Origin of the sequence: Salinarimonas rosea DSM 21201 (assembly GCF_000429045.1) — a bacterium.
Lineage (GTDB): Bacteria > Pseudomonadota > Alphaproteobacteria > Rhizobiales > Beijerinckiaceae > Salinarimonas > Salinarimonas rosea.
Genome location: NZ_AUBC01000006.1, coordinates 167557 through 221307, shown reverse-complemented (window position 1 = coordinate 221307; position 53751 = coordinate 167557). Strand labels below are relative to the sequence as shown.

General features: G+C 72.0%; 58 protein-coding genes and 1 other RNA gene (2 of these 59 cut by a window edge). 22 read left to right on the top strand and 37 right to left on the bottom strand.

Annotation, left to right across the window (positions count from 1 at the left end):
* The 4 genes from G407_RS0106250 to bchJ all read left to right on the top strand — a co-directional run.
* Positions 1-1089, top strand: the 3' end of a protein-coding gene (locus G407_RS0106250) for a bifunctional [glutamine synthetase] adenylyltransferase/[glutamine synthetase]-adenylyl-L-tyrosine phosphorylase (RefSeq protein WP_029030121.1). The gene continues 1869 nt to the left of window position 1, outside the view; the window shows 1089 of its 2958 coding nt (coding positions 1870-2958); the start codon falls outside the window, past its left edge; it ends in the stop codon at positions 1087-1089.
* Between the two features lie 233 nt (positions 1090-1322).
* Entirely contained in the window at positions 1323-2177 is an 855-nt protein-coding gene (locus G407_RS30250) for a DUF2865 domain-containing protein (RefSeq protein ID WP_052341016.1), read from the top strand.
* Positions 2178-2293: 116 nt separating this feature from the next.
* Positions 2294-3994, top strand: coding sequence for a magnesium-protoporphyrin IX monomethyl ester anaerobic oxidative cyclase (bchE, locus tag G407_RS0106240; protein ID WP_029030120.1), 1701 nt, complete (start codon positions 2294-2296; stop codon positions 3992-3994).
* Between the two features lie 3 nt (positions 3995-3997).
* Entirely contained in the window at positions 3998-4630 is a 633-nt protein-coding gene (gene bchJ, locus G407_RS0106235) for a bacteriochlorophyll 4-vinyl reductase (protein WP_052341015.1), read from the top strand.
* Here the strand turns inward: bchJ and G407_RS31575 are convergent.
* Both G407_RS31575 and rnpB read right to left on the bottom strand, forming a co-directional pair.
* Positions 4620-4796: a hypothetical protein gene (locus G407_RS31575; RefSeq protein ID WP_156917484.1), complete on the bottom strand. Its 177-nt coding sequence runs from the start codon at positions 4794-4796 to the stop codon at positions 4620-4622. The genes bchJ and G407_RS31575 overlap by 11 nt on opposite strands.
* 90 nt (positions 4797-4886) lie before the next feature.
* An RNA gene (gene rnpB / locus G407_RS30260) (RNase P RNA component class A) lies at positions 4887-5283 on the bottom strand.
* 171 nt (positions 5284-5454) lie between these two features.
* On the opposite strand from rnpB, the gene G407_RS0106225 reads away from it, so the two are divergent.
* The 3 genes from G407_RS0106225 (at position 5455) to G407_RS0106215 (ending at position 7371) form a co-directional block, all read left to right on the top strand.
* A complete protein-coding gene (locus tag G407_RS0106225) occupies positions 5455-5730 on the top strand; it encodes a YMGG-like glycine zipper-containing protein (protein WP_029030118.1) in 276 nt (91 codons plus the stop codon).
* A gap of 94 nt (positions 5731-5824) precedes the next feature.
* Entirely contained in the window at positions 5825-6565 is a 741-nt protein-coding gene (locus G407_RS0106220) for a TerB family tellurite resistance protein (protein ID WP_029030117.1), read from the top strand.
* 50 nt (positions 6566-6615) lie between these two features.
* Complete coding sequence (locus G407_RS0106215; protein ID WP_029030116.1) at positions 6616-7371, top strand: class I SAM-dependent methyltransferase; 756 nt, start codon at positions 6616-6618, stop codon at positions 7369-7371.
* 22 nt (positions 7372-7393) lie between these two features.
* On the opposite strand, the gene G407_RS0106210 is transcribed toward G407_RS0106215, so the two are convergent.
* Positions 7394-8635 carry a site-specific DNA-methyltransferase gene (locus G407_RS0106210; RefSeq protein ID WP_029030115.1) on the bottom strand — a complete coding sequence of 414 codons (1242 nt, stop codon included), beginning with the start codon at positions 8633-8635 and terminating at the stop codon, positions 7394-7396.
* 343 nt (positions 8636-8978) lie between these two features.
* Here G407_RS0106210 and accD point away from each other — a divergent pair, with 343 nt between their 5' ends.
* From accD to G407_RS30245, 4 genes are read left to right on the top strand one after another with little or no spacing between them, the layout of a single operon-like run.
* Positions 8979-10016: an acetyl-CoA carboxylase, carboxyltransferase subunit beta gene (accD, locus tag G407_RS26090; RefSeq protein WP_084327345.1), complete on the top strand. Its 1038-nt coding sequence runs from the start codon at positions 8979-8981 to the stop codon at positions 10014-10016.
* A 38-nt stretch (positions 10017-10054) separates the two neighbouring features.
* Positions 10055-11380 (top strand): bifunctional folylpolyglutamate synthase/dihydrofolate synthase, encoded by a 1326-nt coding sequence (locus G407_RS0106200; protein ID WP_029030114.1) that lies wholly within the window; start codon positions 10055-10057, stop codon positions 11378-11380.
* Positions 11381-11440: 60 nt separating this feature from the next.
* Positions 11441-12037 (top strand): septation protein A, encoded by a 597-nt coding sequence (locus G407_RS0106195; protein WP_029030113.1) that lies wholly within the window; start codon positions 11441-11443, stop codon positions 12035-12037.
* The gene (locus G407_RS30245; protein WP_052341014.1) at positions 12034-12528 is read left to right on the top strand and encodes an HDIG domain-containing metalloprotein; all 495 of its coding nucleotides are present in this window, start codon (positions 12034-12036) and stop codon (positions 12526-12528) included. Before G407_RS0106195 ends, G407_RS30245 begins: the two co-directional genes overlap by 4 nt.
* 11 nt (positions 12529-12539) lie before the next feature.
* Here the strand turns inward: G407_RS30245 and G407_RS31570 are convergent, their stop codons facing one another.
* A complete protein-coding gene (locus G407_RS31570) occupies positions 12540-12683 on the bottom strand; it encodes a hypothetical protein (protein WP_156917483.1) in 144 nt (47 codons plus the stop codon).
* 239 nt (positions 12684-12922) lie between these two features.
* Between G407_RS31570 and G407_RS0106180 the strand changes: the two genes are divergently transcribed.
* Positions 12923-13783, top strand: a complete 861-nt coding sequence (locus tag G407_RS0106180; protein WP_029030112.1) for a DUF1206 domain-containing protein — start codon at positions 12923-12925, stop codon at positions 13781-13783.
* Here the strand turns inward: G407_RS0106180 and G407_RS0106175 are convergent.
* The 10 genes from G407_RS0106175 to G407_RS26060 form a co-directional block, all read right to left on the bottom strand.
* Positions 13776-14552, bottom strand: coding sequence for an N-acetylmuramoyl-L-alanine amidase (locus G407_RS0106175; RefSeq protein ID WP_029030111.1), 777 nt, complete (start codon positions 14550-14552; stop codon positions 13776-13778). The two genes, G407_RS0106180 and G407_RS0106175, sit on opposite strands and share 8 nt — an antisense overlap.
* A gap of 128 nt (positions 14553-14680) precedes the next feature.
* Positions 14681-15925 (bottom strand): monovalent cation/H(+) antiporter subunit G, encoded by a 1245-nt coding sequence (gene mnhG / locus G407_RS32260; protein WP_210163082.1) that lies wholly within the window; start codon positions 15923-15925, stop codon positions 14681-14683.
* Complete coding sequence (locus G407_RS0106165) at positions 15922-16215, bottom strand: MrpF/PhaF family protein (protein WP_052341013.1); 294 nt, start codon at positions 16213-16215, stop codon at positions 15922-15924. Before G407_RS0106165 ends, mnhG begins: the two co-directional genes overlap by 4 nt.
* Complete coding sequence (locus tag G407_RS0106160; RefSeq protein WP_029030109.1) at positions 16212-16556, bottom strand: Na+/H+ antiporter subunit E; 345 nt, start codon at positions 16554-16556, stop codon at positions 16212-16214. Before G407_RS0106160 ends, G407_RS0106165 begins: the two co-directional genes overlap by 4 nt.
* Positions 16553-18100 carry a Na+/H+ antiporter subunit D gene (locus G407_RS26070; protein ID WP_043539041.1) on the bottom strand — a complete coding sequence of 516 codons (1548 nt, stop codon included), beginning with the start codon at positions 18098-18100 and terminating at the stop codon, positions 16553-16555. The genes G407_RS0106160 and G407_RS26070 overlap by 4 nt, the downstream gene beginning before the upstream one ends.
* Positions 18093-18491 (bottom strand): NADH-quinone oxidoreductase subunit K, encoded by a 399-nt coding sequence (locus G407_RS26065; protein WP_043539039.1) that lies wholly within the window; start codon positions 18489-18491, stop codon positions 18093-18095. Before G407_RS26065 ends, G407_RS26070 begins: the two co-directional genes overlap by 8 nt.
* Positions 18488-18895, bottom strand: a complete 408-nt coding sequence (locus tag G407_RS0106145; RefSeq protein ID WP_029030108.1) for an MnhB domain-containing protein — start codon at positions 18893-18895, stop codon at positions 18488-18490. Before G407_RS0106145 ends, G407_RS26065 begins: the two co-directional genes overlap by 4 nt.
* 3 nt (positions 18896-18898) lie before the next feature.
* Positions 18899-21223, bottom strand: coding sequence for a hydrogen gas-evolving membrane-bound hydrogenase subunit E (gene mbhE / locus G407_RS0106140; RefSeq protein WP_029030107.1), 2325 nt, complete (start codon positions 21221-21223; stop codon positions 18899-18901).
* A gap of 219 nt (positions 21224-21442) precedes the next feature.
* Positions 21443-21901, bottom strand: coding sequence for a hypothetical protein (locus G407_RS0106135; protein WP_029030106.1), 459 nt, complete (start codon positions 21899-21901; stop codon positions 21443-21445).
* 144 nt (positions 21902-22045) lie between these two features.
* Positions 22046-23521, bottom strand: coding sequence for a DEAD/DEAH box helicase (locus G407_RS26060; protein WP_052341012.1), 1476 nt, complete (start codon positions 23519-23521; stop codon positions 22046-22048).
* Between the two features lie 315 nt (positions 23522-23836).
* Here G407_RS26060 and G407_RS0106125 point away from each other — a divergent pair, with 315 nt between their 5' ends.
* Positions 23837-24406 (top strand): hypothetical protein, encoded by a 570-nt coding sequence (locus G407_RS0106125; protein ID WP_156917482.1) that lies wholly within the window; start codon positions 23837-23839, stop codon positions 24404-24406.
* Positions 24407-24500: 94 nt separating this feature from the next.
* Positions 24501-24743: a hypothetical protein gene (locus G407_RS30240; protein ID WP_156917481.1), complete on the top strand. Its 243-nt coding sequence runs from the start codon at positions 24501-24503 to the stop codon at positions 24741-24743.
* Between the two features lie 19 nt (positions 24744-24762).
* On the opposite strand, the gene rsmD is transcribed toward G407_RS30240, so the two are convergent.
* Positions 24763-25320 carry a 16S rRNA (guanine(966)-N(2))-methyltransferase RsmD gene (gene rsmD, locus G407_RS0106115; protein WP_029030103.1) on the bottom strand — a complete coding sequence of 186 codons (558 nt, stop codon included), beginning with the start codon at positions 25318-25320 and terminating at the stop codon, positions 24763-24765.
* A 4-nt stretch (positions 25321-25324) separates the two neighbouring features.
* The gene (locus tag G407_RS32830; protein WP_052341011.1) at positions 25325-27343 is read right to left on the bottom strand and encodes a pseudouridine synthase; all 2019 of its coding nucleotides are present in this window, start codon (positions 27341-27343) and stop codon (positions 25325-25327) included.
* Between the two features lie 42 nt (positions 27344-27385).
* Between G407_RS32830 and G407_RS0106105 the strand changes: the two genes are divergently transcribed.
* Positions 27386-27862 (top strand): nucleoside deaminase, encoded by a 477-nt coding sequence (locus tag G407_RS0106105; protein WP_052341010.1) that lies wholly within the window; start codon positions 27386-27388, stop codon positions 27860-27862.
* Here G407_RS0106105 and G407_RS0106100 read toward each other — a convergent pair.
* From G407_RS0106100 to G407_RS0106080, 5 genes are all read right to left on the bottom strand, one after another.
* The gene (locus G407_RS0106100; protein WP_029030101.1) at positions 27859-28473 is read right to left on the bottom strand and encodes a LysE family translocator; all 615 of its coding nucleotides are present in this window, start codon (positions 28471-28473) and stop codon (positions 27859-27861) included. The two genes, G407_RS0106105 and G407_RS0106100, sit on opposite strands and share 4 nt — an antisense overlap.
* 81 nt (positions 28474-28554) lie before the next feature.
* Positions 28555-29202 (bottom strand): hypothetical protein, encoded by a 648-nt coding sequence (locus G407_RS0106095; protein WP_043539038.1) that lies wholly within the window; start codon positions 29200-29202, stop codon positions 28555-28557.
* A gap of 73 nt (positions 29203-29275) precedes the next feature.
* Positions 29276-29902, bottom strand: a complete 627-nt coding sequence (locus G407_RS26045) for a nicotinate-nucleotide adenylyltransferase (protein WP_052341009.1) — start codon at positions 29900-29902, stop codon at positions 29276-29278.
* 7 nt (positions 29903-29909) lie between these two features.
* A complete protein-coding gene (locus G407_RS0106085) occupies positions 29910-31151 on the bottom strand; it encodes a glutamate-5-semialdehyde dehydrogenase (protein ID WP_052341036.1) in 1242 nt (413 codons plus the stop codon).
* 163 nt (positions 31152-31314) lie between these two features.
* Positions 31315-32472, bottom strand: a complete 1158-nt coding sequence (locus G407_RS0106080) for an FAD-dependent oxidoreductase (protein WP_029030098.1) — start codon at positions 32470-32472, stop codon at positions 31315-31317.
* A gap of 193 nt (positions 32473-32665) precedes the next feature.
* Here G407_RS0106080 and G407_RS0106075 point away from each other — a divergent pair, with 193 nt between their 5' ends.
* Entirely contained in the window at positions 32666-33874 is a 1209-nt protein-coding gene (locus tag G407_RS0106075) for a hypothetical protein (RefSeq protein WP_029030097.1), read from the top strand.
* Positions 33875-33889: 15 nt separating this feature from the next.
* Here the strand turns inward: G407_RS0106075 and G407_RS0106070 are convergent, their stop codons facing one another.
* The 8 genes from G407_RS0106070 to G407_RS0106035 all read right to left on the bottom strand — a co-directional run bounded on the left by G407_RS0106070 (position 33890) and on the right by G407_RS0106035 (position 43501).
* Complete coding sequence (locus tag G407_RS0106070; RefSeq protein WP_029030096.1) at positions 33890-34894, bottom strand: ABC transporter ATP-binding protein; 1005 nt, start codon at positions 34892-34894, stop codon at positions 33890-33892.
* On the bottom strand, positions 34891-35928 hold the full coding sequence (locus G407_RS26040) for an ABC transporter ATP-binding protein (protein WP_084327342.1): 1038 nt from the start codon (positions 35926-35928) through the stop codon (positions 34891-34893). Before G407_RS26040 ends, G407_RS0106070 begins: the two co-directional genes overlap by 4 nt.
* A gap of 114 nt (positions 35929-36042) precedes the next feature.
* Positions 36043-37050, bottom strand: a complete 1008-nt coding sequence (locus G407_RS0106060) for an ABC transporter permease (protein WP_052341008.1) — start codon at positions 37048-37050, stop codon at positions 36043-36045.
* 11 nt (positions 37051-37061) lie between these two features.
* A complete protein-coding gene (locus G407_RS0106055) occupies positions 37062-38042 on the bottom strand; it encodes an ABC transporter permease (protein ID WP_029030094.1) in 981 nt (326 codons plus the stop codon).
* A 70-nt stretch (positions 38043-38112) separates the two neighbouring features.
* Positions 38113-39714 carry an ABC transporter substrate-binding protein gene (locus tag G407_RS0106050; protein ID WP_029030093.1) on the bottom strand — a complete coding sequence of 534 codons (1602 nt, stop codon included), beginning with the start codon at positions 39712-39714 and terminating at the stop codon, positions 38113-38115.
* A gap of 155 nt (positions 39715-39869) precedes the next feature.
* Complete coding sequence (locus tag G407_RS0106045) at positions 39870-40793, bottom strand: ABC transporter permease (RefSeq protein ID WP_029030092.1); 924 nt, start codon at positions 40791-40793, stop codon at positions 39870-39872.
* Positions 40794-40855: 62 nt separating this feature from the next.
* On the bottom strand, positions 40856-41836 hold the full coding sequence (locus tag G407_RS0106040) for an ABC transporter permease (RefSeq protein WP_029030091.1): 981 nt from the start codon (positions 41834-41836) through the stop codon (positions 40856-40858).
* A gap of 69 nt (positions 41837-41905) precedes the next feature.
* A complete protein-coding gene (locus G407_RS0106035) occupies positions 41906-43501 on the bottom strand; it encodes an ABC transporter substrate-binding protein (protein ID WP_029030090.1) in 1596 nt (531 codons plus the stop codon).
* Positions 43502-43897: 396 nt separating this feature from the next.
* On the opposite strand from G407_RS0106035, the gene G407_RS0106030 reads away from it, so the two are divergent.
* Positions 43898-45067 (top strand): M20 aminoacylase family protein, encoded by a 1170-nt coding sequence (locus G407_RS0106030; RefSeq protein ID WP_029030089.1) that lies wholly within the window; start codon positions 43898-43900, stop codon positions 45065-45067.
* Between the two features lie 30 nt (positions 45068-45097).
* Here G407_RS0106030 and G407_RS26035 read toward each other — a convergent pair whose 3' ends face one another.
* The 4 genes from G407_RS26035 to G407_RS26025 form a co-directional block, all read right to left on the bottom strand.
* Positions 45098-46201 (bottom strand): crotonase/enoyl-CoA hydratase family protein, encoded by a 1104-nt coding sequence (locus G407_RS26035; RefSeq protein ID WP_245259025.1) that lies wholly within the window; start codon positions 46199-46201, stop codon positions 45098-45100.
* 294 nt (positions 46202-46495) lie between these two features.
* Positions 46496-46666, bottom strand: a complete 171-nt coding sequence (locus G407_RS32005; RefSeq protein ID WP_169728762.1) for a hypothetical protein — start codon at positions 46664-46666, stop codon at positions 46496-46498.
* A 17-nt stretch (positions 46667-46683) separates the two neighbouring features.
* Positions 46684-47808 carry a YeeE/YedE thiosulfate transporter family protein gene (locus G407_RS26030; RefSeq protein ID WP_052341007.1) on the bottom strand — a complete coding sequence of 375 codons (1125 nt, stop codon included), beginning with the start codon at positions 47806-47808 and terminating at the stop codon, positions 46684-46686.
* Positions 47809-47893: 85 nt separating this feature from the next.
* A complete protein-coding gene (locus G407_RS26025) occupies positions 47894-48877 on the bottom strand; it encodes a sulfurtransferase (protein ID WP_052341006.1) in 984 nt (327 codons plus the stop codon).
* Positions 48878-49049: 172 nt separating this feature from the next.
* On the opposite strand from G407_RS26025, the gene G407_RS0106005 reads away from it, so the two are divergent.
* A complete protein-coding gene (locus G407_RS0106005; RefSeq protein WP_029030088.1) occupies positions 49050-49241 on the top strand; it encodes a YqaE/Pmp3 family membrane protein in 192 nt (63 codons plus the stop codon).
* On the opposite strand, the gene G407_RS0106000 is transcribed toward G407_RS0106005, so the two are convergent.
* A complete protein-coding gene (locus G407_RS0106000) occupies positions 49213-49452 on the bottom strand; it encodes a helix-turn-helix domain-containing protein (RefSeq protein ID WP_029030087.1) in 240 nt (79 codons plus the stop codon). The two genes, G407_RS0106005 and G407_RS0106000, sit on opposite strands and share 29 nt — an antisense overlap.
* Positions 49453-49607: 155 nt before the next feature.
* Here G407_RS0106000 and G407_RS26020 point away from each other — a divergent pair, with 155 nt between their 5' ends.
* A complete protein-coding gene (locus G407_RS26020) occupies positions 49608-49949 on the top strand; it encodes a hypothetical protein (protein ID WP_043539035.1) in 342 nt (113 codons plus the stop codon).
* 64 nt (positions 49950-50013) lie between these two features.
* On the opposite strand, the gene G407_RS26015 is transcribed toward G407_RS26020, so the two are convergent.
* The 3 genes from G407_RS26015 to ykgO all read right to left on the bottom strand — a co-directional run bounded on the left by G407_RS26015 (position 50014) and on the right by ykgO (position 51995).
* Positions 50014-51003 (bottom strand): Abi family protein, encoded by a 990-nt coding sequence (locus G407_RS26015; protein ID WP_043539033.1) that lies wholly within the window; start codon positions 51001-51003, stop codon positions 50014-50016.
* A gap of 159 nt (positions 51004-51162) precedes the next feature.
* Positions 51163-51765: a tetratricopeptide repeat protein gene (locus G407_RS0105985; protein ID WP_029030086.1), complete on the bottom strand. Its 603-nt coding sequence runs from the start codon at positions 51763-51765 to the stop codon at positions 51163-51165.
* Positions 51766-51869: 104 nt separating this feature from the next.
* Positions 51870-51995, bottom strand: coding sequence for a type B 50S ribosomal protein L36 (gene ykgO, locus G407_RS0105980; protein WP_029030085.1), 126 nt, complete (start codon positions 51993-51995; stop codon positions 51870-51872).
* Between the two features lie 240 nt (positions 51996-52235).
* Between ykgO and pheS the strand changes: the two genes are divergently transcribed.
* The 3 genes in view from pheS to G407_RS30230 are tightly spaced (at most 39 nt apart) and all read left to right on the top strand, a layout consistent with a single transcriptional unit that may run on beyond the window.
* Positions 52236-53318: a phenylalanine--tRNA ligase subunit alpha gene (pheS, locus tag G407_RS0105975; protein ID WP_029030084.1), complete on the top strand. Its 1083-nt coding sequence runs from the start codon at positions 52236-52238 to the stop codon at positions 53316-53318.
* 39 nt (positions 53319-53357) lie between these two features.
* Positions 53358-53633 carry a hypothetical protein gene (locus G407_RS26010; protein WP_043539031.1) on the top strand — a complete coding sequence of 92 codons (276 nt, stop codon included), beginning with the start codon at positions 53358-53360 and terminating at the stop codon, positions 53631-53633.
* A protein-coding gene (locus G407_RS30230) for a hypothetical protein (protein WP_052341005.1) crosses the window boundary here: on the top strand, positions 53630-53751 show its start. It continues 340 nt past the right edge of the window; the window shows 122 of its 462 coding nt (coding positions 1-122); it begins with the start codon at positions 53630-53632; its stop codon lies beyond the right edge, outside the window. Before G407_RS26010 ends, G407_RS30230 begins: the two co-directional genes overlap by 4 nt.

Sequence of the window (53751 nt, the reverse complement as noted above, 5' to 3'; positions counted from 1 at the left end):
GACGCGCTCGGCCGGCCCGCCTCCTACGAGGACTTCCTCGACCGCACCCGCGACGTCACCCGCCAGGCGACCTTCGTCACCGGCGCGCGCATGCTGTCGGGCGTGTTCGCGCCCGAGCGCGCGGGGCAGGCCTACGCGGCCATCGCGCAGGCGGTGGTGCAGACCTCCTACGAGGCGGTGGAGCGGGAGTTCGTCGCCGATTACGGCCGCGTGCCCGGCGGGCGCATCGCCATCCTCGGGCTCGGGCGGCTCGGCACGCGGGAGATGACCGCGACGTCCGACCTCGATCTCGTCGTGCTCTACGACTACGACCACGAGAACCGCGAGAGCGACGGCCGCAAGGCGGTCGACGCCACCGTCTACTACACCCGCCTGACCCAGCGGCTCGTCTCGGCGCTGACCGCGCCGACCCGGCGCGGAGCGCTCTACGAGGTCGACCTGCGGCTGCGCCCGTCCGGCCGCTCCGGGCCGGTGGCGACGCAGTTCCGCGGCTTTCTCGCATACCAGCGCCAGGACGCGGAGCTGTGGGAGCACATGGCGCTGACCCGCGCTCGCGTGGTGGCGGGCGACGGCGGCCTCGCCGCGGACGCGACCCGCGCCATCGCCGAGGTGGTGGGCCTGCCGCGCGACCCGGCGAGCGTCGCCCGCGAGGTGCTCGCCATGCGCCGGCTGATCGCGCGCGAGAAGGGCGAGGGTGACGCCTGGGACATGAAGCTCGCCGCCGGCGGGCTGACCGACCTCGACTTCCTCGCTCAGGCCTTCGTGCTGGCGCACGCGCACGAGCGCCCCGGCCTCGTCGGCCTGTCGCCGGGCCTCGCCCTGGCGGATGCCGGCGAGGCGGGCTTCCTGACCGGGGACGAGGCGGACGTCCTCGTCGCCGCGCAGGCGCTGCTGACCCGGGTCTTCCACTGGCAGCGCCTCACCGTCGAGGGCCGCTTCGACCCCAAGAGCGCCCCGCCGGCGATCCTGCGCCGGCTGGCGGCGGAAGCCGGCGTGCCCGACCCCGCCCGCCTCTCCGCGGAGCTCGGGGAGACACGCAAGCGCGTGCGGGCGATCTTCGAGCGGACGCTCGAGCGGATGGCGGGATGAGCGGCGCGGCGGCGTGACCGGGTAAGCTTCTGCGGCGGTGCCCTCCCCGGCACGAAGGACATCGGCGCGCCGACGCGATGATTCGCGGCGGCGTCCCGCAGTCCTGGCGCGGACGTCTGCCGCGGAACTCCGATCCTCCTGCGGACTTGCCAGGGTCAATTCTACATCGACCCACCGGGGTACCAGCCGTGACCAAACCCGAGTCTGGCCGACGCGCCGGCGATACGCCGCGCGTGAACGGCTCCGTGCGATTCGCCGCCCGCCTGCTCGGCGTGGCGCTTCTCGCCGCCGGCCTCGCGCCGGCGCTCGCGCCGAGCGCCGTCGAGGCGACCGGCGCGCTCGACTTCTTCCGCGCCGACGCGAGGCAGCCGGCGCCGCAGCGCGTGAACGCGCCCCCTCCCCCGCGCGACCTCTTCGCGCGCCGCCATCGCGTCCTGCCCTCGGCGCAGGAGCCGCGGCCGGCGCAGGCCGACGCCGCACCGGCGTCTCACCGCCCGGCGCGGGTCACCGCGGGCGACGCCGGCCGGACCGTGTGCGTGCGCATGTGCGACGGCTATTCCTTCCCCGTCGGCGATCTCGCGTCCCAGCGGGACCTGCCGCTGCACGACCTCGCCTGCAACGCCGGCTGCCCCGGGGCGCCGACGAAGCTCTTCGTGCTCGCCCCCGGCGAGGACGACATCGCGAGCGCGCGGGCGGCGGACGGCATGCGCTATGCCGACGTGCCGATGGCGGGCGCCTACCGCACCTCGACGGACGACACCTGCTCGTGCCAGGGCCCGAACCGGCGCGTCGCCGAGCGGCTCGACATCCGGCTCGACATGACGCTCAGGCAGGGCGACATCATCGTCACCAACGAGGGTCCCCTGGTCTTCCGCGGCCGCGACGGCCGCCCGACGGGACTCGCGGACTTCCGCCCCTTCCGCGAGGCGCAGATGACGGCGAGCCTGCGCGAGAAGGCCGACGAGACGCTCGGCATCAGCGCGCGCGAGGCGGTGGAGGACGCCTTTGCCCGCGAGAACCGGCTGCGGCGCGACATGGCGGAGCTGGAGACGGCGGAGCTGGAGACGGCGGGGCTCGAGACGCCGTGATGCTGCGGGCGCGCCGCGTGCCCCGTCGGTGCGATTGCGGAGCCTTGATCTAGATCACGTTGCCTGACGCTTTGATGTGTCAGCTTTTCCTGACAAGACCGTCGGGAGGCTCCCCCATGCGCATCATGCTGATCCACCCCAACTACCATTCCGGGGGCGCCGAGATCGCCGGGAACTGGCCGCCCGCCTGGGTGGCCTACCTGGCGGGATCGCTGAAGAACGCGGGCTTCACCGACGTCGTCTTCGTCGACGCGATGACGAACCACCTCACGGACGAGCAGATCCGCGCCGAGATCGAGAAGGCGAAGCCCGACATGGTCGGGACCACGGCGATCACGCCCTCGATCTACAAGGCCGAGCGGGTGCTGGAGATCGCCAAGCAGGTGGACCCGGAGATCGTCACCGTCATCGGGGGCGTGCACGCGACGTTCATGTACAAGCAGGTCCTCTCCGAGGCACCCTGGATCGACGTGGTGGTGCGCGGCGAAGGCGAGGAGATCATCGTCGACCTGTGCACGGCGGTGCTGAACGGCCGCTGGCCGCAGGACCGCAACTCCATCCGCGGGCTGGCTTTCCGCGAGGGGGACACGATCGTCGCGAGCCCGGCGGCCCCCACTGTCAAGAACCTCGACGCGATCTCGCCGGACTGGTCACTGCTCGAGTGGGAGAAGTACATCTACATCCCGCTCGGCGTGCGCGTGGCGATCCCCAACATGGCGCGCGGCTGCCCCTTCACCTGCACCTTCTGCAGCCAGTGGAAGTTCTGGCGCGACTACCGGGTGCGCGACCCGAAGGCCGTCGTCGACGAGATCGAGGGCCTGGTGCGCGACCACGACGTGGGCTTCTTCATCCTCGCCGACGAGGAGCCGACGATCAACAAGAAGAAGTTCATGGCCTTCTGCCAGGAGCTGATCGACCGCGGGCTGCCGGACAAGATCAAGTGGGGCATCAATACCCGCGTCACCGACATCCTGCGCGACGTCGACGACCTGAAGTTCTATCGCGAGGCCGGCCTCGTCCACGTCTCGCTCGGCACCGAGGCGGCCGCGCAGATGAAGCTCGACCGCTTCAACAAGGAGACGACGATCGAGGACAACAAGCGCGCGATCCGCGCACTGCGCGACGCCGACATCTTCGTGGAGGCGCAGTTCATCGTCGGGCTGGAGAACGAGACCGCCGAGACGCTGGAGGAGACCTACCAGATGGCGCGGGACTGGGACCCGGACCTCGCCAACTGGTCGATGTACACGCCGTGGCCCTATACGCCGCTGTTCCAGGACCTCGGCGACAAGGTCGAGATCTACGATTTCGACAAGTACAACTTCGTCACGCCGATCATCAAGCCCGACGCCATGGAGCGCGGCGAGCTGCTCGACCGGGTGATGAACAACTACCGGCGCTTCTACATCAAGAAGGCGCTGTTCGACTATCCCTGGAAGGGCAAGGGCTTTCGGCGCCGCTACCTGCTCGGCTGCCTCAAGGCCTTCCTCAAGGCCGGCTTCGCGCGGACCTTCTACGACCTCGGCAAGGTCAACTACTGGGGGCCGCAGTCGAAGGGCAAGGTCGACTTCCACTTCGACGAGACCCGCAAGATCGCTCCGGCGCAGGCGGACGAGTGGCAGGCGGCGGCGGACCGCGCCAAGGCGCATCGCCAGGCCAAGCAGAGCGCGGCGCTGCGCGAGCGCGCGGCGGTGGCGAAGGCGGCGCGCGCCGACGTCCGCGAGACGCAGCCCGGCACTCTTCCGGAGGCGGCGGGCGGCGAGGGTCCGGTGATGGCCTGCGGCGGCGGCAAGCAGCAGATGGCCGAGGACGCCTGAGCCATGGCCGCCCCCCTCGCCGCACTTCCCGCCGCCGACGTGTCGCGCGCGCCGGCGCCGGCGCGGATCGGGCCCAACGCCATCATCCAGATGCGCGAGGTGCTGCTCGAGGCGCTCGGTCGCCGCGAGGCCGGGCGCATCCTCGTGCAGGCCGGGCTCGAGCGCTACGTCTTCGCACCGCCCGACGCGATGGTCGACGAGCGCGAGGTCGCCGCGCTCCACGCCGTGCTGCGCGCCGCCGTCGGCGAGACGCTGGCGGCCGAGCTCGGCTTCGAGGCGGGGCTGCGCACGGGGCGCTACCTGCTCGCGCACCGCATCCCGGCGCCGGCACGCCTCGTCCTGCGTCTCCTTCCGCCGCCGCTCGCGAGCCGGCTGCTCCTGAAGGCGGTCGCGCGCCACGCCTGGACCTTCGCCGGCTCCGGCGCCTTCGCGGTGCTCGCCACCGCGCCCGCGCGGGTGCGGATCGGCGGCTGCCCGCTCGTGGCGGGCACGCGGCTCGCCCTGCCGGGATGCGCCTTCTACGCCGGCACGTTCGAGGCGCTGTACCGGGCCCTCGTCCATCCACGTGCCCACTGCCGCCAGACGGCGTGCGAGGGCCGCGGCGACGCCGCCTGCCTGTTCGAGATCAGCTGGTAGGCGGCGTGCCGCCTCCCCCGCCCCCGCCCCCGCCCCCGCGCCGCGCCGCCTCGCGGTCGCGCCGGATCTCCCGGCGCACCGAGACGAGCTGCCAGACGCCGAAGGCGATGGGCAGCAGGAGCCACAGCCCCGCCTTGCCCAGGGTGAAGATCTCGGCCGCGTTCATCCGAGCGCCCTCCTTCGCCGCGGTCTACGCGCGGCGCGGCACAGCCGACGTGCGACACGACGACCGCGACGGCGAGGCTTCGAGGATCATTGCGTCAGCCGGCCTGTAAGCCGGGTTCTGTCCACGCGGGTCACCCCGCGATGGGCGGCCATTCATCTGGGATGGCCGTTGCCGGCCACCTCGTGCAACCAACCCGGACGACGAGGCCGGAGACGGCCCTGGGGCGCGGGTGCGCCCCGTGTCGTCCCTATTCGGTCTTGCTCCCGGTGGGGTTTGCCGTGCCGGGCGCCGTTGCCGGGCCCGCGGTGCGCTCTTACCGCACCCTTTCACCCTGACCGCGGTGAGGGCCGAGGCCCGCCGCGGCGGTCTGCTTTCTGTGGCACTTTCCCTGGGGTCGCCCCCGCCGGACGTTATCCGGCACCGTGTCTCCATGGAGCCCGGACTTTCCTCCCCGCGCGACGCGCGGAGCGGCCGCCCGGCCGACTGACGCGGTTCTCATGTGGGCGCGGCGCCCCTCCCGCGTCAAGCGTCGTCGCGACCCGCAGGCCACGCGCGCGCACGATCCGCCAGGGTCGCTGGAACGGACTCGCTTCCTCTGCGTTCTGGGTTCGATTTCGCGCGCCCGGGCGTCCCGGGCCCCGAGGGAGGAGACCCACTCATGAAACGCTTCGCAACGCTTCTCGCAGCCGGTACCCTGGCCTTCTCCGTCGCCGCCTGCACGACCCCGGGCGAGCGCGCGGTCGGCGGCGCCCTGATCGGCGGCGCGTCCGGTGCGGCCATCGGCGCCGCGGTCGATGGCGGCGAGGGCGCCCTCATCGGCGGCGCGCTCGGTGCCGGAGCGGGCGCGATCATCGGCGCCGGCACGGCGCCCGCGGCCACCGGCTGCCCGCGCGGCTACTATCTCGCGAGCGACGGCTACTGCTATCCTTCCTGAGGACGGCCGTCCTACGCAGTTGCACGCGAAGGCCCGGGAACCCTCCCGGGCCTTCCTCTTTTGCGGTAGCGTCACGGGCGATTCGGGAAGGCCGGTGGCGATGAGCGTGTGGGGAAAGCTCGGCGGGTTCGGGGTCGGCTTCCTGATCGGCGGGCCGCTCGGCGCGCTGATCGGGGCCGTGATCGGCCACGTGCTCGTCGATCGCGAGGGCGCGTTGTTCCGCGAGGGTGCGCTGTTCGGCCCGACGCCGAAGGACGTCGTCTTCACCACGGGCCTCGTGGCGCTCGCCGCGAAGATGGCCAAGGCCGACGGGGTGGTGATGCGCTCGGAGCGCGACGCCTTCCGCCGCATCGTCGAGGTCGACGAGGCGGATCGCGCCCGCGTGGAGGCGCTGTTCGACCTCGCGAGCCGCACGCCGGACGGCTACGATTCCTATGCGCGCCAGATGCGCGAGCTCCTCGCCGACGAGCCGGCGCTGCTCGAGGACGTGCTCGACGGTCTCTTCCTGATCGCCGCCGCCGACGGCGCCGTCCACGAGCGCGAGTTCGCCTTCCTGGGTGAGGTCGCCCGCATCTTCGGCTTCGACGCCGCCCGGTTCGAGCGCGTCGCAGCCCGCCATCTCGCCCTGAAGGACGACCCCTACGCCGTGCTGGGCGCGACCCGCGAGATGGACGACGCCGCGCTCAAGGCGCAGTGGCGCCAGCTCGTCGCCGAGATCCACCCCGACCGCGCCGTCGCCCGTGGCCTGCCCCCCGAAGCCATCGCCATCGCGACCCGCCGCCTCGCCGCGGTCAACGCGGCATGGGATCGGATCGCGCGGGAGCGGGGGCTGTGACGGAGCCCCGTGGGCCGCGAGATCCCCACGATCGTGACGGAGCCCTTCCGATGGACGACCTCGCACTCCTCGTCGACCTCCACGCCGACGGCGCGAGGCAGGGTCCCGGCGGTGCGGAGGAGACCCGGCTTTCCGTGGCGCTGTCGGGCCTCGCCGGCCGCGCGGGGCTGCGCATCGCCGACGTCGGCTGCGGCACCGGCGCCGCCACGCTCGTGCTCGCGGACGCGCTCGACGCGCGAATCACCGCCGTCGACCTCCACCCCGTCTTCCTCGAGACGCTCGCGGCGGCCGCGCGCGCCGCCGGCCTGTCCGACCGGATCACGACGCGCGCAGCCTCGATGGAGGCGCTGCCCTTCGCGCCGGGCGAGCTCGACGCGATCTGGTCGGAGGGTGCGATCTACAACATGGGCTTCGAGGCGGGCGCTGCGGCCTGGCGGGGCTTCCTGAAGCCCGGCGGCATCCTCGCCGTCTCCGAGCTGACCTGGCTGACGGATCGCCGGCCGAGCGAGCTCGAGGCGCACTGGCACGCGCAGTATCCCGAGGTCGACACCGCCTCGGCGAAGATGGCGGTGCTGGAGCGCCTCGGCTTCTCGCCGGTCGGCTATTTCTCGCTGCCGGAGCGCTGCTGGCTCGAGAACTACTACGAGCCGCTGCGCCGACGCTTCCCCGGCTTCCTCGCCCGGCACGGCGGGGCGCCGGCCGCGCGGGCGATCGTCGCGGCGGAGGAAGACGAGATCGCCCTCTACGAGCGCTACCGCGGCTATTTCGGCTACGGCTACTACATCGCCCGCAAGGTCGGCGACTGACGCCGCGCGTCCGGGCGCGGCGTCACGCGGCGCCCATCGTGGCGCGCACCCGTGCGCGGTACTCGTCGATGACGACGAGCGAGCGGTCCCGCTCGGCGTGCCAGAAGGTCCAGCCGTTGCAGGCCGGGAGCCCCTGGGCGAGCGCGCCGATCTTGTGGATCGAGCCGACGATGCCGCCCAGCGCGAGCGTGCCGTCGGGCCGGACCACGGCCTCGTGGCGGCGGCGCCCGCAGATCAGCCGCTCGCCGGGCCGCACGAATCCGCTCTCCACGATGGAGAGGAAGGGCACGCGCGGCTCGGCGCGCTTGTCCGGCGCGGCCGCGATCGCCTCGGGCGAGAGCGGCTCGACGGCGTCGATCCGCGCGCGCGCCGCGGCCGCATAGCCCGGATCGCGCTCGATGCCGACGAAGTGCCGGCCGAGCTTCTTCGCCACGGCGCCGGTCGTGCCCGTGCCGAAGAACGGGTCGAGCACGACGTCGCCGGGATTGGACGACGACAGGAGCACGCGCGCGAGCAGCGCCTCGGGCTTCTGCGTCGGGTGGAGCTTGTCGCCGTCGGCGTCCTTCAGGCGCTCGCCGCCGGTGCAGAGCGGGATGAACCAGTCCGAGCGCATCTGGACGTCGTCGTTGCCGCCCTTGAGCGCATCGTAGTGGAACGTGTAGCCCTTCGCGTCCGGCCCCTTGGCGGCCCAGATCAGGGTCTCGTGGGCGTTGGTGAAGCGCTTGCCGCGGAAGTTCGGCATCGGGTTGGCCTTGCGCCAGACGATGTCGTTGAGGACCCAGAAGCCCGCGTCCTGCAGGGCCGAGCCGACGCGGAAGACGTTGTGGTACGAGCCGATGACCCACAGCGTCGCGCTCTTCTTCATCACCCGTCGCACGGCTCCGAGCCAGGCGCGGGTGAAGGCGTCGTAGGCCTCGAAGCTCGCGAACTTGTCCCAGTCGTCGTCGACGGCGTCGACCCGGCTCTGGTCCGGGCGCGTGAGCGCGTTCTCGAGCTGGAGGTTGTAGGGCGGGTCGGCGAAGACGAGGTCGACGCTCTCCGCCGGCAGCCGTTCCAGGGCGGCGATGCAGTCGCCGACGTGGATGGTGTCCCGGATCGCATCCCGGATCGTGTCCCGCATGTCCACGGGCGCGATGCGTCCCGGGATTGCGAAGCTCTTCGAGGGATGCGTGATCCCCATCCGAGGCGCCGACGCGGCTCGCCCGGTACGCGAAACCAGTTTCCGGGCGGCGGCGCCGGCGGCCCCGGTACGCGAGGTACCCATGGCCATGCACCGTGTACTCGACTGAACGGATCGGAGGATGCGGCCGACACGGTAAAGATCGCGTTTGCGCGGCGCAGAAAATGCGTCTCGGATTGGGGCTGCAGATATTGCCTAGCTCTTGATCCGCTTGCGTTTTCTTGGTTAAGGCGCGTTAAGGCGGCGGGTTCCGACGCGAGGCGGGCGGCGAGATCGTCCAGCGAGCCGTCTCGGGCGAGCGCCGGCGCGGAAGCGGCATTCGCCTGCCCGGCGTCGCCGGATTGGCATCCCCTCGCCGTTTGGATTATGAGAGGCGCCAGCCGCGCCCCACCCCACCGCGCTCGATTGCGCGCGAGGAATGCAGCCCATGAACTGGATCTCCGATGTCGTTCGTCCGCGCATCAAGACGCTGTTCAAGCGCGAGACGCCCGACAACCTCTGGATCAAGTGCCCTGACACCGGGCAGATGGTCTTCCACAAGGACGTCGAGGCCAACCTCTGGGTCATCCCCGGCTCGAACTATCATCTGCGCATGGGCGCGCGGGAGCGGCTCGCGAGCGTCTTCGACGGCGGCTACGAGGAGATCGCCCTGCCGGAGGTCGCCACCGATCCGCTCAAGTTCCGCGACGAGAAGCGCTACGTCGATCGCCTCAAGGAGAACCGCGCCAAGACCGGCATGGCGGACGCCGTGCGCGTCGCGGTCGGCGCCGTGGGCGGGATCGACACCACCGTCGCGGTGCAGGACTTCGCCTTCATGGGCGGCTCGCTGGGCATGGCCGCGGGCGAGGCGATCGTCACCGCCGCCGAGACCGCGTATGCCCGCAGGACGCCCTTCGTGCTCTTCGTCGCCTCGGGCGGCGCGCGCATGCAGGAGGGCATCCTCTCGCTGATGCAGATGCCGCGCACCACGGTCGCCCTGCGCCGCCTCAAGGAGGCGCGCCTGCCCTACGTGGTGGTGCTCACGCACCCGACGACCGGCGGCGTCTCGGCCTCCTATGCCATGCTCGGCGACATCCACATCGCCGAGCCCGGCGCCGTCATCGGCTTCGCGGGCGCGCGGGTGATCGAGCAGACGATCCGCGAGAAGCTGCCCGAGGGCTTCCAGCGCGCCGAGTACCTCAAGGAGCACGGCATGGTCGACATGGTCGTCGATCGGCGCGAGCTGAAGGGCACGCTCGTCACGCTCCTGCGCCTCTTCACCAAGGCGCCCGCCCTCGAGGCGGCACCGGGCTCCGCGCCACGGGCTGTCTCGCTCGAGAAGCGTGCGGGCGACGCCCCGCTCGCCATCGAGCGCCCGCGGGACGATGCGGGCGAGGCGCACGAGGCGGCGGATGCCGAGGGCAGCGGGGAGAGCCCCGCCGAGAGCCGCGCGGAGCCCGCCGCGACCGAGACCGCGCGCGGCTGACCCGCGCCACGCCCCCACGCTGACACAGGCCGCCGCCCATGGAGTCGTCGGACGCCATCCTCGCGCGCTTCCTCGCGCTGCACCCGAAGTCGATCGACTTCTCCCTGTCGCGCATCGAGCGCCTGCTCGCGCGGCTCGGCCACCCGGAAGAGCGCCTGCCGCCGACGATCCACGTCGCGGGCACGAACGGCAAGGGCTCGACCATCGCCTTCATGCGCGCGATCCTGGAGGCGGCCGGGCTCGTCGTGCACGTCTACACCTCGCCGCACCTCGTGCGCTTCCACGAGCGCATCCGCCTCGGCCGACCGGGCGGCGGCGTGTTCGTGCCGGAGGACCGGCTCGTCGAGACGCTGCGCGCCTGCGAGGAGGCGAACGAGGGCGAGCCGATCACCGTCTTCGAGATCACCACGGCCGCGGCCCTCTCGCTCTTCGCGGAGGAGCCGGCGGACGTGCTGCTGCTCGAGGTCGGGCTCGGCGGGCGCCTCGACGCGACGAACGTGATCGCGGAGCCGGCGGCGGCGATCGTCACCTCGATCGGCCTCGACCATGCGGAATATCTCGGCGACACGATCGAGAAGGTCGCCGGCGAGAAGGCCGGCATCTTCAAGCGCGGCTGCCCGGCGGTGATCGCGCGCCAGGACCACGAGGCGGCCGAGCGGACCCTCGCCGCCGCCGCCGAGCGCGCCCGGGCCTCGCGCATCCGCATCGGCGGGCAGGACTTCTCGACCCACGAGGAAGGCGGGCGGCTGGTCTACGAGGACGACGACGGGCTCCTCGACCTGCCGATGCCGCGGCTGCCGGGCGCGCATCAGCTCGTCAACGCCGGCGCCGCCATCGCAGGCCTGCGCGCGGCCGGCTTCTCGCGCCTGCCGACGGAGGCCTTCGAGCGCGGGATGGTCGCGGTCGACTGGCCCGGCCGGCTCCAGCGCCTGACCCGCGGCGTGCTGCCGGCGCTGGCGCCGGAGGGCTCCGAGGTCTGGGTCGACGGCGGCCACAATCCCGACGGCGGCCGCGCCGTCGCCGCCGCGATGGCGGACCGGGCCGAGCGGACCGACGCACCGTTGGTGCTGATCGTCGGCATGCTCGGCACCAAGGACGCGGCCGGCTTCCTCAAGAACTTCTCGGGCCTCGCCCGGGAGGTGGTCTGCGTGCCGATTCCCTCGCAGATGGCCGCCCGCCCCCCCGAGGAAGTCGCCGCGATCGCCGCCTCCGTCGGCCTCGTCACCTCGACGGCGCCGAGCGTCGAGGCCGCGCTCGCCGTCCTCAACGACACGGTCTGGGACGCGCCGCCGCGGGTGCTGATCTGCGGCTCGCTGTACCTGGCGGGAAGCGTGCTGGCGGCGAACGGGTCGCTGCCGGCGTGACACAGGCCGCGACCGCAGGCTCCGCTTGCCCTGCCCGCGCCCGGCGCGTAGGTTCCCGCCATGCTGAAGACCGAGGATCCCGCCCATCCGGCGCACCTGAACCCGCTCGCCAAGCTCGCTCTCGAGCTCGGGCCGCTGGGGCTGTTCTTCTTCGCCAACCAGCGCTGGGACATCCTGACCGCCACCGCGATCTTCGTGGTGGCGACGGTGGTCGCGCTGGCGATCCACTACGTCCTGGTCAAGCGCCTGCCGATGATGCCGCTGGTCTCGGGCGTCGTCGTCGTGGTCTTCGGCGGGCTGACGCTGATCCTGGCCGACGAGCTGTTCATCAAGCTCAAGCCGACGATCGTGAACTCGCTCTTCGGCGCCGTGCTGCTCGGCGGGCTCTGGTTCGGCAAGTCGCTCCTCACCATCGTGCTCGATTCGGTGTTCAAGCTCACGGACGAGGGCTGGCGCAAACTCACCTTCCGCTGGGGCCTGTTCTTCTTCGTTCTCGCCGCCATCAACGAGGTGGTCTGGCGCACGCAGACGACCGATTTCTGGGTGAGCTTCAAGGTCTTCGGCATCATGCCGATCACGCTGGCCTTCGCGCTCGCGCAGACGCCGCTGATCATGCGCCACGAGGACAAGAGCGGCGACGGCGAGAGCCCCGTGTGATCGCCGAAGACCGCGCCCGTGCGCTGCTGGAGGCGCACCTCGGCGGCGGCTCCCGCGTCCTCCACAGCGAGACCGTGGCGCGCCTGATGGGCGCCCTCGCGCGCGACCTCGGCGAGGACGCGCGCCTCTGGACCCTGGTGGGCCTGCTGCACGATCTCGATGATCGCGAGACCGCTTCCGACCGCACGCGCCACGGCGTGCTCGCGGCCGAATGGCTGCGCGACGACCTGCCGCCCGAGGGCCGCGAGGCCATCGCCGCGCACGACCATCGCACCGGCCGCAGGGCGACAACGCGGCTCGCGGCGTGCCTCAGGCTGTGCGACGCCTTCGCCATCGCCGCGGAGGAGGTCCCGGCGCAGGTCCTGGCCGTCGCGAGCGCCTCGGACCTGCGCGCCGCCCTTCCCGCCCGGCCGTACCTGGCCGACATGATCCTCGCGCTCTGTGTCGAGCAGGGCTTCGATCGTGCGCGCCTCGCGGCGGCGCACGGCTGACACATCACGCCTCAGCCGACGAGCGCACTCACCAGCCGCTCGAGCCAGGGCGGCGTGAACAGGACCGCGTAGGACGCGGCGCCGATCACGCTGGCGCAGGCGCCGATCACCGTTTCCGAGCGGTCCCTGGTGCGGTCGTTGGTGCGGTCCGTCATGGCCTCGTCTCCCGAAGGCGCCGGATGCGCCTGCCGGTCTGTCGGTGCCCGCCGCATGCGGGTTCATCTCCCCTTCGGGCGCGACCGCACGACTCCTCTTCGGCGCGACCGGACGACGGTTGCGCGGGCGCGATGTCCCGGCACTGTCGTCGCCCGTGAAGGCGGCGACGCACCGCGCTCGGAACCGCCGCGCGGCCGCGGACTTCATTCTCGGCGATGCGACGCACGGGGAGGCCGCGATGGCGAACGCGAACACGCTCGAGACCACCGCCCGGGTCGGCTACGCCGCCCGAGGCATCGTCTACATGATCGTCGGCGGGCTCGCCGTGATGGCGGCCGTCGGCGCCGGGGGCGACACCGGCGGCAGCCGCAGCGCGCTCGCGAGCCTGATCGACGAGCCGTTCGGCAAGGCGCTGCTCGCCGTGATCGCGCTCGGGCTCGTCGCCTTCGCGGTCTGGCGGGAGGTCGCGGCGCTGACCGACGCCGACCGTCGCGGCACGTCGGGCAAGGGCCTCGCCGTCCGCGCGGCGCACGTGATCAGCGGGATCGTCTATCTCTCGCTCGCCGTCTACGCCGCCGGCCTCGCCTTCGGCTGGGCGACCGGCGGGGGCGGGTCGGGAGACGAGGGCGCGCAGGGCTGGTCGGCCTGGCTGATGGCGAAGCCGTTCGGGCGCTGGCTGCTGGGCCTCGTCGGGCTCGGCATCGCGGGGGCCGGTGTCGGGTTCCTCGTCCGCGCCTGGAAGGGCGACGTGACGAAGCACCTCCACTACGCCCCCGCCCAGCGCGGCTGGGTCGTGCCCCTCGGCCGCGCCGGCTTCGCGGCACGCGGCATCGTCTTCCTGATCATCGGCGGCTTCCTCGTCGTCGCCGCCTGGCAGGCGCAGTCGAGCGAGGCGCGGGGGCTCGGCGGCGCGCTGCGCACGCTCCAGGAGCAGCCCTACGGCTGGATCCTCCTCGCGCTGGTGGCCGCCGGCCTGTTCGCCTTCGGCGCCTTCGGCGTCGTCCAGGCGGTCTACCGGCGCATCGATGCGCCCGACATCGACGACGCGGCCGGCGACGCGAAGCGCGCCGCGCAGCGCGGGGCCAGAAAGGTCAGCTGACGGGCGTTCGACCCCGCGCGGCCAGCAGGTCCCGCAACGTCGTGATGGTCGACGCGTCCGCCACCCCGTCGACGCGCTCGGGCCGGAAGTGGCGCTGGAACGCCGTCACGACCTGCTCCGTCGTCTCGCCGAACACGCCGTCGATCGGAACGCCCCAGCCGTAGAGCGCCAGCATCGCCTGCAGCGCCTCGATCGGCCGGCCCTCCTCGCCGCGCTGGAAGAAGCGGCCGTCGCGGATCGGCGTCGGCGCCACCCAGTGCCCGACGCCCTCTCCGGCGAGCCGCGCCCAGGGGAAGCTTTCGCCCGGATCGCGCTTGCGCGCGGGCGCGATGTCGGAATGGGCGAGCACCCGCTCGGGACGGATCGCCCAGCGGGCGACGAGGTCCCGGCACAGCGCGATCACCGCCGCGACCTGTGCCTCCGGATAGTCCGCGAGCCGCCCCTCGGCGTCGTGCCCGGGATGCGCGATCTCGATGCCGAGGGAGACGGAGTTGAGATCGGTCTCGCCGGCCCAGCTCGACACGCCCGCATGCCAGGCCCGCCGTCCCTCCGGCACGAGCTGCAGCGTGCGGCCGTCCTCGAAGACGAAGTAGTGGCAGGACACCTGGGAGACCGGGTTGCACAGCCATTGCAGGGCCTGCCCGGCATCCGGCATGCCGGTGTAGTGCAGGACGAGCATGTCCGGCCGCCGCCCGTCCTTGCGCTCGCCGTGGTTGGGCGAGGGGAAGACCTTGCGGGCGTGGGGGGATTCGGGTGTGGGATGGAGCATCGAACGTCGGGAACGGAGGATAGCGTGCAGCCGGCGCCGCGCATCCGCGAACCCTCCCTGGCAGACCGGACGCGGGAATCACAGCGTCCGGGAAGGGGGCGGGCCGCGGCGGCCGGCCCCCTCTTCTGTCACACCAGCACGTCCCCGCGCCAGCCCGGCACGATCGCATCCTGCCAGAACGTGCCGTAGGCGCACGCGCGCCGGGGCTGCGCCGGCAGGACGATCGCGGCGGCCTCGGCGAAGCGCGCCGGCAGGATCGCGCCCGCCGGCGCCTTGGGCGTGCGCACGTGCGTGACGGCGGCGCCGGCGTCGGCGGCGATCGCGGCGAGCGCCTCCACCTGCTCCCTCGCCGCCGATCCCACGACGGTCACGGCCTCGACCGGCCACAGCCGCGTCGCGAGCGCCCAGGCCGCGAGGCGCTGGGCGCGGCGCCCGCCGTCGTGCACGACGACGAGGGGACCGCCCGCACGGGCCTCGCCGGCGACGAAGAGGGTCGGGCCCTCGTGGCGGCGCGAGACCGCGAACAGCTTGTCGGCGAGCCGCTCCTCGAACACCGGCAGCGTCACGCCCGCGCCGTGGTGGCACCAGCCGTCGGTGGGGAGCACGAGCAGCTCGCGGCTCTCCGCCGAGCGCGCCGGGATCAGCGCCAGCGGATCGCCCTCCTCGTAGGCCAGCGCCAGGGGCTGCGGGCGCTCGCGCGTCTCGCGGTGCATCTCCTCGATGGCTTCGGCGAGCTTCGCCCGGACCACGTCGCGGGCACCGGGCACGCGGGCGCTCTCGATGCACTCGCGGTCGATCACCGCGACCGCCGTGAGCGGCGCGCCGTGCGCCTGCGCGAGCGCGATGGCGCGGCGGGTGACCATGCCCGCATGCGGGGCGATGACGGCGAAGCGCACGCCGGCGAAGCCGGTCTCGTAGGGCGCCTCCTCGATCGCCGGGGCGGGCCGCGGTGCGGCGACGGGCTGCCGACCGAAGACCGGCGTCGCGGCGCCGGCGACCGGCGCGGGGGCGAGGAAGCCGAGCCCGGTGCGCTCCTCGAGCGGATGCGGCGCGCGCGGCAGCACGCCGGCGAGCGCATCCTCCCGCGAGCGCAGCGGCGCGCCCGACACGTAGGCCGCGCGGCCGAGCAGGTGTCCCGCCACCGGCATCGTCCCGATCAGGAAGACGAGCGTGAGGAAGGCGACGACGGTCGCGTCCAGCGAGCCCTTGGTCAGCATGACGCCGAGGAGCACCAGGCCGGCGCCGAGGGTGCCCGCCTTGGTGGCGGCGTGCATGCGCTGGAACGGGTCCTCGAAACGCAGGACACCGACGGTCGCGATCACGAGGAAGCCCGTTCCGACGAGCTTGAGGGCGAGGGCGAGGAGCGCGGTCATGACGTTTCCCTCTGCTTCTTCTCGAGGAAGGCCGCGAAGGCGATGGTGGCGACGAAGGCGATCAGCGCGAGGCCGAGCCCGACGTCGAGGAACTCGCGCCGGCCGGTGACGACGGCGGTGAGCCCGCAGGCCGCGACCGCGATGCCGGTGAGCATGTCGAGCGCGACGAAGCGGTCGGCATAGCCAGGCCCGACGATCATGCGGAAGGCGGCGCCGGCGATGGCGAGCGCCAGCACCACGGTGAGCGCGAGCGCGACGGTGGTGAGGGCGGCGTCGATCTGCTCGATCATCCTTCGATCCTCCGGATCAGTGTCTCGAACGTGGTCTTGATGTCCGCGGCGACAGCCTCGGCGGAGGGGCTGTCGAGGACGTGGACGTAGAGCGTGTCGCGGGCCTCCGAGACGTGGAGCGACGTCGTGCCGGGGGTCAGCGTGACGAGGTTGGCGAGGGTCGCGATGCCCAGGTCGGTCTCGAGCGCGATCGGCACGGCGACGACGGCGGGGTTCAGCGCCGGGCGCGGCGAGAGCACCGCGCCGGCGACGCGCACCGCCGACTTCACCAGCTCCGCGACGAAGGTGACGAGGAGCTGGGCGAAGGCGAGAAGCCGGGAGGGGGAGAGGAGGATGCTCATTCGATGGCTCCCTGGGTCGCTGCGGGGTACTCGACGGTGCGCACGGGCGCCTCGCCGGGGAAGACGGCGGCGATGTAGTCGGTCGGGTCGACGAGCATCGCGGTCGCCGTGCGGGCGTACTCGACGAAAGGATCGGCGAAGAGGCCGATCGTCAGCGTCACCGCGCCGAGCAGGGCGATGGGCACGACGAAGGCCACCGGCACCGTGCGCGGGGTCGCCCGCACGAGGACGGGCTTCTTCCAGAAGGCCTCCATCCAGATCTTCGACATCGAGAACAGCGTCAGCGCGCCCACCCCGAGCGCCACGGCGGCGAGCCACCAGGCCTCCACCCGCAGGCTCGCGTCGATGACGAGGAACTTCGCCCAGAAGCCCGACAGCGGCGGGATGCCGGCGAGCGAGAGCGCCGGGATCAGGAACAGCACCGCGAGCCAGGGGTGAGACTTGAGCAGGCCTCCCGCCTTGCGCAGGTCGTCCGTCCCCGCCGCGTGCTTGATCGCGCCCGCGAGCAGGAACAGGTTCGCCTTCACGATGATGTGGTGGACGATGTAGAAGACCGCGCCCGCGATCGCGACGGGCGTCGCGATGGCCAGCCCCATCAGCATGTAGCCGATCTGGCTGATGATGTGGAAGGACAGGATCCGGCGCACGTTCCACTGGATCGCCGCACCGAACACGCCGGTGATCATCGTCAGCGCCGCGACGACGGCCACGATCTCGCGAAGCGCCCCGCCCTCCATCTCGAACATCAGCGTGAAGACGCGAAACGCCGCGTAGACGCCGACCTTCGTCAGCAGGCCCGCGAACAGCGCCGCGATGGCGATGGGCGCCGTGTGGTAGCTCGCCGGCAGCCAGAAGAAGAGCGGGAAGACGCCGGCCTTGATGCCGAAGGCGGCCAGGAACAGCAGCGCCGAGGCGGTGAGGCCGGGCGACATCTCCATCTGCGGCAGGATGCGCGCGAGGTCGGCCATGTTCAGCGTGCCGGTCGCGCCGTAGAGGAGCGCCACCGCGATCAGGAAGAGGATCGTGCCGAACAGGTTCATCGCGGCATACTTGAGCGCGCCGTCGATCTGCGCCCGCCCGCGCTGGACCACGAGCAGGCCCAGCGTGGTGATCAGCATCACCTCGAACCAGACGTACAGGTTGAAGATGTCGCCGGTCAGGAAGGCGCCGTTCACGCCGGCGAGCAGGCCGTGGAAGAGCGGGTGGAAGCCCGCACGCTCGTGGCGCTCCTTGATGTCGGAAAGCGCGAAGATGCCGACTGCGAAGGCGAGGATGCCCGAGATGGCGATCATCGCCGCCGACAGCGGATCGGCGACGAAGCTGATGCCGAAGGGCGCGGCCCAGGCGCCGAACTGCTTGGCGATGACGCCCTCGTCGATCACCGCCCAGACGAGCGCGAGCGAGGCGACGAGCAGGAGGGCGAGGCTGGCGAGCCCGACCCGGCGCTGCGCCACCGGGCTCTTCCACAGCGCGGCCGTGAGCGCGGCGGTCGCGATCGGGATCAGGACCGGCCAGAGGACGAGGAGGGCGGTGGCGTCAGCCATGGTTGGTCACCGTCTGGGAGGAGGAGGGCGCATCCGGCGCGCCGAGCGCCTCGGCGGCCTTCATCTCGCGCACGTCGAGCGTGCCGAGGCTGCGGTAGGCCTTCAGCGCCAGCGCGATCGCGAAGGCGGTCAGCGCGAAGCCGATCACGATGGCGGTGAGCACCAGCGCCTGCGGCAGCGCGTTCGCGGCGTCGGCGGAGAGCGCGTCCGACCCCTGCGGGATCACCGGCGGCATCGACGAGCCGATGCGGCCCGAGAAGAAGATCAGGAAGATCGCGCCGTTCGTCAGCAGCGTCAGGCCCAGGATCATGCGCACCACGTGACGCGAGAGCATCATGTAGAGGCCGCAGCCGACATAGGCCGCGATGGTGATGGCGTAGACGAGCGTCATACCGCGTCCTCCGCGTAGAGCCGGAACATGAAGGAGAGGACCCCGCCGACGACGACCATGTAGACGCCGAGGTCGAAGACGATCGTCGTGCCGAGCTTCACGCCCGCGAGGGTGCCCCACTGGTGGGTGAGGAACGACCCGTCGGTGAGGATCCCCGGCACGCCGGAGGCGAAGGCGACGGCGAGCCCCGCTCCCATCAGGACGACGGGGTGGAGGACGAGGGCGCGCCGCGCCGCCTCGACGCCCAGCGCGAGCGCCAGAACCGAGAACCCGGCCGCGCCGACGAGGCCCCCGATGAAGCCGCCGCCGGGCTCGTTGTGGCCGCGCAGGAGAACCCAGAGCGAGCCGACGAGCATGATGACGAAGAAGATCCGCACGACCGCGGTGAGGATGAGCGAGGGCATTCTTCAGGCTCCCTTGCTTGCGCGACGCGACCCGCCGCCCGAGCGCAGCAGCGCCCAGGCGCCGAGCGCCGCGAAGGCGACGACCGCGATCTCGCCGAACGTGTCGAGCGCGCGGAAGTCGACGAGGATGACGTTGACGACGTTGCGGCCGAAGCCCTCCGGCACCGCGGTGGCGGCGAAGTACTCCGTCAGCTCCGGGTTGAAGGGCTTGGCGGCGATCCACAGCGTGGCGACGAGGATGCAGGCCGCGAAGGCGGCCGCCAGCGCGCCGTCCATCCAGCGCTCTCCGGTCGTGCGCGACGACCGCGCCACGATCGGCAGCTTGAGCAGCACCGCCATGACGATGACGACGAACAGCGTCTCGACCGAGAACTGGGTCAGCGCCAGGTCCGGCCCGCCGTTGAGCAGGAAGACGAGCGCGAGCCCGTAGCCCGACAGGCCGACCGCCACGATCGCCGAGACGAGGGACGGCACCGCCGCGGCGACGAGGCAGCCCGCGACGATCAGCGCGCACACGACGAGGAGGTAGGGCCGCACCGGCTCGCCCGCGATCGCCGGCAGGACCGGGCCCTCGCCGGCGAGGAGGCCGTAGGCGAGCAGCCCCGTGACCGTCGCCGACACCACCGCCGCATAGACGCGCAGGTCCCCGTTCTGGAGGACGTTCGTCGACCAGCGCGCGAGCGCGAGCGTGCGCCCGAGCACGAGGTCGTAGCCGCGGTCGAGGAAGACCTCGTCGAAGGCGCGCCGGCGGCGCATGGCGAGATGGATCGGGTCCCAGAACCAGGCCAGCACCGCGCCGAGCGCGACGACGAGGCCGGAGAGCGCCAGCATCGGCGTGAAGCCGTGCCAGAGCTTGAAGGAGACATCGAACGGCGCGCCGTGGATCGCGATCGCCGCCGGCTCGATCAGCGCATAGGCGACGAGGGAGGGCACGAGCCCGAAGGTGACGCCGACGACGGCGAGGAGCAGCGGCCCGACCGTCATCCCCGGCTGCTCGCCGTGCTCGACATGGAAGGCCTTCTTCGGACGCCCGAAGAAGGGCCGCAGCGCCAGCACGCCGGCGATCGCCACCATGACGGCGTTGACGAGCACGCCGATCGTGACGGCCACCGTGTCGAGCGAGGACTCGAGCTTGGCCTCGAACAGGTACTCCTTCGAGATGAAGCCGATGAACGGCGGCAGGCCGGCCATCGAGAACGAGGCGAGCACGGTCGCCGCCGCGGTGAACGGCAGGAGCTTCGCCAGCCCGCCGAGCGCGCGCAGCCGGGTCTCGTGGGTCGCGTGGATGACGATGCCCGCGCAGAAGAAGAGCGTCGCCTTGTAGAGCGCGTGCGCCAGGATCAGGCCCACGACCGCCACCGACGAGACCGGCCCGTCGAGGCCGATCAGCATCACGAGCGTGCCGAGCGAGGCCACCGTCGAGTAGGCGAGCACGGCCTTGAGCTCGATCGCGCGCAGCGCCTGAACGGCGGCGATCAGCATGGTCAGGCCGCCGAAGAAGACCAGCGTCGCCCCCACCCACGGCGCGCCGGCGAAGACCGGGTCGAGCCGCGCCAGCAGGTACACGCCGAGCTTCACCATGGTGGCCGAGTGCAGGTAGGCCGACGCCGGGGTGGGCGCCTTCATGGCGTTGGGCAGCCAGAAGTGGAACGGGAACTGCGCCGACTTGGTGAAGGCGCCGATCAGCACGCAGGCCACGATGAGCGGGAAGAGCGGGCTGTCGAGCACCGGCGCCGGGTTCGCGACGAGGGCCGCGATCGAGAAGGTGCCGGCTTCCACGCCGATCAGGATGATGCCGGCGAGCAGCGCCAGCCCGCCGCTCGCGGTGACGAGGAGGGACTGGAGCGCCGCCTTGCGCGCCTTCGCGTCCTCGCTCTGGAAGCCCACGAGCAGGAACGAGAGCAGGCTCGTCATCTCCCAGAAGACGAACAGCGCGACGAGGTTGTCGGCGGTGACCGTCGCCAGCATCGCCGTCATGAACAGGAGGATGTAGAACAGGAACTGCGCCCGGACGAAGGCGGGCTTCTCGGCCATGTACGAGGCCGCATACAGCGTCACCAGCGTGCCGATGCCGGTGATCAGCAGCGCGAACAGGAGCGAGAACCCGTCCAGCCGGAAGGTCAGGTCGATGCCGAGCGAGGGCACCCAGGGCACCACCTCGACGATCGGCGCGGTGCCGACCGCGCCGATCTGCGCGAAGAACCAGGCGAACAGCGCCGCCGGCAGGACCGCGGCGAGCGGGCCGCCGAGCACGCCGGCGCGCGCGACCACGAAGGGCGCGACAACGGAGCCGGCGAGGGCGACGAGCAGGATGGTCGAGAGGTCCACGAGCAGAGCTCCTCCGTGAATTCGGGGGAGGCTCCGCAAGGCGCGTGCCAGGAACTCAAGCCATTGATTCAGCTAGAAAATCATGTCGCGGGCGACGAGCCGCGTCCGGGCTTCCGGACGTGGCGCCCGGTTCCGTGTCCGGATTCCCGAACGCGAGGCCGGCGCGTTCGGAGCTCCGGACGGCCGGATCGTCCGCCCTGCCTCAGTGCCCGCCCTGCCTCAGTGCCCGCCCTGGCTCATCCGCGCGTCGCGCGGGGCGCCGAGGATCTCGGCGAGCGACTGGGAGATGTGGCGCGCCTCCTCGTCCTGGAGGCGCAGCATGATCGGCGGCAGGTGGCCGGCACGCAGCGAGACCACCGCGTGGCCCTCCTGGTCGAGGCCGATGTCGATCGTCGGCGAGGTGACGTCGACGACCTCGCCCTCGATCGTCTCGGCGCCGTCCTCGCCGTCCTCCTCCGCGAGCTGCCGGGCGAGTTCCTCGGTCAGCTCCTCGTCGGAAAAGGCCTCCTCGAGCTCCTCGTCGTCGAGCGCCTCGTCCATCACGTCGAGCAGCTGCGTCAGCGCCGAGGCGAGCGTGCGCGCGGCGCCCGCGTCCATCACGATCGCGGTCGACTGGTCGTCCTTCTGGAACGAGAGCTGAATCTTGTCGCCTTCGACGGAAAGAGAGATTCCGGCCATGATGCTCCTTTCGGCGGTCCGGCATATATGGGAACGGTGCAGGGCTCCTGTCCAGAGGGCGACGGGAAGCGGCCCCGCTCCGGGAAGGAGCGGGACCCGTGTCGTCCTCGCCGTGGCCGTGACTCGCCCCCGCCGGCGCGCGCCTCAGCGGCCGCGGCGCGGCCGCGAGCCGGAGGGCCCGCCGGCGCCGGAGCCCGAGAGCCAGGCGATGCTCGACCCGTCGCGATCGCCGCGGCCGCGGGCCGCCGGCGCGCCGGACGCGGGCTTGCGGGACCCGTCGCCGGCTGCCGGCTTCGCGGGACGCGCGGCGGGCCGCCCGCCGCGGGCGGGCTCGCCCTTCGCGGCCGCCGGCGCATGGCCGGCATGCGCGGGGCGCTGCGCCCCGCCGCCGCCGTTGCCGCGCCCGCCGCGGCGGTTGTTGCGACCCGCACCCGCGGGACGCGGCGCGCGGGCCGGCTCGTCCGCGAGCGGCGCGACGGCGCCGGCATCGAAGCCCGCGGGCACCGGCTCGACCGGCACCGTCAGGCGGGTGAGCTTCTGGATGTCGCGCAGGTAGGCGCGCTCCTCCTCGTTGCAGAACGACAGCGCGATGCCGGACGCGCCCGCGCGGGCCGTGCGGCCGATGCGGTGGACGTACTGCTCGGGCACGTTCGGCAGGTCGAAGTTGACGACGTGCGAGACGGCCTCGACGTCGATGCCGCGTGCGGCGATGTCGGTCGCCACCAGCACCTTGCACGAGCCGTTCTTGAAGGCGCCGAGCGCGCGCTCGCGCTGGCCCTGGCTCTTGTTGCCGTGGATCGCGAAGGCGGGGATGCCGGCCTTCTCGAGCCCGCGCACCACCTTGTCCGCACCGTGCTTGGTGCGGGTGAAGACGAGGACGCGCTCGATGTCGGGCGAACGCAGGACGTGCTCGAGCAGCGGCTGCTTCTTCGGCTGCGACACGAAGGTGACGCGCTGCTCGACGCGCTCGGCCGTGGTCGCGACGGGCGCGACCGAGACCTTCACCGGGTCGGTGAGGTAGCCGTCGGCCAGCGAGGCGATCGTCGTCGGCATCGTGGCCGAGAAGAACAGCGTCTGGCGCTGCTTCGGCAGAAGCGTGACGATCCGGCGCAGCGCGTGGATGAAGCCGAGGTCGAGCATCTGATCGGCCTCGTCCAGCACCAGGATCTCGACGTTCGAGAGCGACAGCGAGCGCCGGTCGATCAGGTCGAGCAGGCGCCCGGGCGTGGCGACGAGGATGTCGACGCCGTTCGCGACGATGCGCTCCTGGCGCGGCACCGGCACGCCGCCGAAGACGACGGTGGAGGTGAGCTTCGAGCCGCGGCCGTAGGCGCGGAAGCTCTCCTCGATCTGGCTCGCCAGCTCGCGGGTGGGGGAGAGGATCAGCGCGCGGCAGCCCTTGCGCGGCGCCGGCTTCTTGTCGGCGGCGAGCCGCTGGATCATCGGCAGGGCGAACGCGGCAGTCTTGCCGGTGCCGGTCTGCGCGATGCCGAGCAGGTCGCGGCCGGCGAGGACCGGCGGGATGGCCTGGCCCTGGATCGGGGTCGGACGCTCGTAGCCCTCGCGGGCGAGCGCCTCGAGGATCGGGGCGGAGAGGCCGAGGTCGGAGAATGTGGTCAAGAGATCGTGCTTTCACGTGCGGGGAGCCCGCGCCGGGAGCGCACGCGATTCCTGAGGGCGCGCGCCGATCCCCGAGCGGAGGCTCGTGTCATCGGGAACGACCCGCGTGATGGGGCGAACGGGGATGGCGGCATCCGAAGGCCCGGGTCGGTCCCGCCCCCGTGGAACGGGGCGGCCTCACGCAGCCGGGCCAGGGCGCTCCATGAGAGGGCGCCGATGCTGCAGTGCAGAGATGGGGCAGGCGGGGCGGGATGTCAATGATCGCTTTGCGGGCGGTTGCAGGCTCGGCCATAGTGCGGCCGGAGCTAGTGGTGATTGACTTTCATGTCTATATCGGATCTCATCCACGTCGCGGTCGGCAAGGGGCAGCTCGCGCATCTGCCTTTTCTCTACGACCCCGCTCCTGCGAGGCGCGTCGTTCTCCTCGCGCCGGAGATACAGGGCCTCGTCTTCGGCCCCTGGGGATGCGAGGACGCGGAGAAGAGATGCACGAGGCTCCGGGCGGATCTCGAGGATTTCGCACGTGGAGGGATCGTGACGGTGTCGCTCGAGCCGTTCCGGGCGCGCAGCGCGAACTCCGCCCTGCTTCACGAGACGCGCGACGAAATCTGGGACGTGCGGAGCAGGGAGCCGTCGCCCGGGCTGCGGGTCTTCGGTGCCTTCGCGGCACGAGACGTCTTCGTGGCACTGTCGTGCTGGCCCCGGTCCCGGGCGGTGCGTTGGCTGCCGCGACCGCCGCTCGGACGAGGGACGTCGGCCGAATATGCCGTCGCGATCGAGGACGCGCGGAAGCAGTGGCGGATGGTGTTCGGTGACGCAGGGCGTCACGGGAACGGAGGTGCGGATGTCGAAGAATACATCTCCGAGAGAGCGCTCTTGGTCTGACGTCGAGCCCGGCAGCGCACTGTCGCCCGGGGTGAGGGCCTATTTCGGTCAACGTCTGCGCAATCGCGTGTTCGGCCTCGTGCTCGAACGGTTCATGGAAGCGCAGGCGGCGGGGCTCACCAAGGCGGAGCTCGCGCGGCGGATCGGGAAGCGTCCCGAGGTGGTCGGACGGCTCCTCGCCTCGCCGGGCAATTGGACGCTGGAGACCGCGAGCGACCTCCTCCTGGGGATCTCGGGAGAGGAGCTCCTGGTCGAAGGGCGCAAGGTCGAGCGGCGCCCCGCCGAGGATTTCGGGCCGGAAGCGCTGCTGCGCGAACGGCTCGGCGAGCCGGAGTAACGCACCGCCCCGCGACGTCTCAGCCGCACCACCGGGCGAACATCACCTGCGTGTCCCCGTACGTCCGCCGCTCAACCTCCTCGAACCCCTCCGGGCACGGGAGCGCAGCCTCCGCGGCTTCCTCCAGCACGCACAGCGCACCCGGCGCGAGCCAGCCGCCCTGCGCGGCCGAGGCCAGGGCGGCGGGGGCGAGGTCGCGGCCGTAGGGCGGGTCGCAGAAGACGAGGCCGAAGGGCTCGAAGCGATCGGCGGCGCCGAGCTTCGTCGCGTCGCGGCGGAAGAGCCGGGTGACTCCGCCGAGTCCGAGCGCCTCGACGTTCTCGCGAATCAGCCCGCGCGCCTGCGCGCCCTCGTCGACGAAGAGCGCGAAGGCGGCGCCCCGGGAGAGCGCCTCGAGACCCATGGCGCCGGTGCCGGCGAACAGGTCCATCACCCGCACGCCGGGGACCGGGTCGCCGTAGGCGTGGGCCAGCACGTTGAACAGGGTCTCGCGCAGCCGGTCCGAGGTCGGGCGGATCGAGTCCGAGCGCGGGCCGGCGAGCGCGCGGCCCTTGAACCGGCCGCCGACGATCCGCATGGCCTCAGCCCTTCTTCTTGCCGCCGCTCGGCTTGCGGCCGCCGCCGCCCGTCCCGGAGCCTTCGCCGCCCGAGCCCTTCACCCGCTCGACGAGCACGCGCCCGGCCTTGCCGGCGATCTTGCCGACGCGCTCGCGCAGGCGCTCGCCGCCCGCCGCGCGCTCCGCCTTGGCGGTCTCGCCGCCGCGGCGCGCTTTCGGGCGCCTGTCGTCGCCCGCGCTCTCCTCGGCGCGCCAGACGCTGCTCCGGGGCTTGTCCCAGAAGGGGCGCTTCTCGGGCGCGGGCCTGTCGGCGCCGCCGCGGCCCGGCCGCGCGCCGGCCGCGGAGCGCTCGCCGAAGCCGGGCTTGCCTCCGAACCCGGGCTTGCTCCCGAAGCCCGGCTTGCCCCCACGCGCGGGCCTCTCGTCTCGACCGGGCTTGCCGTCGCGACCGGGCCGCGCGTCGCGATCCGGCCGCGCGTCCCGCGCCGGCCGCTCGCCCGCGGGATTGCGCCCCCGCGCGGCGCCGGGCTCGGCGAAGCGGGCGCGGTCGCGCTCCTGCTGGAGCCGCGAGACGGGGCGCGCGCCGCGGGGCGCACGCTCGGGCGCGCGCTCCTCCACGGGCTCGCGCACCGGGCTCTCGAAGTCGACACCCGCCGCCTGCGCCAGCGCCGCGCCGAGCTGCTCCTTGAGCACCTTGGTGCGCACCTCCTCGACGGCGCCCTCCTTCAGGTCGCCGAGCTGGAAGGGGCCGAAGGAGAGGCGGATCAGGCGGTTGACCTGCAGCCCCAGCTCCTCCAGCACGCGCTTGACCTCGCGGTTCTTGCCCTCGCGCAGGCCCATCGTGATCCAGACGTTGTCGCCCTGCGACCGGTCGATCTTCGCCTCGATCGGCCCGTACTCCATGCCGTCGACGACGACGCCCTGGCGCAGCGCGTCGAGCCGGTCCTGCCCGACCTGCCCATAGGCGCGCACGCGGTAGCGGCGCAGCCAGCCGGTCTCGGGATGGGCGACGACGCGGGCGAGCCCGCCGTCGTTGGTCAAGAGCAGCAGCCCCTCGGTGTTGATGTCGAGGCGTCCGATCGTGACGACGCGGGGCATGTCCTCCGGCAGGCCCTGGAAGACGGTCGGGCGTCCTTCCGGGTCCTTGGCCGTGGTCACGAGCCCGCGAGGCTTGTGATAGAGCCACAGGCGCGTGCGCTCGCGCTCGGGAAGCCTGTCGCCGTCGATGCGGATGTCGGCGCCGGGCTTCACGTTCACCGCCGGCGAGGTCAGCACCACGCCGTCGAGGGTGACGCGGCCGGCCGCGATCATCTCCTCCGCGTCGCGCCGCGAGGCGACGCCGGCGCGCGCGATGGCCTTGGCGATCCGCTCCTCCTCGCGCGCGACCTGCGGCGCGAGGCGCGACGGGGCGGAGCGCGCGGCGGGCCTGTTGCCGAAAGCCGGCTTGCCGCCGAACCCGGGCTTCTTGCCGAAGCCCGCAGGCTTGCCGAAGCCCGCAGAGTTGCCGAAGCCGGGAGACTTGCCGAAGCCGGCGGGCTTGCCGAAGGCCGGCTTGCGCGGCGGGCCGCCGTCCGGCCGGGGCGCGCGGGGCGGACGCGCCTCGCCGTCGCGGGCGAACCGCGCCGGGCGCTCGGCACCCTCGCGCGCGGGCCGGGCCGGGCGCTCGTCCCGCTCGGCGCGGGCGCGGTAGTCGGGCGCGCGCGATCCCTCGCCGTCCTGCCGACGGCGCGGCTCGGCGCCGTTCGCGGCGAAGCTCTTGCCGGCGAAGCCCTTGCCGGCGAAGCTCTTGCCCGCCGAGCCTTTGCCCGCGTAGCTCTTGCCCGCAGCGCCCTTGCCGGCGAAGCTCTTGCCGGCGGCACCCTTGCCGGCGCCCTTGCCCGCGAACGGCTTCCCGGCCGGCCTGCCCTCGCGGCGCGGACCGGCGCCCGACGGCTCGCCGGCCCTCGCGTCGCCGCGTGCGCCCGCGCCACCGCGCGCTCCGCGCTCGCTGTTGCGCCCGCGGTCGGACCGGGGCTTCCTGGTGTCGTCTGTGGTGTTCGCCATGCGCGCCTGATAGCACTTCGTCTGCGGCGACGCGAGGGCATCATGACGGCGAGGAGCGGATCCGATTCGGGCGGTGCGAAGGCCGGCTTCATGGACCGCGCGCTCGAGGAAGCGCGCGCCGCCTCCGGCCGCGGCGAGGTGCCGGTCGGCGCCGTCGTGGTGAAGGACGGCCGCGTCCTCGCCGGGGGCGCGAACCGCACCCGCGAGGAGAACGATCCCACCGCCCACGCCGAGATCGTCGCCATCCGCGCCGCCTGCGCGGCGATCGGCGACGAGCGTCTCGTGGGCTGCGACCTCTACGTCACGCTCGAGCCCTGCGCCATGTGCGCCGCCGCGATCTCGTTCGCGCGCATCCGCCGTCTCTACTACGGCGCCGCCGACCCGAAGGGCGGCGGCGTGGAGCACGGCGGGCGGTTCTACGCGCAAGCCACCTGCCACCACGCGCCGGAGGTCTATTCCGGGATCGGGGAGGTGGCGGCGGGGGAGCTCTTGCGAGGCTTCTTCAGGGAGCGGCGCTAGCGCGTCGCCACCGTGACCGCCGCCCCCGCCATCACCGTCCCGGTCACCCGGTTCAGCACCCGCATCGCCCGCGGGCTGGTGAACAGGCGCCGGGCGCGGGCGGCCAGCACGATGTAGCCGGCGAAGACCACGCCGAGCACGGCGAGCGTCACGCCGACGAGCTCGGCGTAGCCCAGCGCCGTCACCGAGGCGACGTCGAGCACGGTGGGCAGGAGGGCGAGGTAGAAGACCATTGTCTTGGGGTTGCCGAGCGTCACGGCGAGGCCCGCCAGGAACAGCCTGGCGACGCCCTCCTTCGGCGCCTGCGCCGTGATCTCGCGGGCGACGACGGGCGCGGTCCACAGCTTCCAGGCGAGGTAGAGCAGGTAGGCCGCGCCGATCAGCTTCACGGCCACGAACACGCCGTGGAAGCTCTGCGCCAGCGCCGCGAGCCCGAAGATCGCGCAGGTGAGCCAGACCACGTCGCCGATGGCGAGGCCGATGGTGAAGGCCACGGCCCCGTCTGTCCCGCGGCCGAGCACGCGCGCCACGATCGCCGCGATGCCCGGGCCGGGTGCGGCGGCGGCGACGAAGAGGATCGCGGCGAAGGCGAGGAGGGCGGCGAGGTCCATGGGGCGCTCCGGGACAGGTTGTAAACCTCATACGCCGTTCGAGCACCCCGCGCCATCCGCACGCGTCCTCGACCGCCCTTGTCAATCGCCCTTGCGGATCGCGTCGAGATCGCCCTCGAGCCGTGCCCGGGCGAGCGCCGCCGCGAGCCGGGGCAGGTCGCGCTTGGAGACGCGCTTGGCCAGCGTCGTGGCGTCGCCGGGAAGGCCGAGGTCCTGTGCGGTCTCGAGCCCGCGCCCATCGACGAAGGGGTAGTGCTCGTCCCAGACGATCTGCGCCTCGCGGAAGAAGATGTCGGCCCCGACGTCGCCCAGGCCCTTGAACTCCTTCAGGAGGGTGCGCTCCTCCTCCGGGTCGCGCCCCGCCGCCTCGCGCAGGCGCCGCAGGTCGCCCTTCCAGCGCTCCTCGACGAGCGCGACGTCCTCGCCGAGCATGCGCGCGGTGCTCTCGTCGTAGCGGGCGTAGCCGGACTGGTTGAGCACGCGCACCCGCTCCTCCCAGGTGCTCTGCGCCATCTTGCCGGAGGTCTGCCAGCCGGCGTCCGACAGCGCCCGCGCCGCCTTCGTCGCCAGGTCCGCGCCGATGCGCGCCGAGAACAGGATCGAGGCGACCAGCCAGCGGAACAGCGGCGAGGGCGTGCCGCGCGCGATGTCGATGCCGAGCTCGTCGCAAAAGGTGCGCCCGTGGCGCTCCATCAGCCGCGCGAGCACGGCGTCCTGCACCTCGGTCATCGCGATCCTCCTCCCCTCGCCTCTTTCTCGCCTCGCCTCCCGCGCCGCGAACGGCCGCGCCCCGCGCAGGGAGTCAGGCGCCGGGGACCGCTTCGGTTCCGCCGCCCGTCGCGCTCGCCCGGCGCAGCGCCGTCGAGGAGAGGGTCGAGCGGCGCCCGTGCAGGAAGGTCCAGGCCGGCGGCGCGGCGTCGGCGAGCGCGGCCGCCTCGCCCTCCGGCCGGCGTGCGCGCGCGAGGACCCGCGCCGCCGGCGAGAACGGTGCGGCGAGCGTCAGGCCGGGGCGGTCGACCACCGCGATCGGCACGCGTGCGGCGATCTCGCGCCAGTCCTGCCAGCGATGGAAGGTGGCGAGGCTGTCCGCCCCCATGATCCAGACGAAGCGCACCTCCGGCAGCCGGCGCTGGAGATAGCGGATCGTGCCGATCGTGTAGGGCGCGGGCAGCTCGGCCTCGAAGCCGGTGACGACGATGCGCGGATCGCGCGCGAGCCGCCGCGCCGCCGCCATGCGCTCCGGCAGCGACGGCAGGCCCGCGCGTTCCTTCAGCGGATTGCCCGGCGTCACGAGCCACCAGAGCCGGTCGAGCCGGAGGCGGCGGATGGCCATGCGCCCGACATGCAGGTGGCCCGCGTGCGGCGGGTTGAAGGACCCGCCGAACAGCCCGATTCGCATGCCGGCCGCCGCCGGCGGGAGCCGGATCATGCGGGGGTCACGGCCGTGTCTGGCCCGTGCCGCGCACGCGGTACTTGAACGAGGCGAGCTGCTCGACGCCCACCGGCCCGCGGGCGTGCATACGCCCGGTGGCGATGCCGATCTCCGCGCCGAAGCCGAACTCGCCGCCGTCGGCGAACTGGGTCGAGGCGTTGTGCATCACGATGGCCGAATCGACCTCCGCCAGGAACCGCTCCGCCGCCGCCGCGTCCTCGGTGAGGATCGATTCCGTATGCCCGGACCCGTACGTCGCGATGTGGCGCATCGCCTCCTCGATGCCGTCGACGACGCGCACGGAGATGATCGCGTCGAGATATTCCGTGCGCCAATCCTGCTCGCTCGCCGGCTCGACCCGCGGGTCGACGGCGCGGGTGGCCTCGTCGCCGCGCACCGCACAGCCGGCGTCGAGCAGCATGGTCACGAGGGGCGCGAGGTGCGTCGCGGCGCAGGCGCGGTCGACGAGGAGCGTCTCGGCCGCGCCGCAGATGCCGGTGCGCCGCAGCTTGGCGTTCTTCACGATCGCCTTCGCCATCTCGAGGTCCGCCGCCGCGTGGACGAAGACGTGGCAGATGCCCTCCAGGTGCGCGAAGACCGGGACGCGGGCATCCGCCTGCACCCGCGCGACGAGGCTCTTGCCGCCGCGGGGCACGATGACGTCGACGTTGCCGTCGAGGCCGGCGAGCATCATGCCGACCGCCTCGCGGTCCTTCGTCGGCACGAGCTGGATCGCGTCCTCCGGCAGCCCCGCCTGCTTCAGCCCGCGTCGCATGGCGGCGGCGATGGCGCCGGCACCGCGGATCGAATCGGAGCCGGTGCGCAGGATCGCGGCGTTGCCCGCCTTGAGGCAGAGCGCGCCGGCGTCCGCGGTGACGTTGGGGCGCGCCTCGAAGATCACCCCGATCACGCCGAGCGGGGTCGCCACGCGCTCGATCACGAGCCCGTTCGGCCGCTCGAACGTGGCGAGCACCCGGCCCACCGGATCGGGCAACGCCGCGATCGCCTCGACGGCGGCGGCGATGGCCTCGACGCGCTCCGGCGTCAGCGTCAGGCGGTCCAGATAGGACGCCGGCTGCCCGGCCGCCCGCGCCGCCGCCACGTCCGCCGCGTTCTCGGCGAGGATCGCAGCCGTGTCCTCGCGGATCGCGGCGGCCATGGCGGCGAGCGCCGCGTCCTTCGTCGCCGCGGGCGTGACGGCGAGCCTGCGCGCGGCGGCGCGTGCGGCGCGGCCGATCTGGCGCATGATGCCCTCGAGCGGCGACGACGCGGGCACGGCGCGCAGCGGCGCGGGCTTCGCGGTGCTCTTGGCGGCGGGCTCGGGTGCGGTCGACGCGGACATGGGCTCTCGCTCGCGAAGGCATTGGCGACACGGGGACGTCGCTCTTAGCACGGCGACGGGCGCGAGGTCACGCGGGGCGCGCTCCGCGCACCGCCAGCCCCTCGACGAAGCGCCGGTCGATCCGGTCCTTCAGCCACCAGACCGCGCGCCCTTCCAGCGCGAGGTGGCGGCCCCGCGCGGCGATGGCGCGCCCGTCGGCGGTGGACATCAGCACGAGCCAGTCCTTTTGCGGCTGGAACGGCAGGAGCGGCGCGCCGCGGACGGCGCGCCGCAGGTTCTCCACGAGCGCCGGACCCTGGCGCACGGCGAAGACGCCGGCCTTGGGACGCGGGTCCGTGACGGACGTGGCGCAATCGCCTGCGCCGAAGATCGCGTCGTCGCCCACGGCCTGGAGGGTCGGCCGCACGGCGAGGAAGCCCTGCGGGTCGGTCGCGAGGCCCGACTGCGCGATCAGCTGCGGCGCGCCGGCGCCCACGGCGACGAGGGTCGCGTCGGCCGCGATCTCCCGGCCGCTCGCGAGCGTCACCGACCGCGGCGCGATCGCGCAGGCGCGGTCGTCCTCGACGAGCCCGATGCCGGCACGCGCCAGCGCCGCGCGGGCGAGGCGGCGGGCGCGGGCGTTGAGGTCCGGCAGGAGAGCGTGGGCCGTGATCAGCGTCGGGCGCAGGCGCGCGCCGTCCCGCCCGGCGTCGGCGGCTTCCGCCCGCAGCCGCCGCGCCAGCGCGAAGGCGAGGCACAGGCCCGCCGCGCCGCCGCCGACGATCGCCACGTCCTGCGGCCCGTCGGGCGCCCGCACGGCGGCGACCAGCCGATCGAGCTTGTCGAGGAGGTCGCCGATGGGCTTGACCGCGATCGCGTGCGCGTCTGCGCCGGCGATGGCCGAGAGGTCGGGGGTGATGCCGATGTCGAGCGAGAGCAGATCGTAGGGGATCGTCGCGCCGCCGCGCGTCAGCACGCGCCGCGCCGGCGCGTCGACCCGCGCGACCGCGTCCTCGACGAAGCGCCCGCCCGCGGCCGCGACGAGGCGGCGCACGTCGATGTGCATCGCCTCGCGGCTGTAGATCCCGGCGACGTGGCCCGGCAGCATGCCGGAATAGGGCGAGGCGGCCGCCGGCGAGACGAGCGTCACCTCGAGCCCCGGCTCCGGCCTGCGGCGCAGGGCGTCGAGCACGATCGCGTGGCTGTGCCCTCCCCCCGCCAGGACCAGACGCGTCACGCCCGCCATCGCACTCTCCCGGTCGTTCGCATCGCCGTCGCGTCCGCGCCGCGTCGGACACGACGCGCGCATCGGCGAATGTGTTGCATCCGGCGCACAGGTCCAGGCGGGGCCGGTCTGTTATGGTGCCCCGTCGGCCCGGGCGTCTCCCGCGCGGCGGGCGCATCGACAGCCCTTCTAGACCGGTCAGGCCCCCGCGACCATGGCGCGCCAGCGTTCCCCCCAAAGAGATCCCGCCGCGGACGCGGCCGCGCTGCTGCGCCGGCTCGGCTTCGCCATCCTGATGATCGGGCTGCCGGTGGTGGCGCTCGTCACGCGCCGCGGCGTGGTCGTGCTCGCGCCGATCGGCGTCGCGCTCCTCGCCATCGCCGCCGTCATCGACGGCGACCACCGCGGCATCTCGGTGGGCGTTGCGTCCCTCTTCGGGCGGCTCGCGGGGATCGCCGGCCTCGTGGCGCTCGGGTGGGCGGTGCTTTCGCTGGCCTGGGCCCCCTTCGCGGCGCCGGCGGGCGAGCGCCTCGGCAACCTCGCGGCCACGCTCGCGCTCGGCGCGGCGGGGTATCTCGCCCTGCCCGTGCGCATGCGCTCGGCGAACCTCTACCCGCTGGCGATCGGCGTCGGCCTCGCGGCGCTCGTCGCCATCGGCCTGCTCCTGGCCGAGAGCCGGCCGGCCTGGGACGAGGAGACGCTCACCCGCGATCGCGGCGTGGTGGCCCTCTCGCTCCTCGTCTGGCCGGCGGCGGCGTGGCTGCATTCGCGCGGGCGCGACCTGCAGAGCGTCGCGATCGTGCTCGCCGTGGCGATCGCGACCGGGCTCGCGCCGAGCGCGCTCGCCTTCGCCGGCTTCGCGACGGGCGCGGCCGTCTACCTCGTGGCGGCCTCGCAGCCCCACCTCGCCGCGCGGCTGGTCGGCTTCGGCGGCGGCGGGCTGATCCTCGCCGCGCCGGCGCTGGCGCTCGCGCTCGCCCCGCTCGAGCCGGGGCTCGCCGCCTGGCGCGGCATGATCCTGGCCGAGCCGATCCGGCTCTTGACCGGCTTCGGCTTCGAGACGGCGCTGCGGGGCGCGAGCGTCGGCCTCGTCCCTCCGGGCGCGCCGGCGACCTTCCTGTTCGAGGTCTGGGTCGATCTCGGGCTCGTCGGCGCGGCGGCCCTGGCGACGGCGATCGCCGCCGCCGCGCTCGGCATGACCCGCATCCACTCGGCCGTCGCCCCGGGCGCCCTCGCGGCGCTCTCCGCGGGCCTGGCGATGCTCGTCGTGGGCGCGAGCTACACGCAGATGTGGTTCGTCACGAGCACGATGGTCGCCGCCCTGCTCTTCGCGGCCGTGGAGCGGGGCCAGTTCCGCACGCAGCGCCCCAAGGCGATCCTCGGCGCGATCCTGGGGCGGGGGAAGCGTGGGACGCCGGAATAGCGCGGCGCCCCGGCCTCACGCCGCGTTCTTCACCGCGAGCCTCCCCTCGTGCACCGCGTGACAGGCGACGCCGTCGGCGAGCGGGGGGCGCTCCGCGAGGCAGCGCTCGTTCGCCCACGGGCAGCGCGGGTTGAAGGTGCAGCCCGAGGGCGGGTTGATCGGGTTCGGGATCTCGCCCGCGACCGGTGCACGCTCCTGACCGGACATCGCGAGGTCCGGCACCGCGTCCAGCAGCATGCGCGTGTAGGGGTGCTTCGGGCTCGTGAACATCTCGCGCCCGCCCGAGATCTCCACGATCCGGCCGAGATACATCACGCCGATGCGCGTCGCCATGTGCCGAACGACGGCGAGGTTGTGCGAGATGAACAGGTAGGTCAGGCCGAACTTGTCCTGCAGGTCGCGCATCAGGTTGAGGATCTGGGCCTGGACCGAGACGTCGAGCGCCGAGGTCGGCTCGTCGCAGACCAGGAACTCCGCCTCGGAGGCCAGCGCCCGGGCGATCGCCACGCGCTGGCGCTGGCCGCCGGAGAACTCGTGCGGGTACTTGACGCCGTCGTCGGGATGCAGGCCCACCAGCGTCAGCAGCTCGCCCACCCGGGCGCGGATGTCCGCCTCGCCCTCGACCAGCTTGAAGGCGCGGATCGGCTCGGCGACGATCCGGTCGACCCGCCAGCGCGGGTTGAGCGAGGCGTAGGGGTCCTGGAACACCATCTGGATGCGGCGGCGCAGCCGCTGGCGCTCGGCCTCGGCCTTGCGGTCCGTCATCGAGACGCCGTCGATCGTCACCTCCCCGCGGGAGGGCGGCAGGAGGCCGACGACCATGCGCGCGACGGTCGACTTGCCGGAGCCCGACTCGCCCACAAGCGCGAAGGTCTCGCCTTTGGGGATGTCGAAGGAGACGCCGTCGACGGCCTTGAGATACTGCTTCTCGCCGCCCTCGATCACCCGGTTGAGCCACGGCTTCGAGACGTCGAAGGAGCGCGAGAGATCGCTCACGCGCACATAGGGCTGTGTGGTCACGCCGTGGCCTCCTCGTGCTTCTCGGCGGCGGCGAGGGTGCGGCCCTCGCCGAGGAAATGCGGCCCGGAGGCCGGGTCGTAGAGATGGCAGGCGACCTTGTGGCCACGCCAGGGGAGCGGATCGGGCCGATCGACGGTGCAGCGCCCGAAGCGGTAGCCGCAGCGCGGGTTGAAGGCGCAGCCCGGCGGGATGCGGGTGAGCCGCGGCATCGATCCGGGGATCTGCACGAGGCGCGCCTCCTCGCCCGCCAGCGTCGGGATCGCGCCCATCAGGCCCTCGGCATAGGGATGGAGCGGGTTGCGCACCACGTCGTGAACGGGCCCGATCTCGGCGACGCGCCCGGCATACATCACCGCGACCCGGTCCGCCGTCTCGGCGATGACGCCCATGTCGTGGGTCACGAGCATGATCGCCGTGCCGTGCTCGCGCCCCAGCCGCTTGAGCAGCGTGATGATCTGCGCCTGGACCGACACGTCGAGCGCGGTCGTCGGCTCGTCGGCGATGATCAGCTCGGGCTCCGCGCACAGCGCGAGCGCGATGACGACGCGCTGGCGCATGCCGCCGGAGAACTCGTGCGGATAGCTGTCGATGCGCCTGTCCGGCGCGGGGATCCCGACCTCCGCCAGAAGCTCGATCGCGCGGGTGCGCGCCTGGGACGGCGACAGGTCGGTATGGGTGGTGATCGTCTCGATCAGCTGCTCGGAGATCCTGTAGAGCGGATTGAGCGAGGTCAGCGGGTCCTGGAAGATCATGCCGATGCGCTTGCCGCGGACCTTGCGCATCTGCTCGGGCGGGAGGTTGTCGATGCGCTGGCCGGAGAGCAGGATCTCGCCGCCGGCGATTCGGCCCGGCGGGTCGATCAGGCCGATCACGGCGGAGCCGGTCACCGACTTGCCGGCGCCCGACTCGCCGACGACGCCGAGCACCTCGCCCTTGGCGATGTCGAAGGACACGCCGTCGATGGCTTTCAGCACGCCGCGGCGGGTGTGGAACTCGACGCGGAGGTCGCGGACGGAGAGGACGGTATCGGTCATCGGATCAAGGCTCGCCGGATCGGGGTCGAGAGGACGGTTCTCTGTTTCATCGGACTACTTCGCATCGGGATCGCAGGCACGGCGTCGCGGCCACGCGTGCGGCCGATCGGTATCTCACCTCAGCTTCGGGTTGAGCGCGTCGCGCAGCCAGTCGCCGAGCAGGTTGATCGAGAGCGCGAGCAGCACGAGCGCGAGCGCCGGGAAGAACAGGATCCACCACTCGCCGGAGAACAGGAACTGCTGGCCGCTGCGGATCAGCGTGCCCAGCGATGGCTGGGTCGGCGGCATGCCGGCGCCCAGGAAGGAGAGCGTCGCCTCCTCGATGATGGCGAGCGCGAGGTTGATGGTGGCGATCACGAGCACGGGCCCCGTGACGTTGGGCAGGACGTGCTTGACCATCACCACGAAGGGCTTGAGGCCGATCAGCCGGGCGGCGTCGACGTAGACCTTGGACTTCTCGACGAGCGTCGTCGCGCGCACGGTGCGCGCGTATTGCGCCCAGTTCGAGATGCCGATGGCGAAGATCAAGACGAACAGCGTCGCCTGTTCCTGCTGCGCCGGCGGGATGACGCCCCGCGCGATGCCGAAGACGAGCAGCGCGATCAGGATCGCCGGGAAGGACAGCTGCACGTCGGCGACCCGCATGATCACCGCTTCCGTGCGCCCGCCGAGATAGCCCGCGACGAGCCCGAGCGTCACGCCCACGGTGAGCGAGAACGCCACGGAGGCGAGGCCCACGACGAGCGACACCCGCGCGCCGTGCAGCACGGCGGAATACATGTCGCGCCCCTGCGGGTCGGTGCCGAACATGTAGACGTTGCCGGTGAAGGCGTTGGGCTCGCCGGGCGGCGTGAAGCCGTCCATCATGTTCAGGCTCGCCGCATCGAACGGGTCCTGCGGCGTGATCCACGGGGCCAGCACCGCGGCGAGGATCATCACGAGCGCGACGGCGGCCGAGACGATCGTCACCGGCGAGCGCCGGAAGGAAAAGGCGATGTCGGAATCCCAGGCGCGGGCGAGCACGCCCAGGCGCGCCGCCGGCGTGGCGATCACGTCCCCGGTCCGCGGGCCGTGCGCCGTGTCCACCACCGGCCGGGCGTGATCCGTCGTCTCCTCGGGCATGGGCCGGTCCCTCACTTGGCGAGCGTGCGACCGCCGCGCAGGCGCGGGTCGAGCACGACGTAGGTGATGTCGACGAGGAGGTTCATGATCACGAAGACCGTCGCGACGAAGACGAGGTAGGCGGCCATCACAGGCACGTCGGCGAACTGCACCGCCTGGACGAAGAGCGAGCCGAGCCCCGGCCACTGGAACACCGTCTCGGTGACGATCGCGAAGGCGATGATCGATCCGAGCTGCAGGCCGGCGATGGTGACGACCGGGATGAGCGTGTTGCGCAGCGCGTGGCGGAACTCGATCGTCCGCTCCGGGATGCCGCGGGCGCGGGCGAAGCGGATGAAGTCCGCACGCATCACCTCGAGCATCTCCGAGCGCACGAGGCGCATGATCAGGGTGAGCTGGAAGAAGCCGAGCGTCAGCACCGGCAGGACGAGGGACTTGAGCCCCGATTCGGTCAGGAGCCCCGTCGTCCACCAGCCGATCGCGACCGTCTGCCCGCGCCCGAAGGACGGCAGCCAGCGCAGCTCCACCGCGAAGATGTAGATCAGCCCGATGCCGATGAGGAAGGTCGGCAGCGACACGCCCACGAGCGAGACCGTCATCACCGTGTTGGCGAGGAAGCCGTCACGCCGGATGGCAGCGTAGACGCCCAGCCCCACGCCCGCAACGGTGGCGAAGAGCGCGGAGAGCATCGCGAGCTCGAGCGTCGCCGGCAGCCGCTCGCGCATGAGGTCCGAGACCGGGCGCGCCTGGCGGTAGGAGATCCCGAAGTCGCCCTGCACCGCGTTGCCGATGAAGATCACGAACTGCATCGGGAACGGCCGCTCGAGGCCCAGGCGCTCGCGCAGCTCCTGGCGGTCCTGCAGCGAGGCCTCCTGCCCCACCATGTTCGCCACCGGGTCGCCGACGAAGCGGAACATGGAGAAGGCGATGAAGGCGACGACGAGGAGCACGAGCACGCCCTGCGCGAGGCTCCGGAGAATGTAGGCGATCATCGATCCGCCGTGGTCACGAGGGCGAGCGTCGGGAGGCGGCGCATGCCGCCTCCCGCGTTTGCGGCGAGGATCACTCGGCCATCTCGATGTACTTCATCTTCGGCTGGTTCTCGGCGTCCACCGGGATGTCCACGCTCTCGCGCATGGCATAGGCGAGCATCTGGGTGTGGAGCGGGATATAGACGGTGTCCGCCTTCACCTGCTCCCAGATCTTCGCGATCGTCGCGTCGCGCGCCGCGATGTCGGTCTCGGACGCGAGCGACTGGATCATCGCGTCGACCTCGGGGTTCGAGTACTCCGTCGGGTTCCAGGTGCCGAGGCTCGCGCCGTCGCGCGTGTGGTAGAGGAACGAGAAGATGTACTCGGAGTCGAAGGTCGGCACGCCCCAGCCGAGCAGGTAGAGGTCGGTCTGCGGAGGCTCCTGCGAGATCAGCGGGAAGTGCAGCGACCGCGACTGCGAGACCAGGTTCACGTCGATGCCGATCTGGCCGAACGCGCCCACCGCCGCCTGGCAGATCGCCTCGTCGTTCAGGTAGCGGTCGTTCGGGCAGTGCATGGTCGCCGTGAAGCCGTCGGCGTAGCCGGCCTCCGCCATCAGCGCGCGGGCGGCGGCGATGTCGGGCTCGGGATAGGCGTTGAGCTCCTCGGTCCAGCCGTTGACGAAGGGCGGCGAGATGATGCCGGCGGGCATCGCCTGGCCGCGCATGACGACCTGCGCGATGCCCTCGCGGTTGATCGCCATGTTCATGGCCTCGCGCACCCGCAGGTCGGCGAAGGGGTTGGCGCCCTCCACGTCGTCGGTGTCGAGGTCGTCCGAGCCCACGTCCATGCCGAAGAAGATCGTGCGGTTCTCCACGCCGAGGTTGACCCGGATGCCCGGCTCGTTGGAGAGGCGCTCGATGTCCTGCACCGGCACGTCCTGGACGAAGTCGACCTCGCCCGACAGGAGCGCCGCGACGCGCGTCGCCGCCTCGCTGATGGGCGTGTAGACGATCTCGGCGGGGCCGACGGGGAGCTCGTCGATCGCCCAGTAGTCCTCGTTGCGGCGCATCACCGTGCGCACCTCGGCCTCGCGCGCGGCGAGAACGTAGGGGCCGGTGCCGTTGGCGTTGCGCACGGCGTAGGTCTCCTGGCCGGCGTCGAAGTCCTGCGGCTCGACGACGTCGTTCTCGACCGACCACTCCTCGTCCATGATGAACGTGTTGGTGAGGTTGTTCGGCAGGAGCGGGTTCGGCCCCGAGGACACGATGCGGACCGTGTAGTCGTCGATCTTCTCCGCGCCCGTCACCGTCGAGTGCAGGCCCTTCATGTCCGAGGTCGGCGAGGTGGCGCGCTCGATCGAGAACACCACGTCGTCGGCGGTGAAGGGATTCCCGTTGTGGAAGCTGACGCCCTCGCGCAGGTCGAAGATCCAGGCGTTCTCGTTCTCCGGGTCGATGCGCCAGTCGGTGGCGAGCACGCCGATCATCTCGCCCGCCTGGTCGCGGCCGACGAGCGTCTCGTAGATGTGGTGGTTGAGGGCGTGCGTCGGCCCTTCGTTCTGTGCGTGCGGGTCCATCGTGAGCGCGTCGCCGACGCGCGCCCAGCGCAGCGTCTGGGCGTCGGCCGAGGCCGCGGTGAAGAAGGTCGCCCCGAGCAATACGGCGGCGAGCGTGGTGCGAGTGGCTGACATCGTCCTCTCCTGGTGGTGGCCCGGCGCGTTCTTCCGTGCGCGCCGCGGCCGATGGCGCGGATCATAGAAGGCCGGTTGTCGTGTTGTCACGGGCGCTCGGCACAATTGGCCGGGGAATTCGCCCATCACCGTCGACCTTTCCACGCACGGCGCGCTCACCGCAGCTTCGGATTGAGCGCATCTCGCAACCAGTCCCCGAGCAGGTTGATCGCGAGCACGAGCATGGCCAGCGCGATGCCCGGGAAGGCGACGATCCACCACTCCCCCGAGAACAGGTAATTGTTCCCGATCCGGATCAGCGTGCCCAGCGACGGCATCGTCTCCGGCATGCCCGAGCCGAGGAAGGACAGCGTCGCCTCGGTGATGACCGCGAGCGCGAGGTTGATCGTCGCGATGACGAGCACCGGCCCCATCACGTTGGGCAGGACGTGGCGCGCCATGATCACCGGCGCGGGCAGCCCGATCAGCTTGGCCGCGGCGATGTAGTCCTTGTTCTTCTCCACCATCACCGATCCGCGCACGGTCCGGGCGTACTGCACCCAGAACGAGAGCCCGATGGCGAGGACGAGCACGACGAGGATCGTCCCCTCGTCGAGCTGGCCGCCGAGCACCGACTTCGCCACGCCGTCGACGAGGAGCGCGATCAGGATCGCGGGGAAGGTCAGCTGCACGTCGGCGACGCGCATCACCACCGTGTCGACGATGCCGCCGAGATAGCCGGCGAGCAGGCCCAGCGTGATGCCGATGCCGGCGGCGAGGAGGACGCCGAGGAAGCCGACGGCCAGCGAGATCCGCAGCCCGTAGGCGATGGCCGAAAACAGGTCGCGGCCCTGCTCGTCGGTCCCGAGCAGGTAGGGCGCCGTGCCCAAGTCCGCCCAGATCGGCGGCAGGCGCGAGTTGAACAGGTCGAGCTCCGCCGGGTCGAACGGGTTCTGCGGCGAGACCACGCCGGCGAAGATCGCGAGCAGGAGGAAGGCGACGGTGACGACCGCGGCGGCGATGGTCAGCTTCGAGCGCACGAAGCTCGCCACGACGTCGCTGTCGAGGGCGCGGAACAGGAGCGAGGGCTGGCGGTCGATCGCCGCCTTCTCCTCCGTCTCGAGGTCGTTGGCGGGAGCGGGGTTCTGCACGGGCGCGCTCCTCAGGTCGGCGCGCGCAGCGAGCTGCGCAGGCGCGGATCGACGACGGTGTAGAGGATGTCGACGACAAGGTTGATCACCACGAAGATCGCGCCGACGAACATCAGGTACGCGGCCATGATCGGGATGTCGACGTTCTGCACGGCCTGGACGAAGAGCAGCCCCATGCCCGGCCACTGGAACACCGTCTCGGTGATGATGGCGAAGGCGACCACCGAGCCGAACTGGAGGCCGGCCACCGTGATCACGGGGATCAGCGTGTTCTTCAAGGCGTGGCCGAAGTTGATCGCCCGGTCGGTCAGGCCGCGGGCGCGAGCGAAGCGGATGTAGTCGGCGCGCAGCACCTCCAGCATCTCGGCGCGCACGAGGCGCATGATCAGCGTCATCTGGAACAGGCCGAGCGTGATCGCCGGCATGATGATCGCCGCCCAGCCCGACGCGGTGAGGAGACCGGTCGTCCAGCCTCCGATCCGCACCACCTCGCCGCGCCCGAAGGAGGGCAGCCAGCCCAGCGAGACCGAGAAGACGTAGATCAAGAGGATGCCGATGAGGAAGGTCGGCAGCGAGATCCCGATCAGGGACACCGCCTGCAGCAGCTTGGCCAGCGCGCTGTCGCGCCGCAAGGCCGAGTAGACGCCCATCAGGATGCCCACGACCATGGCGAAGATCGTCGCGACGATCGCGAGCTCCAGCGTCGCAGGGGCGCGGCTCGCCAGCATGTCCGAGACCGGCTGGCGGAACTGGTAGGAGATGCCGAAGTCGAACTGGACCGCCTCGACCATGTAGCGGAGGAACTGCGCCGGCACCGGGTCGTCGAGGCCGAGCGCGTCGCGCAGCGCCTCGCGCTCCGCGGCGGGTGTGTCGAGGGAGACGAGCTGGTTGATCGGATCGCCGGCGAAGCGGAACATCGAGAAGGCGATCAGGCCGACTGCGACGAGCACACCGATCGCCTGCAGGACGCGGCGGATGATGAAGGCGAGCATGGGACCGTTTCGAGAAGAGCGGCGGCGGAGGAGGAACGCTCCGCCGCCGCCCGTGACGGGATCGGGCGATCAGTCGCCCTTGCGGGCCCAGTACAGGAGTACCTGGTTGTCGGCACGCTGGACGAGCTCGACGCCGTCCGCGACGCCCCAGGCCAGCGCCTGCTGGTGCAGCGGGACGTAGGCGAACTCGCCCGTGGTGATCTCGTAGGCCTGCTTGATCAGGTCGTTGCGCTTCTCCTCGTCGGATTCGACCAGGATCTGCTCGATCAGCTCGTCGACCGCCTCGTTGCAATAGCCGCCGAGATTAGTCTCGCCGCGCGGCGAGCCTTCGGCGCGGCAGCCGTGCAGGTCGTTGAGCACGTTGTGCGAGTCGAACGTGCCCGGCGTCCAGCCGAGCAGGTAGAACGAGGTGTCGTATCCGCCGGACTTGAGCACCTTGGCGAAGTACTGCGCCTTGGGCTGAGCGTTGAGGTTCACGGTCACGCCGACGCGCGCGAGCATGGACACGACGCCCTGGCAGATCGCCTCGTCGTTGACGTAGCGGTCGTTCGGGCAGTCCATGCCGACCTCGAAGCCGTCCGGATAGCCGGCCTCGGCCAGGAGCTCGCGGGCGCGCTCGGGGTCGTAGGCCGGACGCTCGAACTCATCGGAATGGGCGAACAGCTCGGGGGCGATCATCAGCGCCGACGGCGTCGACAGGCCGCGCATGACCCGGTCGCGGATCAGGTCGGCGTCGATCGCGCGCATGAACGCCTCGCGGACGCGCACGTCCTTGAAGGGGTTCTCGCCCTCGACGTTCGAGTAGAGCAGCTCGTCGCGGTCCTGGTCGAAGCCGAGGAAGATGGTGCGCAGCTCCGGGCCGGTGAGCACGTCGGCCCGGTCGGAGGCGCGCACGCGCTCGATGTCCTGCACCGGCACCGGCTCGATCACGTCGACCTCGCCCGAGAGCAGCGCCGCGACGCGCGTGGCGTCGGATGCGATCGGCGTGAACACGATCTCGTCGAGATTGTGCTCGGGCTCGTCCCACCAAGTGGGGTTGGCCGTGAACACGGTGCGGATGCCCGGCTCGTGCACGGTGATGCTGAAGGGCCCGGTGCCGTTGGCGTTGAGCGCGGCGTGGCTCGGCGTCTCGGCGGACGCCGGCGTCGGCATCTCGGCGCCGAACTCCTGGGCCCATTCCTGATCCATGATGTACCAGGTGTCCCACTGGGCGTTCAGGATCGGGTTGGGGGTCTGGAGCACCACGTCGACGGTGTGGTCGTCGATCTTGACGAAGGTGGCGTCGGCGGGAACGCGGGTCTGGAAGTTGGAGCCGGAGGCGCGCACGCGGTCGGCGGAGAACAGCACGTCGTCGGCGGTGAACGGATTGCCGTTCTGGAAGGTCACGCCCTCGCGGAGCTTGAAGCGCCAGCGCTTGCCGTCGTCGAGGATCTCCCAGCTCTCGGCCAGGCCGGGCTCGATGGCGAGATCCTTGCCGCGCTTGGTCAGGCCCTCGTAGACGTGGCCGAGATGCGCATTCGCGGTCGTCTCGTTGAGCGTATAGGGATCGAGCGACTTGAGGTCGCCCTGGTTCGCGTAGCGCAGGGTCGCGGCCTGCGCGCCGAGCGCCGTCGCGCCGAGCAACGCGGCCGACGCCAGGGCCAGGACTGAGGTGCGATGGGTCATGAGCGGTCGTTCTCCACTGGAACGGGCCCGTCTGGCGCGGGCCTCGTGATCGTGCACGGCCCCGAGAGCGGCGCCGGCTCGACCGCATCCTAGTGCGCCGCTCGCGCCGCGGTCCATAGGTGGCGCGCCGCCTTTTCACGAAGCGGCACACGGCGCGCGACGCTGATGCCGCCGCGGATCGGGCGCGGCTCGCGGGCTTGCGCAGGTGGCTTGTGCAATCGCGCACGCGCGATGTGCCCTCCCGCGAGGCGATGTGCACGATCGCCCAGCGTGAACGCGGCCATTGCTCCGATTGACCCGGGGAGCACCCCTCTGCTTGTCTCGTGCCCGACCCGCCGTCGTCCGTGCGCACCACTCGGTATGCGCGGCGTCGGCCTCGCACCGAGGAACGATCCCATGCCCGTGATCAACCGCGTCGCCGAGATGGCCGACGAGATCGGCGTCTGGCGCCGCGACTTCCACGAGAATCCGGAGCTGCTCTACGACGTCCACCGCACGGCCGGCATCGTCGCGCAGAAGTGCCGCGACTTCGGCTGCGACGAGGTCGTGGAGGGGATCGGCCGCACCGGCGTCGTCGCGGTGATCAAGGGCCGCGCTTCCGGGAGCGGCCGCGTGATCGGCATCCGCGCGGACATGGACGCCCTGCCGATCGACGAGGCCACGGGCCTGCCGCACGCCTCGAGGACGCCCGGCAAGATGCACGCCTGCGGCCACGACGGCCACACGGCGATCCTGCTGGGCGCCGCGAAGTACCTCGCCGAGACGCGCAACTTCGACGGCACGGCGGTGATGATCTTCCAGCCGGCGGAGGAAGGCGGCGGCGGTGGCGACGCCATGGTGAAGGACGGCATGATGGAGCGCTTCGGCATCCAGAAGGTCTACGGCCTGCACAACATGCCGGGCGTGCCCGTCGGCGCCTTCGCGCTGCGACCCGGCCCGCTGATGGCGGCGGCCGATCACTTCGACATCCATGTCGAGGGCAAGGGCGGCCACGCGGCGCGCCCGCACGAGTGCATCGACACGGCGCTCGTGGTCTCCCAGCTCGTCACCGCGCTCCAGGCGATCGTCGCGCGCAACGTCGACCCCTTGAAGAGCGCAGTGATCTCGATCTGCATGATCCGCACGGGCGACACCTACAACGTCATCCCGCAGACGGCGCACCTCAAGGGCACGACCCGCACCCTCGACGAGGACGTGCGCGACCTGTGCGAGACGCGCATCCGGCAGGTGGTCGAAAGCATCTGCGCCGCGCACGGCGCGACGGGCCGCGTGGACTACCGCCGCGGCTACCCCGTCACGAAGAACGACCCGGAGGAGACGGACTTCCTCGCCCGCGTCGCCGAGGCGATCGGGGGCGAGCGATCCGTGGATCTCGGGATCGCGCCGCTGATGGGTGCGGAGGACTTCTCCTACATGCTGGAGACCCGGCCCGGCGCCTACATCTTCATGGGCAACGGCGACACCGCCGGCGTCCACCACCCCGCCTACGACTTCAACGACGCGGCGATTCCCTACGGCGTCTCGCTGTGGGCGAAGCTGGTCGAGACGGCGATGCCCGCCTCCTGACGCGCGGCCGGGGGCCGGCGCCCGCCGCGCTCAGGCGATGGCGCCGGCGGTCCCGCGACCGACGCCCGACCCGTGGCCGGCGGCCTGCGCGCGGCGGCGGTCCTGGGCGGCGACGAGCCGCTCCATCTTGCGCAGGTCGGCGGCGCCCAGCGACATGGCGGCGTCGACCCACATCTCGACGATGTCCACCATCTCCACGAACGGCAGCGGCCGGGCCCGACGCGCGGCCGCGTACATCGCCGCGTGCGCGTTGTGGCGCTTGCAGTTGCGGGCGACGTACGCCTCGACCGCGGCCGCCCCCTCGCCCGGGTCCGCGAGGACGTCGACGAGGCCGAGTTCGGCGAGCTCCTCCGCGTCGTAGAGCCGGCCGCTCTCGATCATCTCGCGCATCGCCGCGCCGGGCAGCTTGCGCGAGAGGAACGAGTAGGCGCCCATGCCCGGGAAGAGGTTGAACAGGACCTCGGGGAAGCCGCACTTCGTGCCGCGCTCCGCGACGACGACGTCGCACGACAGCGCCGCCTCGAACCCGCCGCCGAGCGCGTCCCCCTGGACGAGCCCGATCGTGACGATCGGCAGGCCGTAGTTCTCGTGATTGGCGTAGACGACCTCGATGCACGAGCGCGCATAGGCGGAGAGCCCGGCGCGGTCGCCGGCCTTGATGCAGGCGCCGAACAGGGCGAGATCGCCGCCCAGGTTGAACACGCCTGGGTGGCTCGATCCGACCACGAAGTAGCGGAACGGCGGCACTCCACCGTCGGGCGTGTCGGCGAACAGGGAAACCAGCGAACGCTGCATCGCCTGCAGCCCGCGCAGCAAGCCTGGCGTGTACGACGGACGGCCCGTCGGAGCCATCGTGCACCAGTAGGTCTCGCTCTTCGGATCGAGCCGGACCGACACCTCCTCGAAGCGCTCGGTGCCGACCCGCAGGTGGGCCGGCAGCCCCGCGGCGGCTTTCAGCCCGTCGAGCGCCTCGAGCGGGGAGAGGCGTCGATCGGCCGCCGGCCGGCGCCAGGAGCCACGGGCGATCGGCAGATCGCGGCCGTCACGTCCCTCACGTTGCTCGAGAGCCTCGAAAAGCTCACCGATGGGCTCGGCGCCGCCGAGCACCGCGCGGAAATCCATGATCTGCCTCATCTCGGTGATCGCCCCGTCCAGGGCGCCTCTCCGTCCGTCCGCCCGCAACTAACCATAGGCGGGCTCGAAGGGAAACCGCTCGAATGCGATCGAACGCGGAAAGGTTTCGTTAGGGTTAATCGTGCGTGCCCAGACCACCGAGGCAATTGAAAGCTGCCGGCCGCTGCTTGTCAAACGAAATGCGTAATTCCCCGTAGAGCGCAATGCCCGCTTATCCCTGCCCCGGCCTGGGAAGCGTGGCGACGCACGAAGATCCCGCGGGCAGTGCGCCGCGTCTGCGCGGAATTGTCGCGCTCAGCCGGGTGCTGCGGCGCAATGCGCGCCGGACGGCGCGGCGCCCGATCCGAGCGCGGCGGGCGGCGGCGCGCGGAACGGGTCGAGGGGGCGGCTCGCCCCGATGTCGAGGGCGACGAGGAGCGCGATCGCGGCGATCAGCGCGAGCCCGACGGTGCGACGCTGCGGCATGGCGGAGCCCTCCCCTCTCACCGCGCCGGCTCGAGCCCGGCGGCCCGCCGCGGCGCGGCCTGCAGCCAGGCGAGAAGCCGGACACCCAGGATCGAGCCGGCGAAGGCCGCCGCGAACCACGCCCAGCCGTGCAGCGAGCCCGTGGCGATGCCCGAGAAGAAGGCGCCGACGTTGCAGCCGAAGGCGAGCCGCGAGGCGTAGCCCATCAGCAGCGCCGCCACCACGATCCCGCCGACGAGCCGCGCCGCGGGGCGGGCCGGCGGCGGGTCCATCACCCGGCGCCAGCGCGCGGCGATGAAGGCGCCGGCGACGAGGCCGAGATTGGTGAGCGAGGTCACGTCGGTGAGGATCGAGGAGGCCAGGCGCTCGGCGTTGCCGGGCCCGGCCCAGAACGCCGTCTGGGACAGGTCCGCGCCCGCGGCCGTCGCGACCTTGGCGCCCCACAGGCCGAGCCCGTAGACGATGCCCCAGGGCTGGCCGGCGACGACGAGGTTGAGGATCGCAAGAGCGGCCAGCAGCGCGGCCGCGAGGAAGAGCCGCCCCTGCGGAAGGCGCGCGCCCTTCTCCGCCCGCAGACCCACGACGACCGCCACCGCCGCGAGGCCCGCCAGCGTCGCCGCGAGCGCACCCTCGGCCCCGAGCAGGCCCGAGAGCGTGAGCACGGGGAGCGAGGCGAGGTTCGTCCACCAGGCGAGATGCAGCGTGCCCAGGAACGAGCCGACGATGAAGAAGAGGAGCGCGAGCGCGCCCAGCGCATTGCCCGAGCCGGCGTTGACGAGCGTGCCCGAGCCGCAGCCCATGACGATCTGCATGCAGGCGCCGAAGACGAAGGCGCCGGCGATCATCGCCGCACCGACGGGCGCGTGCGCGCCCATCAGCTCGCCCGGCGCCGCCGCCAGCAGCGGCAGGGCGACGGCGGCCGTGAGCCCGATGGCGAGGAGCTGCGCCATCACGCCCCGCCCGTCGCGGCGCACGACGAGCGCCTTCCACGGCCCGGCGAAGCCGAACCGCAGGCCCTCGAGCGTCAGGCCGAAGCCGACGCCGACGAGGAAGAGAATGGCGAAGCGCAGGCCCACGAACAGCGCGAGGAACGCGGCGACGACGAGGGCGAGGAGGACGAGGCCCGTGCGCGTGAGGAGCATCGGAGGGTCCTTGTCGTGAGAACGGTGCGGCCCGCCGACGGACGGCGGGCCGTTGCTGTCTTCGCGTATCGGCGCAGCCGGTGCCTCAGAGCACGCTCGCCAGCCACTGGCGCGTCGACATCAGGAACCACTCGACGCGGCCGGGCTCGTTGTCGAGCGCACGGCCGGCGTTCGACCACTCGACCACGCTCTCGGGGTAGAGCTTCACCCCCTCGATACCCGCGAGCTCGGAGAGCGCGAACCAGTTCGTCGCCGCCCAGTGGCCCGTGTTGCAGAAGGAGACGAGCGTCGCGCCGTCCGCGAGGCCGGCGCTCTGCGCGATCGCGCGGGCGCGCTCGACGTCGACGACGAGCGGGCCGCCGTCGACGAACCAGGAGGCGTGGCTGAAATTCTCCGCCGTCGGCAGCGTCCCGGGCCGGGCCGCGGCGCCGTGCCAGAGCTCGCCGCGGAAGAAGGGCTCGGGCCGCGCGTCGACGAGCGTGGCGTCGCCGCTCTCGATCGAGGCCTCGATCTCCTGGGCGCTCGCCCGCCAGGTGTCGGAGAGGACTGCCTCGAAGATCGTCGGGTCCGGGCGGACCGGCTCCGTCGACAGCCCGCGCCCGGAGGCGACCCAGCCGCCGACGCCGCCGTTGAGGATGGCAATGCGCTCGACGCCGAGCGACTTCAGCGTCCAGTAGACCCGCGCGGCGGAGCCGAAATCGGAGGAGTCCGCTCCCTGATGCACGACGACGACCGGCGTCTCCTCGTCGATGCCGCTCTCGCCGACGAGGACGGAGAGGAGCGCCGGCTCCGGCAGCGCGCCGGGATTGTCGGTGGGCCCGCGCCATTGCGTGTAGGGCGCGTTGACGGCGCCGGGGATGTGCCCCTGCGCGAACGCCGCCGCGGCGCGGATGTCGAGGACGACGGGATCGACGGTCTCCTCGAGCGCGGCGAGCCGCGCGGGATCGACGAGCCTGTCCCACCCTTCCTGCGCGAAGGCGGGTGCGGCGAGCGCCGTGCCGGCCAGGAGCGCGACGCCGGCAGTGGCGGCGCGTGCGGCGACGGAGAAGCTGAGCGTGTGGGCGGTCATGCGGACCTCCTCGGGAAGCGACGTTGGCGCCGTATATAGGCGCCTATTCCCGCGTTGTCACGCTAATTCTATTATTTCACATTTCCTACCGTGTTTGAGCGCCGGAACCGCCTTGCCGCGGGTCCCGTTCTCTCGGCGAGACCCTGTCACGAGAAGACGGAACACAGCTCCCATGGCCGACTTCCTGCGAATCCTCATCGCCGTCCTGCTGCCGCCGCTCGGCGTCTTCCTGCAGGTCGGCCTGCGCGGCCCCTTCTGGCTCAACATCCTGCTGACGATCCTCGGCTACATCCCGGGGATCATCCATGCGGTCTGGGTGATCGCGAAGTACGGGCCTAGCGCGGAACAACGAGCGAGATCGTGATCCGCGCGTCGTCCAGCGCGAAGGCGAGTCCGCCCTGCGCGAAGGCGCCGCGGACGCGCTCGACGTTCGCCGCGCTGGAGCGCAGCGGCCCGCGGGTCGGGTCCTCCATGCGCTGGATCGTCGGCAGCGAGACGCCCGCGCGGGCCGCGAGGTCGGCCTGCGTCCAGCCCACGAGGTCGCGCCCCGCCTTGATCATCCCACAGGTCAGCATCGTCTCGTCCAGCCGTGTCCGAGCGCGATCCTCGCGCGCGAAGCTCGAGCGGCGCTGACCGGGCAGCCGCGCGCCCGACCCGCGCTCGACCGCCGCGCGCGGCTGGTCTATCCAGTGGCCCGGACGGACCGCGGGAGCCGGGGAGCAGGGGCGGCATGCGCACGATCGAGGACTCTCGCGAGGACCCGCGCGGACGCATCGAGCGGCTCGAGGTGGAGATCGCGGCGCTCGAGGAGAGCGCCGAGCGCTGCGGCAAGATCATGCTCGTCGCCCGGGCGGGCGTCTTCGCCGGCATCGTGATCCTGGCCGCGGCCTTCCTCGGCTTCCTGCGCCTGGGCGGCCTCGCCTTCGTGCTCAGCGTCTCGGCGATCCTGATCGGGATCGTGCTCTACGGATCGAACCGCTCCACCCGCGACACGCTGCGCACCGACATCGCCCGTCGCCGCGAGGCCCGCGATGCGCTCATCGACGCGATCGGGCCGCGGGAGGTGGGGTGAGGCCGAGGTGGAGCGATGGTGATGCGATGCGAGGCGGCAGCGTTCTGACCGAGTACCACTGTCCTCAGGCGACGGCGTCATCCCACATGCACCAGAGATCATGCTCCTCCCAGCCGGGAAAGAAGCCCGACTGCCTCACATCGAGATACGGAGAGCACGGGAGGGTCTGCAGGACGGCGGCAAGCCGCTCCGGCCACCTCGTGGAGGGGTTGAGCGTGCGAAGCAGGAAACGGATCGCAGCCGCGGTTCCATAGAGGCGCGTCTGGCGATGGCAATCGTCCGCGAGGTGATCGAGCATCCGGACGGCGCCCCGCTTCGGAAACCGCGGCTGACGAACGAGGGCACGATTCCAGACGCGTCCATGATGCGCACAGAGATTTCGCAGGTAATTGATGGCTTGCAGCCAGGAGACCATCACCAGCGGATCATTCAAGCCATAAGCTGCGGCCACTTCAGCCTTGTCGGGGTGTCGCATGCCGGCGTAGAAGCGCGTGAGCATTCCGAAATCCCACAGCTCGGCCGCGATCCAGATCGGCATCAGCTCGCCGGGGTATTTCGCCCGGAAATGCTTGGCGAACTGCTCGTCGGATCGAGCAGCGACTTCGTCGAGCTTGCGTAGCCAAGCCTGGTGGGGAACAAGTCCGGTTCGGCGGTCGACGCGCCGGGCGAACAGCCCGTCGAGGAGGCCGGGATCTCGATGCGACCACGGGTCTCTCCGACCCATGTGCAGGACGATGCTCGTTCTTACGCCCACTTCGACGCGCTCGATCGCGTCGAGCATGGCGAGCCTGAGCTTCTTGTCGAAAACGTACAGGTCCACGACCTGACCGAACTCGGCTCCCGGCTTGAAATCGTCACCGACCGCCGAGCCCTGCGCACCCTCTTCGCCCGCACGACGTGACGTCCTCAGCGGGTACCAGTACCCGCTCAAGCGATAGTACCCGATGCGCTGGAGATACGCCGTAGCTCGACCGTCGTCCGAAACTGCGAGCCCGCGGGCTTTCAGCTTCTGGAGCTGATCATCGACGGCCAGGTACGGCTTGGTGTAGAGCATCTCGCCCTTCTACCAGAGGCCGGTCAAAAAAGAAGACCGACCCTTGAGCTTGCGCATCAGAGGGGCCGGCCATGACTGCCAATATCTAATTGCTCGGCCACCGCCGGTCAAGTCGATTGGGCGCGCGCGACGCCGGTCGCCGCCGGGGACCCGGAGGGTTCAGAGGTCGACCCCGTCCACCTCCCGCGACAGCCGCCCGACGATCGTCTCGATACGCGGCAGGTGCGGGTGGATGGCGAGCGCACGCTCGAAGCTCTCGAGCGCGCCGCGCTCGTCGCCGGCCTGCATCAGCAGGTTCCCGAGCCCGGCCCAGGCGGCGAAATGACGGGGCTCGAGGGACACGACGCGGTAGATGTCGGCGATCGCCGATGCCGGGTCGTCGAGCATGGTGAAGGCGATCGCCCGGCGGTTCCACGCCTCGGCCCAGCCCGGCTCGATAACGAGGATGCGGTCGATCAGCTCGATGGCGAGCGCGGGATCGCGGGCGCGCATCGCCTCGCGGGCGCGGTCCATCAGCAGGTCCGCCGTGGGCGAGCCGGATTCGAGCCAGCGCCGCTGGATGAGGAGCGCCACGCCGCGCGCCTCCGCTGCGCTCTCGGTGCGGGCGAGACGTGCGAAGAGCTGGTCGACGCGCCCGTCCGGCGCGGGCTCGGCCGCGCGGGACCCGCCGGCTTCCGGCCCCTCGGCGTGCGCACGGGGGACCGCCGCGACGAGCGCGGCGGCGACGCCGCAGGCGAGAAGCGTGGCACGAAAACGACGCATGCCGGATGATCGCCTCATCCGGCACGTGTCGTCAATCGCGTCGTCCCGCCGTCCGCCTGCGGCGGAAAGCGGCGGGGCTGCGCTCGCGGCGCGGCGTCGCGTCCTCAGCCCTGGCGGGCCTTGAAGCGCTTCTGCGTCTTGTTGATGATGTAGACGCGGCCCTTGCGGCGCACGATGCGGTTGTCGCGGTGGCGCGTGCGCAGGGACTTCAGCGAGTTGCGGATCTTCATGGTAGGCTCTCCTCGGCGCGCTTCGCGCCCGACGCCGCCTGCGGCCGCCTCGAACGCCCGAATCGCCGGAGGCGACGTCAGGGACGCGAGGACCACCCGCACGCGGCGCCCGCGTGACGTTGATGGGGGCAATACCCAAAACGCGCCCGCTGGTCAACGCCCGCGCGGGCGCATCCGGCACTTGACGCCCCGCCCTCCAGGCGCTTGATCAGCGCGACGCGCGAAACCGCCGAGGGACCGATGACCGACCTGACCGAGCTCGAACGCGACATCCTCGCCCGCATCGAGGCCGCGACCGACGAAGCCGCGCTCGAGGGCGTGCGCGTGTTCGCGCTCGGCAAGAAGGGCGTCGTCTCCGAGCGGCTGAAATCGCTGGGCGGCATGACGCCCGACGAGCGCAAGACGCTCGGCCCGCAGATCAACGGCCTGCGCGACGCCGTCCAGGGCGCGATCGCCGCGCGCAAGGTGAAGCTCGAGGAGGCGGCGCTCGCCGAGCGCCTCGCCGCCGAGCGCGTCGACGTCACCCTGCCGGTCCGCGAGAGCCCCGAGGCGCGCGGGCGCATCCACCCGATCAGCCAGGTGATCGACGAGCTCGTGGCGATCTTCTCCGACATGGGCTTCTCGATCGCGGAGGGGCCGGACGTCGAGACCGACTACTACAACTTCACGGCCTTGAACTTCCCCGAGGGCCACCCCGCCCGGGAGATGCACGACACGTTCTTCATGCGCGAGGACGCGCGCGGCGAGCGCAAGCTCCTGCGCACCCACACCTCGCCGGTGCAGATCCGCACCATGGAGAGCGTCGAGCCGCCGATCCGGGTGATCATCCCCGGACGGACGTACCGCCACGATTCCGACCAGACCCACACGCCGATGTTCCACCAGGTCGAGGGGCTCGTGATCGACAAGAGCGCGACGCTCGCGAACCTGAAGTGGATCATCGAGGAGTTCTGCAAGGCGTTCTTCGAGATCGACAACGTCAAGATGCGCCTGCGCCCGTCCTTCTTCCCCTTCACCGAGGTCTCGGCGGAGGTCGACATCCAGTGCGACCGCTCGGGCGGGGAGATCCGCTTCGGCGAGGGCAACGACTGGCTCGAGATCCTCGGCTGCGGGATGGTGCATCCCAACGTGCTGCGCAATTGCGGTCTCGATCCGGACGTGTACCAAGGCTTCGCCTGGGGCATGGGCATCGACCGCATCGCCATGCTCAAGTACGGCATCCCCGACCTGCGCGACATGTTCGAGGCCGACAAGCGCTGGATCGAGCACTACGGCTTCCGCCCGCTCGACCTGCCGACGCTGGCCGGCGGGCTGTCGAGCTGAGGCGCGCACGCGCGACGATCGCGCGCGGGAGGCGAGGTCATGACGGACGAGGAGATCAGGCGGCTCGTCGAGCCCATCCTGCGCAGGCATCTCGGGCCCTTCGGCTTCGAGACGGCGGAGGTCGTCTCCGGCCGAGACCACGACGGCGACCCGGCGATCTTCGTCTCGGCGAAGTATCGGCTCGGTGAGCCGAAGCTCGACGCGGACGCGGCGCTGCTGGCGATGAACGAGATCTGGGACACCGTGCGCGGCCGAAACGACGACCGGATCCCCTATCTCCAGCACCGCTTCCCGGAGCCGGAGGGTCGGCGATGACGCCCCAGGAGCTGATCGGCGCCGCGGAGCACATGCTTCGGCGCCGCAGAACCAGCCCTCGCCAGGCGCTCCTGAAGCGGGCCGTCAGCACGGCGTACTATGCGGTGTTCCACGCCGC

Bases quoted from the DNA above. Each gene is read 5' to 3' on its own strand.
- bchE (WP_029030120.1), top strand. From the start codon at position 2,294: ATGCGCATCATGCTGATCCACCCCAACTACCATTCCGGGGGCGCCGAG.
- bchJ (WP_052341015.1), top strand. From the start codon at position 3,998: ATGGCCGCCCCCCTCGCCGCACTTCCCGCCGCCGACGTGTCGCGCGCG.
- G407_RS31575 (WP_156917484.1), bottom strand. From the start codon at position 4,796: ATGAACGCGGCCGAGATCTTCACCCTGGGCAAGGCGGGGCTGTGGCTC.
- G407_RS0106225 (WP_029030118.1), top strand. From the start codon at position 5,455: ATGAAACGCTTCGCAACGCTTCTCGCAGCCGGTACCCTGGCCTTCTCC.
- G407_RS0106215 (WP_029030116.1), top strand. From the start codon at position 6,616: ATGGACGACCTCGCACTCCTCGTCGACCTCCACGCCGACGGCGCGAGG.
- G407_RS0106210 (WP_029030115.1), bottom strand. From the start codon at position 8,635: ATGGGTACCTCGCGTACCGGGGCCGCCGGCGCCGCCGCCCGGAAACTG.
- accD (WP_084327345.1), top strand. From the start codon at position 8,979: ATGAACTGGATCTCCGATGTCGTTCGTCCGCGCATCAAGACGCTGTTC.
- G407_RS0106200 (WP_029030114.1), top strand. From the start codon at position 10,055: ATGGAGTCGTCGGACGCCATCCTCGCGCGCTTCCTCGCGCTGCACCCG.
- G407_RS0106195 (WP_029030113.1), top strand. From the start codon at position 11,441: ATGCTGAAGACCGAGGATCCCGCCCATCCGGCGCACCTGAACCCGCTC.
- G407_RS31570 (WP_156917483.1), bottom strand. From the start codon at position 12,683: ATGACGGACCGCACCAACGACCGCACCAGGGACCGCTCGGAAACGGTG.
- G407_RS0106180 (WP_029030112.1), top strand. From the start codon at position 12,923: ATGGCGAACGCGAACACGCTCGAGACCACCGCCCGGGTCGGCTACGCC.
- G407_RS0106175 (WP_029030111.1), bottom strand. From the start codon at position 14,552: ATGCTCCATCCCACACCCGAATCCCCCCACGCCCGCAAGGTCTTCCCC.
- mnhG (WP_210163082.1), bottom strand. From the start codon at position 15,925: ATGACCGCGCTCCTCGCCCTCGCCCTCAAGCTCGTCGGAACGGGCTTC.
- G407_RS0106165 (WP_052341013.1), bottom strand. From the start codon at position 16,215: ATGATCGAGCAGATCGACGCCGCCCTCACCACCGTCGCGCTCGCGCTC.
- G407_RS0106160 (WP_029030109.1), bottom strand. From the start codon at position 16,556: ATGAGCATCCTCCTCTCCCCCTCCCGGCTTCTCGCCTTCGCCCAGCTC.
- G407_RS26070 (WP_043539041.1), bottom strand. From the start codon at position 18,100: ATGGCTGACGCCACCGCCCTCCTCGTCCTCTGGCCGGTCCTGATCCCG.
- G407_RS26065 (WP_043539039.1), bottom strand. From the start codon at position 18,491: ATGACGCTCGTCTACGCCATCACCATCGCGGCCTATGTCGGCTGCGGC.
- G407_RS0106145 (WP_029030108.1), bottom strand. From the start codon at position 18,895: ATGCCCTCGCTCATCCTCACCGCGGTCGTGCGGATCTTCTTCGTCATC.
- G407_RS0106135 (WP_029030106.1), bottom strand. From the start codon at position 21,901: ATGGCCGGAATCTCTCTTTCCGTCGAAGGCGACAAGATTCAGCTCTCG.
- G407_RS30240 (WP_156917481.1), top strand. From the start codon at position 24,501: ATGGAAGCGCAGGCGGCGGGGCTCACCAAGGCGGAGCTCGCGCGGCGG.
- rsmD (WP_029030103.1), bottom strand. From the start codon at position 25,320: ATGCGGATCGTCGGCGGCCGGTTCAAGGGCCGCGCGCTCGCCGGCCCG.
- G407_RS32830 (WP_052341011.1), bottom strand. From the start codon at position 27,343: ATGGCGAACACCACAGACGACACCAGGAAGCCCCGGTCCGACCGCGGG.
- G407_RS0106105 (WP_052341010.1), top strand. From the start codon at position 27,386: ATGACGGCGAGGAGCGGATCCGATTCGGGCGGTGCGAAGGCCGGCTTC.
- G407_RS0106100 (WP_029030101.1), bottom strand. From the start codon at position 28,473: ATGGACCTCGCCGCCCTCCTCGCCTTCGCCGCGATCCTCTTCGTCGCC.
- G407_RS0106095 (WP_043539038.1), bottom strand. From the start codon at position 29,202: ATGACCGAGGTGCAGGACGCCGTGCTCGCGCGGCTGATGGAGCGCCAC.
- G407_RS26045 (WP_052341009.1), bottom strand. From the start codon at position 29,902: ATGATCCGGCTCCCGCCGGCGGCGGCCGGCATGCGAATCGGGCTGTTC.
- G407_RS0106085 (WP_052341036.1), bottom strand. From the start codon at position 31,151: ATGCGCCAGATCGGCCGCGCCGCACGCGCCGCCGCGCGCAGGCTCGCC.
- G407_RS0106080 (WP_029030098.1), bottom strand. From the start codon at position 32,472: ATGGCGGGCGTGACGCGTCTGGTCCTGGCGGGGGGAGGGCACAGCCAC.
- G407_RS0106075 (WP_029030097.1), top strand. From the start codon at position 32,666: ATGGCGCGCCAGCGTTCCCCCCAAAGAGATCCCGCCGCGGACGCGGCC.
- G407_RS26040 (WP_084327342.1), bottom strand. From the start codon at position 35,928: ATGACCGATACCGTCCTCTCCGTCCGCGACCTCCGCGTCGAGTTCCAC.
- G407_RS0106060 (WP_052341008.1), bottom strand. From the start codon at position 37,050: ATGCCCGAGGAGACGACGGATCACGCCCGGCCGGTGGTGGACACGGCG.
- G407_RS0106055 (WP_029030094.1), bottom strand. From the start codon at position 38,042: ATGATCGCCTACATTCTCCGGAGCCTCGCGCAGGGCGTGCTCGTGCTC.
- G407_RS0106050 (WP_029030093.1), bottom strand. From the start codon at position 39,714: ATGTCAGCCACTCGCACCACGCTCGCCGCCGTATTGCTCGGGGCGACC.
- G407_RS0106040 (WP_029030091.1), bottom strand. From the start codon at position 41,836: ATGCTCGCCTTCATCATCCGCCGCGTCCTGCAGGCGATCGGTGTGCTC.
- G407_RS0106035 (WP_029030090.1), bottom strand. From the start codon at position 43,501: ATGACCCATCGCACCTCAGTCCTGGCCCTGGCGTCGGCCGCGTTGCTC.
- G407_RS0106030 (WP_029030089.1), top strand. From the start codon at position 43,898: ATGCCCGTGATCAACCGCGTCGCCGAGATGGCCGACGAGATCGGCGTC.
- G407_RS26035 (WP_245259025.1), bottom strand. From the start codon at position 46,201: ATGAGGCAGATCATGGATTTCCGCGCGGTGCTCGGCGGCGCCGAGCCC.
- G407_RS32005 (WP_169728762.1), bottom strand. From the start codon at position 46,666: ATGCCGCAGCGTCGCACCGTCGGGCTCGCGCTGATCGCCGCGATCGCG.
- G407_RS26030 (WP_052341007.1), bottom strand. From the start codon at position 47,808: ATGCTCCTCACGCGCACGGGCCTCGTCCTCCTCGCCCTCGTCGTCGCC.
- G407_RS26025 (WP_052341006.1), bottom strand. From the start codon at position 48,877: ATGACCGCCCACACGCTCAGCTTCTCCGTCGCCGCACGCGCCGCCACT.
- G407_RS0106005 (WP_029030088.1), top strand. From the start codon at position 49,050: ATGGCCGACTTCCTGCGAATCCTCATCGCCGTCCTGCTGCCGCCGCTC.
- G407_RS0106000 (WP_029030087.1), bottom strand. From the start codon at position 49,452: ATGCTGACCTGTGGGATGATCAAGGCGGGGCGCGACCTCGTGGGCTGG.
- G407_RS26020 (WP_043539035.1), top strand. From the start codon at position 49,608: ATGCGCACGATCGAGGACTCTCGCGAGGACCCGCGCGGACGCATCGAG.
- G407_RS26015 (WP_043539033.1), bottom strand. From the start codon at position 51,003: ATGCTCTACACCAAGCCGTACCTGGCCGTCGATGATCAGCTCCAGAAG.
- G407_RS0105985 (WP_029030086.1), bottom strand. From the start codon at position 51,765: ATGCGTCGTTTTCGTGCCACGCTTCTCGCCTGCGGCGTCGCCGCCGCG.
- ykgO (WP_029030085.1), bottom strand. From the start codon at position 51,995: ATGAAGATCCGCAACTCGCTGAAGTCCCTGCGCACGCGCCACCGCGAC.
- pheS (WP_029030084.1), top strand. From the start codon at position 52,236: ATGACCGACCTGACCGAGCTCGAACGCGACATCCTCGCCCGCATCGAG.
- G407_RS26010 (WP_043539031.1), top strand. From the start codon at position 53,358: ATGACGGACGAGGAGATCAGGCGGCTCGTCGAGCCCATCCTGCGCAGG.